This window comes from Bradyrhizobium oligotrophicum (assembly GCF_051168495.1).
In the GTDB taxonomy this organism is placed as follows: Bacteria; Pseudomonadota; Alphaproteobacteria; order Rhizobiales; family Xanthobacteraceae; genus Bradyrhizobium; species Bradyrhizobium oligotrophicum_A.
In genome coordinates this window covers 115,344-173,014 of the sequence record NZ_JBNPVB010000018.1, presented here as the reverse complement: position 1 = coordinate 173,014, position 57,671 = coordinate 115,344, and the positions used below count along the sequence as shown (strand labels likewise).

General features: G+C 65.6%; 48 protein-coding genes (1 of these 48 only partly in view). 22 read left to right on the top strand and 26 right to left on the bottom strand.

Annotated features, from left to right (window positions below; genetic code table 11):
• Window positions 1-162, bottom strand: partial view of an acyltransferase family protein gene (locus ACQR1B_RS28470; protein ID WP_434835566.1) — the start only. Its footprint begins 1,032 nt before the window's first position; only the first 162 of its 1,194 coding nucleotides appear in the window; its start codon is at window positions 160-162; its stop codon lies beyond the left edge, outside the window.
• Window positions 163-357: 195 nt separating this feature from the next.
• Between ACQR1B_RS28470 and ACQR1B_RS28465 the strand changes: the two genes are divergently transcribed.
• The 4 genes from ACQR1B_RS28465 (at window position 358) to ACQR1B_RS28450 (ending at window position 3,062) form a co-directional block, all read left to right on the top strand.
• A complete protein-coding gene (locus ACQR1B_RS28465; RefSeq protein WP_434835567.1) occupies window positions 358-1,302 on the top strand; it encodes a metallophosphoesterase family protein in 945 nt (314 codons plus the stop codon).
• 14 nt (window positions 1,303-1,316) lie between these two features.
• A complete protein-coding gene (locus ACQR1B_RS28460) occupies window positions 1,317-1,634 on the top strand; it encodes a cupredoxin domain-containing protein (protein ID WP_434835568.1) in 318 nt (105 codons plus the stop codon).
• 94 nt (window positions 1,635-1,728) lie between these two features.
• Window positions 1,729-2,283 (top strand): sigma-70 family RNA polymerase sigma factor, encoded by a 555-nt coding sequence (locus ACQR1B_RS28455; RefSeq protein ID WP_434835569.1) that lies wholly within the window; start codon window positions 1,729-1,731, stop codon window positions 2,281-2,283.
• Window positions 2,280-3,062 (top strand): anti-sigma factor family protein, encoded by a 783-nt coding sequence (locus ACQR1B_RS28450; protein ID WP_434835570.1) that lies wholly within the window; start codon window positions 2,280-2,282, stop codon window positions 3,060-3,062. The genes ACQR1B_RS28455 and ACQR1B_RS28450 overlap by 4 nt, the downstream gene beginning before the upstream one ends.
• A 360-nt stretch (window positions 3,063-3,422) precedes the next feature.
• Here ACQR1B_RS28450 and hpnO read toward each other — a convergent pair whose 3' ends face one another.
• The gene (gene hpnO / locus ACQR1B_RS28445) at window positions 3,423-4,814 is read right to left on the bottom strand and encodes an aminobacteriohopanetriol synthase HpnO (protein ID WP_434835571.1); all 1,392 of its coding nucleotides are present in this window, start codon (window positions 4,812-4,814) and stop codon (window positions 3,423-3,425) included.
• A gap of 125 nt (window positions 4,815-4,939) precedes the next feature.
• Here hpnO and ACQR1B_RS28440 point away from each other — a divergent pair, with 125 nt between their 5' ends.
• Window positions 4,940-5,542 carry a DUF2147 domain-containing protein gene (locus ACQR1B_RS28440; RefSeq protein WP_434835572.1) on the top strand — a complete coding sequence of 201 codons (603 nt, stop codon included), beginning with the start codon at window positions 4,940-4,942 and terminating at the stop codon, window positions 5,540-5,542.
• Window positions 5,543-5,620: 78 nt separating this feature from the next.
• Here ACQR1B_RS28440 and ACQR1B_RS28435 read toward each other — a convergent pair whose 3' ends face one another.
• Entirely contained in the window at window positions 5,621-8,209 is a 2,589-nt protein-coding gene (locus ACQR1B_RS28435; protein ID WP_434835573.1) for an MMPL family transporter, read from the bottom strand.
• Between the two features lie 481 nt (window positions 8,210-8,690).
• Between ACQR1B_RS28435 and ispH the strand changes: the two genes are divergently transcribed.
• Entirely contained in the window at window positions 8,691-9,617 is a 927-nt protein-coding gene (ispH, locus tag ACQR1B_RS28430; protein WP_434835703.1) for a 4-hydroxy-3-methylbut-2-enyl diphosphate reductase, read from the top strand.
• A gap of 34 nt (window positions 9,618-9,651) precedes the next feature.
• The gene (hpnH, locus tag ACQR1B_RS28425) at window positions 9,652-10,800 is read left to right on the top strand and encodes an adenosyl-hopene transferase HpnH (RefSeq protein ID WP_434835574.1); all 1,149 of its coding nucleotides are present in this window, start codon (window positions 9,652-9,654) and stop codon (window positions 10,798-10,800) included.
• A gap of 415 nt (window positions 10,801-11,215) precedes the next feature.
• Here the strand turns inward: hpnH and ACQR1B_RS28420 are convergent, their stop codons facing one another.
• The 5 genes from ACQR1B_RS28420 to ACQR1B_RS28400 all read right to left on the bottom strand — a co-directional run bounded on the left by ACQR1B_RS28420 (window position 11,216) and on the right by ACQR1B_RS28400 (window position 15,748).
• Window positions 11,216-11,980 (bottom strand): phosphorylase, encoded by a 765-nt coding sequence (locus ACQR1B_RS28420; protein WP_434835575.1) that lies wholly within the window; start codon window positions 11,978-11,980, stop codon window positions 11,216-11,218.
• A 352-nt stretch (window positions 11,981-12,332) separates the two neighbouring features.
• Entirely contained in the window at window positions 12,333-13,580 is a 1,248-nt protein-coding gene (gene hpnE, locus ACQR1B_RS28415; RefSeq protein ID WP_434835576.1) for a hydroxysqualene dehydroxylase HpnE, read from the bottom strand.
• Window positions 13,580-14,419: a presqualene diphosphate synthase HpnD gene (gene hpnD, locus ACQR1B_RS28410; protein ID WP_434835577.1), complete on the bottom strand. Its 840-nt coding sequence runs from the start codon at window positions 14,417-14,419 to the stop codon at window positions 13,580-13,582. Before hpnD ends, hpnE begins: the two co-directional genes overlap by 1 nt.
• Window positions 14,416-15,294 (bottom strand): squalene synthase HpnC, encoded by an 879-nt coding sequence (gene hpnC, locus ACQR1B_RS28405; protein ID WP_434835578.1) that lies wholly within the window; start codon window positions 15,292-15,294, stop codon window positions 14,416-14,418. Before hpnC ends, hpnD begins: the two co-directional genes overlap by 4 nt.
• A 220-nt stretch (window positions 15,295-15,514) precedes the next feature.
• Window positions 15,515-15,748, bottom strand: a complete 234-nt coding sequence (locus tag ACQR1B_RS28400) for a cysteine rich repeat-containing protein (RefSeq protein WP_434835579.1) — start codon at window positions 15,746-15,748, stop codon at window positions 15,515-15,517.
• A 474-nt stretch (window positions 15,749-16,222) separates the two neighbouring features.
• Here ACQR1B_RS28400 and ACQR1B_RS28395 point away from each other — a divergent pair, with 474 nt between their 5' ends.
• Entirely contained in the window at window positions 16,223-16,717 is a 495-nt protein-coding gene (locus ACQR1B_RS28395; protein ID WP_434835580.1) for a hypothetical protein, read from the top strand.
• Between the two features lie 135 nt (window positions 16,718-16,852).
• Here ACQR1B_RS28395 and ACQR1B_RS28390 read toward each other — a convergent pair whose 3' ends face one another.
• Both ACQR1B_RS28390 and ACQR1B_RS28385 read right to left on the bottom strand, forming a co-directional pair.
• Window positions 16,853-19,210, bottom strand: a complete 2,358-nt coding sequence (locus ACQR1B_RS28390; protein ID WP_434835581.1) for an efflux RND transporter permease subunit — start codon at window positions 19,208-19,210, stop codon at window positions 16,853-16,855.
• A 356-nt stretch (window positions 19,211-19,566) separates the two neighbouring features.
• A complete protein-coding gene (locus tag ACQR1B_RS28385; RefSeq protein WP_434835582.1) occupies window positions 19,567-21,153 on the bottom strand; it encodes a B12-binding domain-containing radical SAM protein in 1,587 nt (528 codons plus the stop codon).
• Between the two features lie 576 nt (window positions 21,154-21,729).
• Here ACQR1B_RS28385 and ACQR1B_RS28380 point away from each other — a divergent pair.
• The 8 genes from ACQR1B_RS28380 to ACQR1B_RS28345 all read left to right on the top strand — a co-directional run bounded on the left by ACQR1B_RS28380 (window position 21,730) and on the right by ACQR1B_RS28345 (window position 30,461).
• Complete coding sequence (locus ACQR1B_RS28380) at window positions 21,730-23,466, top strand: methyl-accepting chemotaxis protein (protein ID WP_434835583.1); 1,737 nt, start codon at window positions 21,730-21,732, stop codon at window positions 23,464-23,466.
• Window positions 23,467-23,583: 117 nt separating this feature from the next.
• Window positions 23,584-24,204, top strand: a complete 621-nt coding sequence (folE, locus tag ACQR1B_RS28375) for a GTP cyclohydrolase I FolE (RefSeq protein ID WP_434835584.1) — start codon at window positions 23,584-23,586, stop codon at window positions 24,202-24,204.
• Between the two features lie 206 nt (window positions 24,205-24,410).
• Window positions 24,411-24,956, top strand: coding sequence for a sigma-70 family RNA polymerase sigma factor (locus tag ACQR1B_RS28370; RefSeq protein ID WP_434835585.1), 546 nt, complete (start codon window positions 24,411-24,413; stop codon window positions 24,954-24,956).
• On the top strand, window positions 24,953-25,603 hold the full coding sequence (locus tag ACQR1B_RS28365) for a ChrR family anti-sigma-E factor (protein WP_434835586.1): 651 nt from the start codon (window positions 24,953-24,955) through the stop codon (window positions 25,601-25,603). Before ACQR1B_RS28370 ends, ACQR1B_RS28365 begins: the two co-directional genes overlap by 4 nt.
• 79 nt (window positions 25,604-25,682) lie before the next feature.
• The gene (locus ACQR1B_RS28360; protein WP_434835587.1) at window positions 25,683-26,285 is read left to right on the top strand and encodes an RNA polymerase sigma factor; all 603 of its coding nucleotides are present in this window, start codon (window positions 25,683-25,685) and stop codon (window positions 26,283-26,285) included.
• Between the two features lie 10 nt (window positions 26,286-26,295).
• Entirely contained in the window at window positions 26,296-27,822 is a 1,527-nt protein-coding gene (locus ACQR1B_RS28355; protein ID WP_434835588.1) for a cryptochrome/photolyase family protein, read from the top strand.
• A 114-nt stretch (window positions 27,823-27,936) separates the two neighbouring features.
• A complete protein-coding gene (gene nhaD / locus ACQR1B_RS28350; RefSeq protein ID WP_434835589.1) occupies window positions 27,937-29,220 on the top strand; it encodes a sodium:proton antiporter NhaD in 1,284 nt (427 codons plus the stop codon).
• Window positions 29,221-29,579: 359 nt separating this feature from the next.
• Window positions 29,580-30,461: an SMP-30/gluconolactonase/LRE family protein gene (locus ACQR1B_RS28345; protein WP_434835590.1), complete on the top strand. Its 882-nt coding sequence runs from the start codon at window positions 29,580-29,582 to the stop codon at window positions 30,459-30,461.
• Between the two features lie 325 nt (window positions 30,462-30,786).
• Here the strand turns inward: ACQR1B_RS28345 and ACQR1B_RS28340 are convergent, their stop codons facing one another.
• The 4 genes from ACQR1B_RS28340 to ACQR1B_RS28325 form a co-directional block, all read right to left on the bottom strand.
• Window positions 30,787-31,167 carry a hypothetical protein gene (locus tag ACQR1B_RS28340; RefSeq protein WP_434835591.1) on the bottom strand — a complete coding sequence of 127 codons (381 nt, stop codon included), beginning with the start codon at window positions 31,165-31,167 and terminating at the stop codon, window positions 30,787-30,789.
• Between the two features lie 102 nt (window positions 31,168-31,269).
• On the bottom strand, window positions 31,270-32,148 hold the full coding sequence (locus ACQR1B_RS28335; RefSeq protein WP_434835592.1) for a transglutaminase family protein: 879 nt from the start codon (window positions 32,146-32,148) through the stop codon (window positions 31,270-31,272).
• On the bottom strand, window positions 32,145-34,679 hold the full coding sequence (locus tag ACQR1B_RS28330) for a circularly permuted type 2 ATP-grasp protein (RefSeq protein ID WP_434835593.1): 2,535 nt from the start codon (window positions 34,677-34,679) through the stop codon (window positions 32,145-32,147). The genes ACQR1B_RS28335 and ACQR1B_RS28330 overlap by 4 nt, the downstream gene beginning before the upstream one ends.
• A 30-nt stretch (window positions 34,680-34,709) precedes the next feature.
• Entirely contained in the window at window positions 34,710-38,024 is a 3,315-nt protein-coding gene (locus ACQR1B_RS28325; RefSeq protein WP_434835594.1) for a DUF2126 domain-containing protein, read from the bottom strand.
• Window positions 38,025-38,459: 435 nt separating this feature from the next.
• On the opposite strand from ACQR1B_RS28325, the gene ACQR1B_RS28320 reads away from it, so the two are divergent.
• Window positions 38,460-38,657, top strand: coding sequence for a hypothetical protein (locus ACQR1B_RS28320; protein ID WP_008964013.1), 198 nt, complete (start codon window positions 38,460-38,462; stop codon window positions 38,655-38,657).
• A gap of 197 nt (window positions 38,658-38,854) precedes the next feature.
• Here the strand turns inward: ACQR1B_RS28320 and ACQR1B_RS28315 are convergent, their stop codons facing one another.
• The 8 genes from ACQR1B_RS28315 to hpaR all read right to left on the bottom strand — a co-directional run bounded on the left by ACQR1B_RS28315 (window position 38,855) and on the right by hpaR (window position 47,922).
• A complete protein-coding gene (locus ACQR1B_RS28315) occupies window positions 38,855-40,378 on the bottom strand; it encodes a UxaA family hydrolase (protein ID WP_434835595.1) in 1,524 nt (507 codons plus the stop codon).
• 124 nt (window positions 40,379-40,502) lie between these two features.
• Window positions 40,503-41,282 (bottom strand): HpcH/HpaI aldolase family protein, encoded by a 780-nt coding sequence (locus ACQR1B_RS28310; RefSeq protein ID WP_434835596.1) that lies wholly within the window; start codon window positions 41,280-41,282, stop codon window positions 40,503-40,505.
• Window positions 41,283-41,412: 130 nt separating this feature from the next.
• Window positions 41,413-42,498: a malate/lactate/ureidoglycolate dehydrogenase gene (locus ACQR1B_RS28305; RefSeq protein ID WP_434835597.1), complete on the bottom strand. Its 1,086-nt coding sequence runs from the start codon at window positions 42,496-42,498 to the stop codon at window positions 41,413-41,415.
• 15 nt (window positions 42,499-42,513) lie between these two features.
• A complete protein-coding gene (locus ACQR1B_RS28300) occupies window positions 42,514-43,239 on the bottom strand; it encodes an ABC transporter ATP-binding protein (RefSeq protein WP_434835598.1) in 726 nt (241 codons plus the stop codon).
• Window positions 43,239-45,020 carry a branched-chain amino acid ABC transporter ATP-binding protein/permease gene (locus ACQR1B_RS28295; RefSeq protein ID WP_434835599.1) on the bottom strand — a complete coding sequence of 594 codons (1,782 nt, stop codon included), beginning with the start codon at window positions 45,018-45,020 and terminating at the stop codon, window positions 43,239-43,241. Before ACQR1B_RS28295 ends, ACQR1B_RS28300 begins: the two co-directional genes overlap by 1 nt.
• On the bottom strand, window positions 45,017-45,889 hold the full coding sequence (locus tag ACQR1B_RS28290) for a branched-chain amino acid ABC transporter permease (protein ID WP_434835600.1): 873 nt from the start codon (window positions 45,887-45,889) through the stop codon (window positions 45,017-45,019). The genes ACQR1B_RS28295 and ACQR1B_RS28290 overlap by 4 nt, the downstream gene beginning before the upstream one ends.
• An 89-nt stretch (window positions 45,890-45,978) precedes the next feature.
• Window positions 45,979-47,124 (bottom strand): ABC transporter substrate-binding protein, encoded by a 1,146-nt coding sequence (locus ACQR1B_RS28285; protein ID WP_434835601.1) that lies wholly within the window; start codon window positions 47,122-47,124, stop codon window positions 45,979-45,981.
• Between the two features lie 282 nt (window positions 47,125-47,406).
• Entirely contained in the window at window positions 47,407-47,922 is a 516-nt protein-coding gene (gene hpaR, locus ACQR1B_RS28280; protein ID WP_434835602.1) for a homoprotocatechuate degradation operon regulator HpaR, read from the bottom strand.
• Between the two features lie 118 nt (window positions 47,923-48,040).
• On the opposite strand from hpaR, the gene hpaH reads away from it, so the two are divergent.
• Genes hpaH through ACQR1B_RS28255 form a run of 5 tightly spaced genes read left to right on the top strand, consistent with a single transcriptional unit; the run spans window position 48,041 to window position 53,342 of the window.
• Window positions 48,041-48,847, top strand: a complete 807-nt coding sequence (hpaH, locus tag ACQR1B_RS28275; protein WP_434835603.1) for a 2-oxo-hept-4-ene-1,7-dioate hydratase — start codon at window positions 48,041-48,043, stop codon at window positions 48,845-48,847.
• Between the two features lie 23 nt (window positions 48,848-48,870).
• Window positions 48,871-49,269, top strand: coding sequence for a 5-carboxymethyl-2-hydroxymuconate Delta-isomerase (locus ACQR1B_RS28270; protein ID WP_434835604.1), 399 nt, complete (start codon window positions 48,871-48,873; stop codon window positions 49,267-49,269).
• Complete coding sequence (gene hpaE, locus ACQR1B_RS28265) at window positions 49,262-50,800, top strand: 5-carboxymethyl-2-hydroxymuconate semialdehyde dehydrogenase (RefSeq protein WP_434835605.1); 1,539 nt, start codon at window positions 49,262-49,264, stop codon at window positions 50,798-50,800. The genes ACQR1B_RS28270 and hpaE overlap by 8 nt, the downstream gene beginning before the upstream one ends.
• Window positions 50,801-50,812: 12 nt before the next feature.
• Window positions 50,813-51,685, top strand: a complete 873-nt coding sequence (locus tag ACQR1B_RS28260) for a fumarylacetoacetate hydrolase family protein (protein ID WP_434835606.1) — start codon at window positions 50,813-50,815, stop codon at window positions 51,683-51,685.
• A 22-nt stretch (window positions 51,686-51,707) separates the two neighbouring features.
• Entirely contained in the window at window positions 51,708-53,342 is a 1,635-nt protein-coding gene (locus ACQR1B_RS28255; protein WP_434835607.1) for a thiamine pyrophosphate-dependent enzyme, read from the top strand.
• 6 nt (window positions 53,343-53,348) lie between these two features.
• On the opposite strand, the gene ACQR1B_RS28250 is transcribed toward ACQR1B_RS28255, so the two are convergent.
• From ACQR1B_RS28250 to ACQR1B_RS28235, 4 genes are all read right to left on the bottom strand, one after another.
• The gene (locus ACQR1B_RS28250) at window positions 53,349-54,575 is read right to left on the bottom strand and encodes an MFS transporter (protein ID WP_434835608.1); all 1,227 of its coding nucleotides are present in this window, start codon (window positions 54,573-54,575) and stop codon (window positions 53,349-53,351) included.
• A 74-nt stretch (window positions 54,576-54,649) separates the two neighbouring features.
• The gene (gene alkB / locus ACQR1B_RS28245; protein WP_434835609.1) at window positions 54,650-55,303 is read right to left on the bottom strand and encodes a DNA oxidative demethylase AlkB; all 654 of its coding nucleotides are present in this window, start codon (window positions 55,301-55,303) and stop codon (window positions 54,650-54,652) included.
• A gap of 5 nt (window positions 55,304-55,308) precedes the next feature.
• A complete protein-coding gene (locus tag ACQR1B_RS28240; RefSeq protein ID WP_434835610.1) occupies window positions 55,309-56,052 on the bottom strand; it encodes a 2OG-Fe(II) oxygenase in 744 nt (247 codons plus the stop codon).
• Window positions 56,053-56,144: 92 nt separating this feature from the next.
• Window positions 56,145-57,497 (bottom strand): amidase, encoded by a 1,353-nt coding sequence (locus tag ACQR1B_RS28235; RefSeq protein WP_434835611.1) that lies wholly within the window; start codon window positions 57,495-57,497, stop codon window positions 56,145-56,147.
• Window positions 57,498-57,671: the final 174 nt, after the last annotated feature.

The following is a 57,671-nucleotide window of genomic DNA, read 5'->3' as shown; positions in this document are numbered from 1 at the left end:
CTGGCCGAAATAGGTGTAGTTGATCGCGGAGTGATAGAGCACGACCGAGAGCGTGATGAAGGTCCGGGCGCGGTCGAGCGGGACGAGGCGCTCCGCGACGGCGGCGCTGGGTTGCAATGTCAATCGATCGTGCATCGACGTCGCGTCCGGTTGTCCGACCATTGGAGTTTGTCCAGGGAGGTATCATAACCACCAAACGGCGGCACGCTCCTGTCATGATGGAATGGATGGAATGCACGCGGCCGCGCCGGTCACGAAAGCGTCATCTCTCCGCATCCGACCGGGCGCCGGGAATAAACCCGGGGCTCTCGCGCTCTCCTCACCCGCAAGCCCGATGACGGGCAACGGGAGAGAGCGATGAGCCTTGGTGATCTCGACGAGACCGGCGTCAGCCGCCGCAAAGTGTTGGAATGCATGACGTGGGCCGGCACCGGCGTGCTGTGGACCCTCGCCGGCGGCGTGCCGCGCTCGCTCGGCCTGGTCGACGCGGCCCAGGCCGCCGAACAGCCGGCCAGCGGCCTGACCTTCCTGCAGGTCAGCGACAGCCATGTCGGCTTCGACAAGCCGGCCAACCCCAACGCGCTTCGTACGCTGGAGGAGGCCGTCAACCGGATCAAGGCGATGCCGGTGAAGCCCGCCTTCATGATCCATACCGGCGACATCTCGCATCTGTCGAAGGCGGCCGAGTTCGACGATGCCGACCGCATCATCTCCCAGTCGCGGCTCGACGTGCACTACGTGCCGGGCGAGCATGATTTCCTCGACGAGGAGGTCAAGCTCTACAAGGAGCGCTACGGCAAGGGGACGCGAGGCGCCGGCTGGTATTCGTTCGACGCCAATGGCGTGCATTTCATCGGCCTCGTCAACGTGATCGACCTCAAGGCCGGCGGGCTCGGCAATCTCGGCGCCGAGCAGCTTGCCTGGCTCGAGCAGGACCTGAAGGGACGCTCGGCATCGACACCGATCGTCGTGTTCGCGCACATCCCGCTATGGACGGTCTATCCGCAATGGGGCTGGGGCACCGAGGACGGCGGCCGCGCGCTCGACGCGCTCAAGGGCTTCGGCTCGGTGACGGTGTTGAACGGCCACATCCATCAGGTGATGCAGAAGGTCGAAGGCAACGTCACCTTCCACACCGCCCGCTCGACGGCGTTCCCGCAGCCCGCACCGGGCACGGCGCCCTCCCCCGGCCCGATGAAGGTCGAGGACGCCAGGCTGCGCAGCCTGCTCGGCATCGCCAGCATCGACTTCAAGGTCGGTGACGAACGGCTCGCGATCATTGATACCCCGCTTGCGGGTTGAGGGTGGGAAACGCGATGATGCCGTCCGTTCTCCGCGGGGCCTGCCTGGCCGCCGTGCTGCTTCTCGGCGCCACGCCGCTGCGCGCCGAAACCATCAACGTCACGATCGACAATTTCACCTTCACCCCGGCGCAAGTGACGGTGAAGGTCGGCGACACCGTGACCTGGACCAATCATGACGACATCCCGCACACGGTGGTGTCGGCGGGCAAATACCGGTCCAAGACGCTCGACACCGACGACAGCTTCTCGTTCACCTTTGCGGCGCGCGGCGACTACACATATTTCTGCTCGCTGCATCCGCACATGACGGGGCTGGTCAAGGTTGAGTAGTCTCGCGAACCAGGGCATGAGCCTCGTCACATGGCCCGGCCGGCGACAAGCCGCCGGTCGGGCCGGACCTCGAACCGGGCCGGAGACCACGCCGGTGACAACGACGCGTGACGACCCCGACAGGGCGCGGCGCTTCCGCGAGGCGGCGCTGCCGCATCTCGACGACGTCTACACGCTCGCCCGCTATTTGCTGCGCAACCCAGCAGATGCCGAGGATGCGGTGCAGGAGTGTTTCCTGCGTGCGCTGAAGCATTTCGACACCTATCGGGGACCGGCGATGAAGCCCTGGCTGTTCGCGATCCTGCGCAATGTCTGCCACGCCGAATTCGCCCGCCGTGCCGGCGCGCCGGTGAAGGCGCTCGACGATACGCCGGAGGCCGCCGAACAGCCGCCGCTGTGGCAGGAGAATGCGGAGACGCCGGAAGGCGCCGTGCTGCGCGAGCGCGACGCCTCGGCGATCCGGCGGATGATCGACGCCCTGGCCGAGCCGTTCCGGGAGACCTTCGTGCTGCGCGAGATCAACAACCTGTCCTATCGCGACATCGCGGACGCCGCCGGCGTGCCGGTCGGCACCGTGATGTCACGCCTCGCCCGCGCCCGCGCGATGCTGCGCGCCGCCTGGCTCGCGCAGGAGGAGCCACAGCCATGACCTGCGACGAAGCCGAGATCCTGATCCACGCGCTGGCCGACGGCGAGCTCGATGCCGGGCATGCGCGCGAGGTCGAGGCGCATGTGGCCGGCTGCGCACGCTGCGCGTCGGAGCTGGCTGCCATCAGGCAGATGCGACAGGTGCTGGCCGGCGCCGACCTCACCTACAAGGCGCCCTCCGCCCTGCGGCAGCGCATCGAAGCCGCGTTGCCGGCGGTGCAACCGCCTGTCGTGACGCCGCTCACCGCGCGGCCGAGCCGCCGCTCGCTGCTGAAGGGGTTTGCGATGGGCTCGGCGGTGTCGGCGCTGGCCGCCACCGGTCTCGTCGCCATCGTGCTGCGCAACGACGACCAGCAGCGGATCGAGGCCGAGATCGTCTCGGCGCATCTGCGCTCGCTGCAGGCCGGCCATTTGACCGACGTGATCTCGACCGATCAGCACACCGTCAAACCCTGGTTCAACGGCCGGCTCGACGTTGCGCCACCGGTGATCGACCTGACGGCGCAAGGCTTCACCCTGATCGGCGGCCGGCTCGATTATGTCGATGCGCGCGCGATCGGCGCCGTGGTCTATCGCCGCCGTCAGCACGTCATCAATCTGTTCGTGGCGCAGACGTCGGGCACCGAGCGGCGCACGGCGCGGATGGACACCATCCAGGGCTTCAACATCCGCAGCTGGCGCGACCGCGGCCTGAACTATTGGGCGGTGAGCGACATCAATGCGGACGAGCTCAACGAGTTCGGCGAAAGGTTCGAGACTGCGATGAGTGGGGGCAATTGAGGCGAGCTTTCGGGAGCCTCCGTCAACGGTACGCAAATATTGGAGATGAATGGCGAAGCCAGTGAATGCGCCCTCGCCCCTTGTGGGAGAGGGCAAGTAGGAAAGAGCCGCAAACTCGGTTGGGTGAGGGGTATCTCTCCGCAAGCGTCGTTTGCCGAGAGATACCCCTCACCCAACCGAGCAAATGGATGGTTCGGCGATGCCCTCTCCCACAAGGGGGCCCACAAGGGGAGAGGGCGCTGTATCGCACGGCACGAACTCAATTGTTTCGTAGGAAGCGAAGCGTGCTACCGAACTGCAGCGAGAAACTGGGACGATGGGCACGCGCCGCCTGCGGGCGTCGCTTTGCCCACCCGAATGTCACGCCGATTTGCGGATGGCGTTGTCGACCAGGGTCTTGCCGAGCGACCAGATCGCGCCGGGCACCTTGTGGCTCTGGGCGATCACGTCGTCGAAGGCGCGCTCGATCCAGGCGCAATCCTCTTCCGTGATCGTCAGCGGCGGCAGCAGCTTGATCGTGTGCAGGCCGTGGCCGGCGACCTGGGTCAGAATCTTGTGATCCTTGAACAAGGGCACCGTGATGAGCTGGCAGAACAGGCCCTTGTTGGCGCTCTCCAGCATGGTCCATGACGCCTTGAGTCGCAGCGATTTCGGCGGACCGAATTCGACGCCGATCATCAGGCCCTTGCCGCGCACTTCCTTCAGCAGCTCGTAGCCGGGCACCATCCGCGTCAGTGCCAGCCGCAGCTCGGCGCCGCGCTTGGCGGCGGCCTCGACCAGCTTCTCCGCCTTCATCACCTCGAGGGTTGCGATACCAGCGGCCATCGCGAGATCGTTCTTGGCGAAGGTCGAACCATGCACGACCGCGCGATCCATGCGGTTGAAGATCTTGTCGAAGATCGCCTTGCGCGTCAGCAGCGCGCCGACCGGAACATGACCGCCCGACAGCGCTTTCGACAGCAGCACCATGTCAGGCTCGACGTTCCAGTGTTCCACAGCAAGGAACCGTCCGGTGCGGCCCATGCCGGTCTGGATTTCGTCGGCGATGAAGATCGAGCCGTACTTCTTGCACAGCGCGGCGGCGCCGGGCAGGAATTCATCGGAGGGCATGTTGACGCCCTTGCCCTGGATCGGCTCGACGATGAACGCCGCGATCTCGCGCGACGACAGCGCCTGCTCGAGCGCTGCGAGATCATTGAACGGAACCGCGGTGCAGCCCGGCAGCAGCGGCTCGAAGCCGTTGCGGAAGTTCGAATCCTCGGTGAGCGACAGCGCGCCGTAGGTCAGGCCGTGATAAGAGTGCCCGCAATAAACGATGCCCGGCCGTCCGGTCGCGCCCCGCGCGAATTTGATCGCGGCCTCCACCGTCTCGGCACCGGAATTCGCGAAGAACACCTTGTCCAGGTATGGGACATGTTCCAGCAACCGCTCGGCAAGGACGCCCGCGAGCGTCGACACATCGAGCTGGACGAGATTCGGCAGGTCGCTGTCGAGAACGCTCTTCAGCGCGTCACGGAGGGTCGGATGATTGCGGCCGATTGCAAAGACACCAAAACCGCTGAGCAGGTCGAGGTAACGGGCCCCGTCTCGATCGTAGAGATATTGCCCTTGCCCCTTCTGGAACCCGACATCATATCCAATCGTTTTGAGAACGCGGACCAGCTGCTCGTTCAGATGCCGAGAGTGCATCGTGCTGCGCTGCGCCTGGCGCTCCACAAACATCTCGGAAACGTCTAGATTGGGTTTTAGCATCGGCTACATACTTCGGTTGATGGACGTGACGTCAACTGAAAACGCGCAATGCGGCGTTTTGCCCTCATTCGCACCATCAAAGCAAGCACGGGTTTCTGCCAATGTTGCATCGCCTTAGATCTCTCATGTCGACAACGATAGCATACTCCGGAGTGGTGTTCGCAGCAGGAATTTCTTCTGCGCTCGCGGCCGACCCCACCGGTGACTGGCGAGTGGCCGACGGGGTCGCCAATATCCGAGTCGCCCAATGCAATGGCAGCATGTGGGGCGTGGTGGCCTGGGAGAAGACCCCGGGCGGTCGCGACAGCAACAATCCCGATCCGGCCCGGCAGAGCCGGCCGACGCTCGGCATGCCGATCCTGATCGACATGAAGAAGAAGCCCGGCGCCGAGGCGTGGGAAGGCCAAGTCTACAACGCCAAGGACGGCCAGCTCTACAGCTCGACGATCACGCCAACCGATGCGGATCACCTGGAAATCAAGGGCTGCGTGCTCGGCTTCCTATGCGGCGGCGAGACCTGGACGCGGGTCGGTCCGCCGATCCCGTCGAGCCCGGTGAACAGCATGGCCAAAGGTACGCAGAAACCAATCGCGCCCGCCCCTGCTCCGGCGCCCAAGACCGCGGCAGCTCCCGGCAGCGGTGCGACGGCCATGGTCAAGCCGGCTGCGAAGCCCGCGGATCAGGTCGGCGACATCTGCCTGCTACCCGAGGTGGCGCGCCCTCGCTGAACCCCATCCATCGAGGAGCAAACAAAAAAGCGGCCGAGAGATCGGCCGCTTCTTCGATTCTGGCTCTTCCCTCTGGTCCTATTCGTGGACCTCGCGGGGCTTGCCCATCAGCGCCGGCTGGAACAGCAGCACCGCCGCGAGCGTCGTGACCAGCGACAGCGCCAGCAGCTTGCCCATGCTGGACGTGCCGGGATGGCTCGACAGCCACAGGCTGCCGAACGCCGTCGCCGTGGTCAGCGCACTGAAGAAGATCGCCCGGGTCAGGCTGGTCTGCAGCAGATTGGTGCGGCCGCCGCGCCATGCCACCACGTAGTAGATCTTGAACGCCACGCCGATCCCGAGCAGCAACGGCAGCGCGACGATGTTGGCGAAGTTCAGCGGCAGCTTGATCAGGACGCAGATCTCGAGCGTGACCGCCCCGGCAACCAGGAGCGGCACCAGCGTCATCAACACGTCGGAGAACCGGCGCAGCGTGACCCACAGCAGCAGGCTGATGACGACGAGCGAGTAGATGCCGGCGTGGATGAACGCCTTCACGATCGTGTCACCGGACTTCAGGATCGACACCGGGCCGCCGATCGCGTTGGGCTCGGCCGTCAGCACGGCATTGGCGAACCGTCTGAGATTGTCGTTGTCGTTGGGATCGCCCTTGGGTTGCGCCTCGACGCGAATCAGGCCGTCCTTGCTCTTCCACTGCGACACCAGCTCCGGCGGCAAATTGGCCAGGGTGACCGGCTGCGCCTGCAGGGTGGCGGCGAGCTGCGCCAGCGTGATCTTCCACGGCTCGACGAACACCGCCTGGGCCTTGTTGCGAACCGCCTCGCTCGCGCCGGCGAGCTTGGCGAGCGCATCGGCGAGACGCCGCGACGCCACCGCGCCGGGACCGTTGCCGTCACCCGCGGTGCGCCGGAGATTGTCGACGGTCGAGTTCAGCGCGTCGATGTTTTCCTTGTCGGTCGGTGCCGCATCGATCTGATCCGGATTGAGCGCAGGCCCGAGCACCTTCGCGCCCTGGGCTATCAGCTTCAGCTTGGCCGGCTGGTCCTCGGGCACGAAGCTGTCGAGCGACATCACGCGCGCGACCTCGGGCAGCTTCTCGAGCTTGGCCTCGATCGCCTTGGCCTCGGTCTCCGAGCGCGTCAGCACGTCGATCGCGTTGGCACCGGTGTTCGGATCCTTTCGCAGGTCGAGATAGGTCGCGATCGATTCGGCGTGCGGGTTGCGCAGGTTCATCGGGTTGAAGTCGAACTTCATGTAATAGAGCAGCGGCAGGCCGGCGATGACCAGGCCGAGCGTGCCGATGATGATCGGCACGCGGTGCTTCTCCAGGAAGTGATCGACCGGCGCCAGGAAAGCGTAGCCGACCGGCTCCTTCTCGCCGGGCGGATTGAAGATCTTCAACAGCGCCGGCAGCACGGTGATCGACGACAGGAAGGCGATCATCATGCCGGCCCCGGCGATGGCGCCGAGTTCGGAAATGCCCTTGTAGTCGGTCGGCAGGAAGCACAGGAAACCGGCAGCCGTTGCCATCGCGGCGAGCGACAGCGGCACCGCCGAGCGCTGCGCGGCCTCCGCGAGCGCCTCCGGCAAATTGTCGTTCTTGAACCGCTCGGAGCGGTAGCGGACGCTGAACTGGATGCCGAAATCGACGCCGAGGCCGATGAACAGCACGGCGAACGCGACCGACAAGAGGTTCAGCGATCCGACCATCATCAGGCCGACGGCGGTGGTGATGGCAAGGCCGATGAAGAGATTGATGAACACGGCCGTGATGATCTTGGCCGAGTGCAGCGCCAGCCACAGGATGATCAGCACGACGACCACGGTGCCGATGCCGTTGACGACGGCGCCCTCCTGCACGGTGGCGTATTCCTCGTTGGCGATCGGCACTGGTCCGGTCAGGCGGACCCGGGCGTGAAAACGGTTCGGGAAATCGAGCTCGGCAGCGGCCTGGCGGATCGCATCGGTCGCGCCCTTGCCCGGCTCCAGTGCCTGATAGTCGAGGATCGGCTTGAACTGGATGAAGGCGCGCTTGTCGCTGTCGTCGAGCGGCTTGTCGCTGATCAGCTGGCGCCAGGAGAAGGTCGCGTCGCCCTTGTCGAGCACGGTCTCGATTGTCTGCGACACGTAGTCGAACGGCCGCGCCGTGCTGTCGAGCTGGACCTGGCCGCGTTTGACGCCGGCAAGGCCGGTCTCCAGCGCACCGGTCAGGCCGCGGATCGAGGGGTCGCCGGCCATGATCTCGATCAGCGGGGCGGCAGCGGTGAACTGGCCGGTGAGCTGCTTCACTTCCTCGGTCGGCAGGAACAGCAAACCATTCTTGGCAAAGAACTCGCCGCCGCCGAGCAGCTCGACCGAGGAGAAGTTCTGGGTGTCGCCCTTGAGCTTGTTGGTGAGCGCCTCGGCCGCCACGCCGGTCAGCTCCGGCGTCGCCGCCTCTACCACGCCAAGGATCATGCGGTCGCGATCAAAGGCCTGCTCATATTGCTGGTCGCGCTTGCGCCAGTCGAGTTCGGGCGAGATCAGCTTGTTGATGTCGGTATTGATGGAGAAATGGCGGGCCGTGTAGACGCCCGCGCCCACCGACAGGAGGAGGCCCGCAATCAGCGTCGGCCACGCGAACCGCGTGCAGGCCTTGACGGTGGAGACGACAAACCTTGTCAGCACTTCGTGACTTTCTCATGTTTAAAGAGCTGGGCGGAAACGTCCGCTTCATGGCGGAGTTCCCTGGCCCAGCGCCAAGCTCGGAGCAAGCCCTAGCCGGGTGTTGGCCCCAACCTTGGAGACGGGGACGGTCCCTGAACGGCGGATCAGGTCTAACGATGCGCGGAACCGTCGGCGCGGCTGATATAGTGACTGTTCTCGGCGGTAAAGTGACGAACGAGTGAGAGCATAAGTTACTCAATTAACTGAGTTAATCTATAAGTATTAAATTACCTATGTCGACCCCCGCGCTGTGTGCCGCCGGTCACATGCGACCGACTTGCAGACTGTCTTTCCTATCCGCTCGATTTTTGACACAAAGCCCTGCGCTTCCATGCGTATCAGCGGGCAAAGTGAGGCATTCGCCTGGTGCGGATATTGCAGCCTCATCGCACGCACGGAGGTGGCAGGTCGAAAGTGAGGCAACGTGGCTGACGGACGTCCCCTGCAGGTGTATCTCGCGCAACCGCGCGGTTTTTGTGCTGGTGTGGTGCGTGCGATCGAGATCGTCGAGCGCGCGCTGGAGAAGTATGGGCCGCCGGTCTATGTGCGTCATGAGATCGTGCACAACAAACATGTGGTCGAGAGCCTGAAGGCGAAGGGCGCGATCTTCGTCGAGGACCTCTCGGAGGTGCCGCCGCGCGCCGTCACCGTGTTCAGCGCCCACGGCGTGGCGCGAATGGTGGAAGAGGAGGCGGCCGCCCGCGGCCTGCCGGTGCTCAACGCCACCTGCCCGCTGGTGACCAAGGTCCACAACCAGGGCAAGCGCTACATGGCCAAGGGCCGCACCCTGGTGCTGATCGGCCATGCCGGCCATCCGGAGGTCGAGGGAACCATGGGCCAGGTTCCCGGCCCGGTCCACCTGGTGCAGAACGTGGCCGATGTGGCGGCCCTACCCCTGCCCTTGGACACGCCGATGGCCTATATTACCCAGACCACGCTCAGCGTGGACGACACCAAGGACATCATCTCCGCCCTTCAGGCCCGCTTTACAGACCTTCAAGGCCCCGATATCCGGGATATCTGCTATGCGACACAGAACCGGCAATCTGCGGTAAGGGACTTGAGCAAGCTGGTGGACGTCATTCTGGTGGTGGGCGCCACCAACAGCTCCAACTCGAACAGGCTGCGCGAGATCGGCACCGAGGCCGGGGTCGACAGCTATCTGATCGCAGATGGCAGCGAGCTCGATCCGGTCTGGCTGAAGGACGCCAAGGCCGTCGGCATCACCGCCGGCGCCTCGGCTCCCGAAGTGCTCGTCGACGACGTGATACAGGCCCTGCGGCGCATCGGACCGGTCGAGGTCGCGGTGGTCCCGGGCCGGGAAGAAAACATCGAATTTCGCCTGCCGGCCGAACTGGTCGCGGGTTGATCGCTCCTCGTTTGGTCCAGAAAGAAGAAACGTAATGGCAATCCCCTTCCATAAGGAACTGCGTATCGGGGCCTATCTGATGAAGCAGAAGCTTCTCGGCCGCAAACGCTATCCCCTCGTGCTGATGCTGGAGCCGCTGTTCCGCTGCAACCTGGCCTGCGCCGGCTGCGGCAAAATCGACTATCCCGATGCGATCCTCAACCGCCGCATGAGCGCGCAGGAGTGCTGGGACGCCGCCGACGAATGCGGGGCGCCGATGGTCGCGATTCCCGGCGGCGAGCCGCTGATCCACAAGGAGATCGGCGAGATCGTACGCGGCCTGGTCGCGCGCAAGAAGTTCGTCTCGCTCTGCACCAACGCGCTGCTGCTCGAGAAGAAGCTCGACCTGTTCGAGCCCTCGCCCTACCTGTTCTTCTCAGTGCATCTCGACGGCCTGCGCGAGCATCACGACAAGGCGGTGTCGCAGAAGGGCGTGTTCGACCGCGCCGTCTCCGCGATCAAGGCCGCCAAGGCGCGCGGCTTCACCGTCAACGTCAACGCCACCGTGTTCGACGGCCACCCGGCCGAGGAGATCGCCAAGTTCCTGGACTTCACCACCGAGCTCGGCGTCGGCGTCACCATGTCGCCCGGCTATGCCTATGAGCGCGCGCCGGACCAGGAGCACTTCCTGAACCGCACCAAGACCAAGCAGCTGTTCCGCGACGTGTTTGCGCTCGGCAAGGGCAAGAAGTGGAATTTCATGCATTCCGGCCTGTTCCTCGACTTCCTGGCCGGCAACCAGGAATTCGAGTGCACACCCTGGGGCATGCCAGCCCGTAACATCTTCGGCTGGCAGAAGCCCTGCTACCTGCTCGGTGAAGGCTACACCAAGACCTTCAAGGAGCTGATGGAGACCACCGACTGGGACACCTACGGCACCGGCAAGTACGAGAAGTGCGCCGACTGCATGGCGCATTGCGGCTACGAAGCCACCGCGGCCAACGCGGCGCTGACCAACCCGATCAAGGCGATGTTCGTGTCGCTGCGCGGCATCCGCACCGAGGGTCCGATGGCCCCGGAGATCGACCTCTCCAAGCAGCGCCCGGCGCAGTACGTGTTCTCGTCCGAGGTGCAGAAGCGCCTGTCCGACATCCGCCGCGACGAGGCGATCGAGGCGCAGCAGAAGGCCTCCACCGCAGCCTGAGGCGCTATCACCAAACAGCAAAAAGGCCGCCGAGCAATCGGCGGCCGTTTTTGTTGGGGCTGATGCGCACCTCTACTTCTCCGCAAAGAAGCTCAGTGTTGCGTGGATCGCTGTTAGTCGGATGCGAGATCGAGCTACGCGAGCGGTGCGCTCCCTCTCCCCGTCCTTCACGGGGAGAGGGCTGGGGTGAGGGGCAGCCACACCCACCGACCGTGCGGAAAGTCCCCCTCACCCGGATCGCATCTGACGATGCGATCCGACCTCTCCCCGCAAGCGGGGCGAGGTTGGGACGGAGCAAGCCGCGACGGACGCGTGTTCTGTTGACTGCAATTGATGGTCGGCCGACGTATACGCTCCGGATCAACCGAAAGGCACGAGCTCACGTCGAGCGTGACATCATCCGAAACGCGGCCGCTCACGCCTCGGCGGCGGCGAGCGTTTCGGTTTCGAGGAAGTGCTCGGCGGCAAACAGGCCGCTCAGCAGCAGGTCGCGGGCGCCGCGCAGCGAGCGCAAAGCGCGGTTGAACTCGATGCCGGTCGACACCAGGCCGCGCAGCACGGCCGGGTTGCGGGCGACGCCGCGCAGGATCATCGGCAGGTCGATGTCGCCGTTCGGCTTGATCGCGTCCTTGGCGAGCGACGGCAGCGTGCGATGGGCCGGATCGGAGATCACCCGCAGCGCTGCAAATGGAAGGCCGTATTCGGCGGCATAGGCGGCAGCGATATGGCTTTCCATGTCGACCGCGGCCGCACCGGTCTTCAGGCGCAGCGCGGCCTTGCGGGCCTGCGCCACCACAACCTCTTCGGCCCCTGCGAGCACGCCGCGCACGACGCGGTTCTTCTTCAGGGCGGCGCGGGCGATGTGTTCCTCGCGCAGCGACAGGCCGGACAGCCAGCGGGCGTCACCGGCGGTCACCTCGGTGGCGACGACGACGTCGCCCGCCTTGAGGCTCGGATCGAGGCCGCCGGCCACGCCGAAGCTGATGACGCCGCGGATCGAGGTCGGATCGAACACCGTGAGCAGCGAGCGCAATTGCTTGGGATCGCTCGAGCTGCAGATGACCATCATGCCGGGCCCGGCAGCAATGCGGGCCTCCTGCACCAGTCCAGTCACGACCAAGACCGGCCGCGGATCAATCGGGCGATCCGCGGACATGCCGTCCCCAATCCCCAGCTTCACAATTCGAACCCCTGACAGCCGTCCGACGTCACGTCGTCTCTTAGTTCCAAGCCTCTAGTTCCAAGCCTCGACCGCGGCAGCGCCAGAGCGGAAAGGCCTTAACAAACCGAGGATTACGCAGAAAAAATCCGCGAGGAAACCCTGTTTGCGCCGCACTGCACCCGCACGCGATGCGTTTTTTGCCTGGTGTTGCCATTTGGTCCCGTTGCCCTGTTCGAACCGGAACAGGACCGCACCAGCTCCGCCGGACGTGGAACTCGAAGCAAGAACCACGCCACGAAAATGTGAGAATCACATCGCGGGCCACAGTCCCCAGGCGCCCCGATTCGACAGCGGCTACCCGCTGGTCCGGTCAGCCTCGCCCGAGCAGCAGGTCCGCGGCCCGGTCGCCGGAGCGCACGGAGCCCTCGATCGTCGCAGGCAGGCCGGTGTCGGTCCAGTCACCGGCCAGAGCGAGGTTGCCGAACGCCGTCTTCGCACCCGGGCGCAGCGCGTTCTGCTCCGGCGTCGCCTCGAAGGTGGCGCGGCGCTCGCGCACGATCTGCCACGGCGGCAGCTCGGCCGAGATCCCGGCGGCCTTGCAGACGTCGGCCCAGATCGCGGCGGCCAATTCCTCGCGCGGCATGTCGACCAGGCGGTCGCCATTGCTGATCGTGACCGAGAGCCGCTGCGGGAAGGCAAACAGCCATTCGACGAGGCCGCCGACCACACCGAGCAGGGCCGGCGCATCCTTCGGCGGCGTGATGCGGAAATGGGCATTGACGATGGCGCGATACTTGGTCGGCCCGGTCAGGCCGGGCAGCAGCGCCATCGCGGGCCGCGGCGCCACCGCCAGCACGACGACGTCGGACGGCCCGAGCGCGACGGTCTCGTCGCCGAACTTCAGGCCGGTGACGCGGCCGCCGGCCTGATCGAGGCCACGCAGCTCGCGGCCGATCCGCACGCTGCCGCCCTTGCCTTCCAGGAACTTGACGGCCGGATCGATCAGCACGCCCGACAGGCCATCGCGCGCGATCAGCGGACGGCAGGCCTGGCCACCGGCGAGCAGCGTCTCGCGCACGATGGCGCCGGCGAGGCCCGCCGAGCCCTCCGGGGGATCGCAGTTCAGCGCCGCCAGCAGCAGCGGCTGCACCAGGCGATCATACAGCGTCCCCTTGCAGGGAATCGTGTCGCCGATGGTCTTCGACGTAGCGGCCCAGATCAGCGGCGACAGCGCGAGGTAGTCGCCGAGCCCAGTATCGGGCACGCGGCGGCTCTCGTCGAACACCCACAGCGGCAGCCGGCCATTGCCGAGATCGAGCAGCCAGCGCTGCCCGCTCCGGATGTCGACGAAGGCGAACTGGGCCCTGTCCGGCCCGACCAGCCCGGCCTCGGAGCCGATCGAGCGGGCATAGGCCAGCACGTGGTGGTTGGCCGAGAGCAGCAGATGATTGCCGTTGTCGATCACGAGATCGGTCGCGGCGTCATAGTAGGAGCGGCAGCGGCCGCCGAGCTGCTGCGTGGCCTCGTGGACGTGCACGGTGTAGCCCGCATTGGCGAGCCGCACTCCGGCGGAGAGGCCGGAGATTCCGGCGCCGATGATGTGAGCGGTTTTCTGCATCAGATGATTGCGTAGCGGAGAATGATGCCGAACTTCGTGAGCTTGCTCACGCGCACGGGCTCGCGCGGCGGCGCGAAGCCACGCTCGAGCAGCAGGTCGAACACGGCGCGGTAGTATTTCGACATGATCCGCGGCGCCCGCACGGCGCGCCGACGGTTGCGCCGCATGATCTCGTCGGCCTTCTCGAAATGCGTCCTGGCCCGGACGGCAACCGAGTTGCAGACCTTGGGCAGCGCCCGCTCCTGCATCACCTTGGCCGGATCGTCGCCGGTGATGCCGGCGAACAGCAGCGCCTCGCGCGGCAGATAGAGCCGGCCGATGCCGGCGTCCTCGTCGATGTCGCGCAGGATGTTGGTGAGCTGCAGCGCGCGGCCGAGATGGTGGGCGAGCAGGATGCCATCCTCCTCGGGCATGCCGAAGACGCGCACGGAGAGACGGCCGACGGCGCTGGCGACCCGGTCGCAATACAGGTCGAGCGTGGCGAGATCCGGCGCACGGATCTCCTGCGGCACGTCCATCTCCATGCCGTCGATGATGGCGAGGAAGTCCTCCCGCTTCAGACCGAACGTCTTCACCGAGCTGACGTAGTCGCGCAGCCGCGGCGGCGGGTTGCCCTGGTACAACGCGTCGATGTCGTCGCGCCATGCCTGCAGCGCCGCCAGCCGCTCGGGGCGCGGGCCGTCGGAATCGGCGATGTCGTCGACCTCGCGGCAGAAGCTGTAGATCTGGAACATCGCGTCGCGCTGGGCGCGCGGCAGGATGCGCATGGCCGCGTAGAACGAGCTGCCGGACGCAGCCGTGCCGTGGTCGACGTTGTCCGCGGTCGCTTCCAGGCTCATGCGCCGGCCGCCGATTTGGTGATGGGATGACGCCCGGCCACGCGGCGGCCGATCTCGCCCATGACCGACGTGAAGGTGAGGCCGAGCATGCCGATGGGCGACAGATGCACGCGCTCGCTGAGCGGATCGCGCACCTTCAGCAACGCCACGATACGGTCGGCGAACGCCTGGATCACGGCGATCTCCAACCCGAAGCGAAAATCCCTGACGCCGCTGTTGAGGTCCCTGCCCTCCTCGAGCAGCGCGGCATTGCGCACCGCGAGATTCTGCAGACACGACAACAGCGGCGGCGGCGACGTCGCCTCGCCGAGCATCTCGACCGTCGCGCCGGCCTCGGCCAGCGCATCGCGCGGCAGATACACGCGGTTGAGCGCCTTGTAGTCCTTGCCGCAGTCCTGCAGGTGGTTGTTGATCTGCAGCCCGGCGCAGACCGCGTCCGACGCCGGCCAGGTCGCGGTGGACTCGCCGTGCACGTCGAGCATGAAGCGCCCGACCGGCATCGCCGAATAGCGGCAATAGTGAATGACCTCGTCCCAATTCTCGTAGCGCAGCTTGGTCACGTCCATGCGGAAGGCGACCAGCAGATCGAGCGCATGGCGCGGCGGCATGCCGCGCTCGGCGAGCGCCCGGCGCAGGCTGACCGCGACGTCCTGCGTCTCGCCCGTTCCGGTCAGCTCGGCCTCGAGCAGATCGAGCAGCCGCAGCTTCTCGTCACCCGGCAGGCTCGGATGATCCGCAATGTCGTCGGCAGTACGGACGAAATTGTAGAAGGCGAGAATCAGCGCCCGGTGCTCGGGACGAATGATCCACGAAGCCACCGGAAAGTTCTCGTCCCGGTGTGTCTTGCCGGATCGCAAATCGCTTGCGGTGGTCATGGACGAAACAGCTATCAGGGTTGAAAGGGCGCTACAGCAACGATGCCCGCCGCTTCGCTCATGCGAACGGAAATTGCTGGCCTCCATATAGGCGAAGATCCAGCCAAAACCAATGCAATCGATATCGGACAGCCAACGCAGCCGGCCGCCCGGTCCACTCCCCCTCGGGAGCCGACCGGGCGGCCAAACTGCAGAAACGACCGTTCCGAACGGCAACCGCTTACTGGTTGTGGGTCTTGAGCACCTTGTCGCAATCGGCGCTGATCTTGGAGCGGTTCTCCTTCAGGCACGCCAGGATGGTGAAGTCACCCTGATCGATGACGGCACGGCAGAACTTCTGAACGTCCCGGGTGCAGGCGGCCTGCTCCTCGGGCGTGCCGCTGCGGCCTTGCGCGAAAGCGCCGGTCGAGACGGTCAGCGACAACAGGGAAATTGCCAGGAAAATCTTACGCATCGTGTTCCTTCATTTTGACAGCGGAGGCGACCTCCCGGATCGCCGTTGCTGCCCGGGAAACACCTGTTTGGTTTGGCAAGGACCGCAAGCCCCCCAGCGCCGGAGGTACGCTGCCAAATGCGGCCAAATTCACGCCCTATGATCCCGAGCGTGTCAGGCTCGGCGATCACAGCTTTGGCACAAACAAGGCGTTGATACTAGGGCATTATTCTGAGGTCACCTTTTTCGCATTTGGCTGTTGCAACGCTGCCGCGCGCACCGTTAGATGCGGTGCCGTCAAGCTGCGGATTGCAGCCGTTTTGCGAGGAAGGCCACGCGGCGCCGACCAGTCGCACGGTGTCGGCAGGCATCATGGCATCCGGTTGCAGCGCCCGACCGGCCGCCATTTGAACCTAACCTTCGGCGAGAACACCAAGTGTTCGAAGCGGCGACACACGCCGGCACAACGGTGTCATTTTGGATGGGAAACTCGATATGAAACTGTTCGGCTCACCTCTCTCCGGGCGCATCGTCAAGGCCGCCGGTCTCGGCGCGGCGCTGATTCTCACGGCATCGGCCGTTCAAGCGCAGTCCGGCCCGTTCGCCGGGTTCGACGGCTCGTGGTCGGGCAATGGAACGGTCGCGCTTTCGGACGGCACCACCGAGCGCATCCGCTGCAAGGCGAGCTACCGGGTCGCCGGGGCGAACCTGAAGCAGACCCTGCAATGCGCCAGCGACAGCTACAAGTTCGACCTGTCCAGCGATGTCACCAGCCAGGGCGACCGCATCTCGGGCAACTGGAGCGAGTCGAGCCGCAACGTGAACGGCGAACTGCAGGGCACCGCCGGCCACGGCCAGATCGACGTGTTCGTGCAGGCCGCCGGCTTCGCAGCCAGCATCACCCTGAAGACCAGCGGCAACAGGCAGGTCGTGCAGATCTCCTCCAAGGGCGAGATCCGCGGCGTCAACATCACGATGTCGAAGACCTGATCAGGTCGCGACCAGTTTCTGAATACGCAAGCGGCCCTGACGATGTCAGGGCCGTTTTGTTTGCGGTGGCTCCGAAGCAAGCGGACGTACTTTCAATCACCGCTGTGGGGTGGGCCTTGGACCAGGCCCCTCACCTCACACCGGCTTGCGCTTCAGCTTCTCCGACAGATTGATCAGGAACATCGCGGTCGGCCGCAGGATGAAGAGATCGGCGAACAGTGCCGCCACCATCGAGAACGCGCTGAGCCAGCCGAACAGCCGCAGCGACGGCAGATCCGAGAACACGGTGACGACGAGGCCGCAGGCCAGCACCACCGTGGTGAGGATCAGCGCAGGTCCGACCAGCACGGTGGCGCGCTCCACCGCCACGGCGGCACTGACACCGGGCGCGCGCTCCATCCGCAGCCGGTTGAGGAAGTGGATGGTGGCGGACAGCCCGAGCCCGAACGAGACGGTGAGCGCGACCACGCTGGCGAATTGCAGCCCCTCCCCCATCGCCCACAGCACGGTGCCGGACATCACCACCGGGAAGATGCCCGGCAGGATGCAGGCGAGCATGACCACCCAGGAGCGGAAGGCCAGCCCGATGAACATCGCCACCAGCGCGAACTCGATCGTGAGCCCGTGATTAAGCTTCTCGATCATGCTGGCGGAGTTGCGCGCGGCAATCGCCGCGAGGCCGGTCACCGCGATCTCGTAGCCGGGGTGCTTCTTTCTCACCGCATCGAGCTCGCTGTCGAGCTTGTCGACCACGGGCAAGAGCTGGCTGGAATCGAGATCGGGGACGCGGCCCGCGACCACCACCGCATCCTGCTCCTTGTCGACGAAGCGGCGCACCAGGTGTTCGGGGATCAGGTTGACATATTCCTGCAGGGTCGCCGTATCGGACGAACCGGCCTTCTCCGCCAGCCAGCGCCGCAGGGTCTCGACCGACCAGACGTTGCCGACACCGGCGGTCTTCTCGACGGTGGCATGGACGTCGGCGATCGTCTGCAGCGTCTCCGGCGCGTAGAGCGATGCGCCCTTGGGGAACTGGATCAGCACGTTGACCGGATTGGCGCCGGTCAGCTTGGCATCGAGCCGATTGCTCGCCGCCACCGCCTGGCGCTTGTCCGGCACCTGGTCGGCCAGCCGGTAGCGCGGCTCCAGGCTGGCATAGGCCACCGCGAGCGAGCCGACGAACAGCACCGCAATCAGGCTGAACAGGCCGGGACGGCCGACCATGCGCACCGCGATCCAGTAGCAGAAATTGCGCAGCGCCTGGACGCCAGCATCGGCGCCCTGGAACTTGACCGCGAAGGTCTTTTCGTTGCGGACCAGCAGCACCCCGAACACCGGCACCAAGGACAGCACCGCGAGCAGCGCGATGATGGTGGCAGCGAGTCCCGCCTCGCCGAACTTGCGGATCAGGTCGCTGTCGGAGAACTGCAGGGCAATGAAGGAAATGCCGGCGGTGGCGTGGGTCAGCACGCAGGCGGGCCCGACGACCAGCACCGCGTTCTTGAACGCCGTCACCTTGTCCTGACCCGCGATCAGGCGGTCGCGGGCGGCGAAGGTGAGCTGCATCGAATCGGAGAAGCTGATGACCATGATGAGCGGCGTCATCACGTTCAGGAACATGTTGAGATTGAAGTTCGCCCAGCCGAGTGCGCCGAGCGCGAGCATGATCGCGATCAGGGGCGGAAACGCCGCCACGATCATGAACGAGACCTTGCGGAAGAAGATGATGGCAATGATGCAGCCGGCGAGAATGCCGAGCACGTTGTAGGTCAGCCCGTCGCGCTCGACGGCGTTGCGGATCTCGAGCTGCATGACCGGGACGCCGGAGAGCTGCACGTTGAGACCGGTGTCGGCGAGGTCGTCGGTCATCAGCTTGCGGATCTCGCCGACCACCTTGCCGAGGTCGTTCGACGCCACCACCTTGGGCTCGAGCGACAGCACGATCAGGGCGAGCGTGCCGTCCTCCGACAGCAGCTTGCCGCGGATGATCTCGTTCGACTTCACCGTCTCGATGAACTTGTCGTAGGCCTCGCCCTCGGGCAGGTCCGATGGGAACAGCGCCGCCGGCAGCTTGCCGGGTGCCGGCGCCTGGCGGGCCGAGAACAGCGACACCAGGCCGCGGGTGCCTTCGACCAGTTGCAGGTCGGTCACGAAGTCGCGCAGCTTCTCCAGGTTCTGCCGGGCGAGCAGCGTCTTGCCCTCGACGACGACGAGGACGTCGAATTCCTCGGCCGGGAATTTCTTCGTGACCTCCTCATATTGATGGAATTCCTTGCTGTCGGAGCGAAACAGCTGGCTGAGCGAGTCGTCGATCTGGATGCGCTTGATGCCGAACACCGCAGCCACGATCAGGACCAGCAGGACGATGCAGGAGAAGATCGGCACCTTGACGGCGAACAGGCCGAGACGTTCGAGGCCGAAGGCGATGCTGTCGACCGGCCGACGCTCGACTTTCTCGACATTGACTTCGTTGTCGTGCCTGACTTCCAGCATGCGGTGTCCAGTGGTTAGGGCGCGGCCCAGGTTCGGAAGGCCTGAGCGCATAGGGCAGAATTAAGGCGGCTCAGCGAAGCAGGCATGACCGCATTGTGGCCCCGCAACCGAAGCTAATCCTTGAAAACACGTGAAAATTCGTCGAGTCCGGGTCTAGCAGGGTTCGCGCCTTCGCCGCAACACCGCGAGGCCACACGAGTTGGCGAGCCGGCCTCGGGGCGGATCACGCCACGATTCTGTCGTGCTTGAAAAGAGCCGGAATCGCCCGCGGCGGCCGTCCAAATGTCTGACCGACTCACGCATCGGTATCGGCTGCCGCAGTCCCGGCGGCCCTCTCCACCGGGCTCGCACGGCCGTCAGCCCGCGGGAACGGCGGCCTCGCGCAGCCGGATCGAGTAGTTCGACGCGTTCTGATGACCGCGCGAGGCGGCCCGCGCAAACATGATGAGGTGATGCGCGATCATCGTCACCGCGATGAAATTTTCGATCTCGCCGCGCCTGAGCTGGCTCCAGGCGAAGCGCCAGAACGACCGTTTGTAGTCGCCGAGCACGCCGACCTTCCAGAAGATCTTGGCCATCATCACGAGCCCGCGCCGGATGTTCGGCCAGCTCTTCATTTCGTCGCTGACCGGCACCTTGATGCGGTTGGCATAGGTGGTGTCGCATTGATGCTTGTAGCGTGCGAACAGCCGTTCGGGCTCGTAGGCCACGTCCATGCAGCGGCGCCACGCCGACACCACCTCGTCATAGGGCATCAGGAACTTGACGTTGGAATCACGGCCGTCGTCGTGGACCAGCCTGCCCTCGCGCTCCAGCCGGTCCCACAGCGGCGTCTGCGGCAGCGCCTGCAGCAGATTGATCGTGAGCAGCGGAATCCGGCTCTCCTCGACGAACTGCAGCAGCGCGTCCGCAGTCTGCGGCGTGTCGGTGTCGAGCCCCATGATGATGCCGGACACGACCTCCATGCCGTAGCTGTTGATGGTCCTGATCCCCTCCAGGATCGGCACCATCATGTTGTGGTCCTTCTGCATCGCCGTCAGCGCGTCCGGATCGGGCGTCTCGATGCCGCAGAAGATCGTGATGAAATAGGCCTCCCGCATCTTCTCGAGGATTTCGGGCCGCTTGGCGATGTTGAGCGTCGCCTCGCAGGCCAGCCGCATCACGTAGCCGGTGCGCTTCTGCCATTCGATCAGGTGCGGCAGCAGGTCGAGCGCGGCCTTGCGGTTGCCGATGAAGTTGTCGTCGACGAAGTAAACCGAGCCGGTGACGCCGCATTCCCGGAGCTTGTCGAGCTCGGCGATGATCTGCTGCGGCGCCTTGATGCGCGGATTGCGGCCGTACAGGCCCGGGATGTCGCAGAACTCGCACTGATAGGGGCAGCCGCTCGAATATTGGATGCTGCCCAGGAAATACTTCTTCACCTCGGCGAGCTCATACGCCGGGACCGGGAAATCGGTCATCGCCACGCGCTCGTTGGTCCGCATCACGACCTGCTGCGCGGGCCGCGACGGATCACGGGCCAGGCGCGCGATCAGTTCATCGGTGGCATCGCCAAGTTCGCCGACGTGAAGATAGTCGAAGCTCGGATAATAGTCGGGACAGGCGCTGACCGACGGACCGCCGAGCGCCACCGGCAGGTCGAACGCGTGCGCGCGCTGGCAGATGTCGTTCATCTGCTGGCGCTGGATGTGCATGCCGCTGACGAACACGGCCTCGGCCCAGGCGAAGTCCTCCGCCTGCGCGGCACGGATGTTCTCGTCGATGAAGCGCACCTGCCAGGAACTGGGCAGATAGGCCGCGATCAGCAACAGCCCCTGCGGCGGCATGAACGCCTGGATACCGTCCGTCAGCGGATAGGCGTATTCAAAAGTGCCGAACGAAGATGTGTAGCGCGGAAACACACAGAGAATGCGGCGTATCGTTTCGATGCCCTCGGCTCCCATCGACTGTCCTCGCAACAACCTGCTATCCGGGTACCTTACGGCGAGAGACACCGCTTCGCCACCCCTTCCTGAAAAGTTGAGCCGCAGCAAGTCGAGCCACAGCCGCACGGCTCCGCAGTCCAGCACGCAAGCGCGGCATGGCGACGCGGCGGCGAGCTTCAAGCTACAGGAGTCGGGCTGGGTGGCAACCCGGCCGGTCATCCGAAGTTCCAACCCGATCGGGGCCCCGCACGAAACGTCCGATCGAGCAGCACGGCCCCGATCGGTGGCAATGTTGTTTCGAACTCAGGTTGGCCGCGTCCGAACCAATGGCGGGGCCTGCCGGAGAACATCCCTTGCAATGCATTTGCAAGGAAATGAGGGGCGACCTATGACGCGCCGCATCCGTAGTTCAACGGACATCAGACTCGACCACGCCGCGATGAACCGGCTAATTAATTGAAAGACAAGGCAAAGTACGCAAAAGTTGCATCATACGGCAGCGTCACTTAACCCTTTCTCCATGAAGCTTTTGCATAACTATCAACGCACGCGCGTTTCCCAGGTCGTCGTCAAACTCTGCGGGTATTGCACCTCATGAAGTCACGTCCATCGTCCATGAAGACGGCCTCGCGCCACTCCATTTCGGTCAAGCTCTACGCGATCTTCGCGCTGTTTGCCCTGCTGACCGCCGCATTCGCCGGGCTGTCGGACTACAATTCACGGCGCGCGGCCGCGCTGACCAAGGCGATCGAGACTGCGAACCTCGCGGCCCTCAACGTGCAGTCCGTCAACGGCCTCGTCTACGCGGTCGTCATGGAATCGCGCGGCATCTACATGTCGACCGATCCGGCGGTCGTGAAGCGCTATGGCGAGGGGCTGCTCAAGTTCAACGGCGAGATCATCAAGATCGTCGACAAATGGCAGGCCATCGTGCAGGCCGACGACGCGCAGCAGTTCGCGACCTTCAAGAAGCGCATCGAGCAGTTCGTGGAGTTCCGCAAGGAGCTGGTTCGCCGCGCCAACGAGATCAGCCCCGCCGCGGGACGTGAATGGGGTGACAACGACGCCAACCGCTCGGTCCGCTCGGCGCTGAACAAGGACCTCGACGAGCTCTCGAAGGTCTATCTCGAGCGCGGCCGCAAGATCGGCGAGGACACCGAGACCAACCGCGAGCTCGCGCTCGTGCTCACCGTGCTCGGCGGCGCGATGCTGCTGCTCGTCGTCGCCGGCGTCGTGATCATCGCCCGCTCGATTGCCCGGCCGCTGTCAAAGATCACCGACACCATTCGCCAGGTCGCGACCGGCGCTGAGAACGTGCAGGTGCCCTATGCCGAGCGCGCCGATGAAGTCGGCGAACTGGCGCGCGCGATCGGCGTATTTCAGAGCGCCATGGCCCACAATCGCGATCTGAACGATCGGGTCTCGCAGGATTCGGCCATCCGCGAAGCCCGCGCGCGGCACATCGAGACGGCCGTGGAAGAGTTTCGCACCGCCATCGGCGGTGTCATGCGGACCGTGACGGAGAACGCCGCGGCGATGCGCAACATCGCCGAGACGATCACCCGGCTGACGAGCAATGCCAACGAGCGCGCCGTCACTGCGGCCGGCGCCACGACGCAGGCTTCGACCAACGTCTCGGCCGTCGCGAGCGCCGCCGAGGAGCTCTCGGCCTCGGTCGAGGAGATCGGCCGCCAGATCCGCCAATCGGCCGGCGCCGTCGCGCAGACCGGGCAGCGTACCGAGAAGTCGATCACCGAAATCGAGGGCCTTGCCGCCGCCACCCAGCGCATCGACGGCGTGCTGACGCTGATCCAGACCATCGCCGAGCAGACCAACCTGCTGGCGCTGAACGCCACCATCGAAGCGGCGCGGGCGGGCGAAGCCGGCCGCGGCTTCGCCGTCGTCGCCCACGAGGTCAAGGCGCTGGCCGGACAGACCGCCAAGGCGACCGAGGAGATCAGCCAGAACGTCGCACTGATCCAGTCCTCCACCAGGACTGCGGTCGAAGCGGTCCGGGAGATCGGCCAGGCAGTGCATGGCATCAACACGATCACCTCGAACATCTCCGACGCCATCCAGCAGCAGGATCAGGCTACCCGCGAGATCTCGGCCAACGCCCAGTCGACCGCGCACGGCAATCAGACATTGGTCAACAACATCGGCTCGCTGCGCGATGCGATCGGCGAAACCTCGACCGCCGCCGCCTCGGTGCTGTCGGCCTCCGGCGACCTCAACGCGACCGCGCAGACGCTCGCCCACGAGGTGGAAAAGTTCTTCCAGAACCTGCGCGCAGGCCCGTCGGCCGAGACGCGGCTTCGCAAGGCCGGCTGACGCGCCGGACGAATGGGGTCCGCGGCCGCTCCAGTAACGGCGCGGCCGGGGTGCGAACGTCTGAGCGGGGTGATCCACGGCGTTCGGGATTCCGTTTCCCTGCTTTCGGAGAACCCCGTGCGCACCACAGCCAAGAAACTCCCTTTCGCCTGCGACCCGGTCCCCGTTACCCAGGATGACGTCGAGGACGCCATCCGCACCATCCTGACCTGGATCGGCGAGGACCCGTCGCGCGAGGGTCTCTCCGAAACGCCAGCGCGTGTCGCCCGCGCCTACAAGAGCTACTTCGCCGGATACGAGCAGAACCCGGAAGACTTTCTGCGCAAGACGTTTGAGGAGACCGCCGGCTACGACGAGATGGTGCTGCTGCGGAACATCCCGTTCCAGAGCCATTGCGAGCACCACATGGCGCCGATCATCGGCCGCGCCTGGGTCGGCTACGTGCCGCGCAGCCGCGTCGTCGGCATCTCCAAGCTCGCCCGCGTGGTCGAAGCCTTTGCCAGCCGCCTGCAGATCCAGGAGCGGATGACGGCCGAGATCGCCAACATCATCGACGAGGTGCTGCAGCCGCAGGGCGTCGCGGTCGTGATCAAGGCGGCCCACCACTGCATCAGTTCGCGCGGGGTCAAGAAGCACGGGGTCGACCTCACCACCAGCCGCATGCTCGGCTGCTTCCGCAACGATCCGATGAGCCGCCAGGAGTTCCTGGCGATGGTCAATTCGGACCTCAAGGACTGACGGGCACGGAAAATCTCCGCTCCCGGTGATCCGGCCGGCCCGGCCGCACGTTTCCGTGACTAGACCAGACGTGCCCGGGAATCATGACAACACGATTGAGAGCGGCTGGATTACCGCAATGGGACGTGGCATCGTCCCGGCGCCGATTTGCACGGGCCTCCGGTGCCCGTGCCCGGGTGAATACCAGCAGAGGACCGAAGGCGACTGTGGACTGGGCGCAACTGATCGGACGCGTCGCCGCGCGCGGCGATCGCGAGGCGTTCAAGGCCCTCTTCGCGCATTTCGCGCCGCGCATCAAAGGCTTCCTCATCAAGGCGGGCAGCAGCGCCGACGACGCCGAGGAGATCGCTCAATCCACCATGGTCGCCGTCTGGACCAAGGCCGGTCAGTTCGACCCGACGACCGCCGGCGCGGCCGCGTGGATCTTCACGATCGCCCGCAACCAGCGCATCGACGCCGCCCGCAAGTCTATCCGGGAGGGGCGGCTGAGCCGGGAAGTGGTCCTCGACGACGAGGCCGATCCGACGCTTGCCGCCGACCAGATCGTGTCGCGTGTCGAAGATGCCACGCGCGTCGCGGCCGCGATCGAAAGATTGTCGGTGGAGCAATCCACCGTCATCCGCTTGTCGTTCATCGAGGAACGACCCCATTCCGAGATCGCGGCGGTGCTCGGACTGCCGCTCGGTACGGTAAAATCACGAATCAGACTGGCGATGAATCGCCTGAGAGACCTGTTGGACGACGCGACATGACGATCAGCCATCACCCGCCGGAAGACTTGCTGGCGGACTTCGCCACCGGTGCGCTCGACGAGGCCGAGCGGCTCGTCGTCGGCGTTCATGTCGCCGATTGCGACCGATGCCGGCGCTTCGTGCGCGCGGTCGAGCAGCTTGCCGGCGCCTCGCTCGATGCGGTGGAGCCGGTCGCGATGGGCGCGGATGCCTTCGACGCCGTGATGGCGCGGATCGACCGCCGTCCGCAGCCCGCGCCTGTTGTCAGCGACGTCGCCGCGCATGATCCGGAGCTGGCCGGCCTGCCCGAAATGGTCCGGCGCTGCAAGATCGGCAAACGCCGCCGCATCGCGCCGGGCATCAGCATGCGTCCGATCCTGCTGTCGGGCGGCGGCAAGTCGCGGGCCTTCCTGCTGCGCTCGGAGCCCGGGGCGCGAATGCTCGAACATACCCATTCCGGCAATGAGCTGACCTGCGTGCTCAAGGGCAGCTTCAGCCATCTCGGCGGCCATTACGGTCCCGGCGATTTCGACTATGGCGACGACGAGGTCGACCATCGTCCGGTGGTCGGTGACGACGGCCCCTGCCTGTGCCTGGTGGCGATGACCGGCGACCTGCGCATGCACGGCCTGCTCGGCCGCCTCATTAGCCCGTTCGTCCGCCTCTGAGCGCTCTCGTTCCCGGGCGCGTGTGATCCGCGCCGGACTACGGCTCGTTTCTCGTCAGCAAGAATGAGGAGGAGCGAGGATGCGGTCAGCGGGCACGGAGCAGACGGGGTGCGTCGCCCATCTCGGCGTGCTGCTGGGGCGCGCCGGACGCAACAACGATGCCCAGGCCTTCGCCGAGCTGCATGCGCTCACGATCGTGAAGATGCGCAACACGGTTCGCGCTTTGCTGTCCTCCTCGTCCGACCTCGACGACATCCTGCAGGACGGCTATCTCAAGATCTGGCGCCATGCGGCGAGCTTCGACCCGTCGCGCGCCTCACCGATCACCTGGATGTGCACCATCATGCGCAACACGGCCATCGACGCCCTGCGCACGACCGGCGCGCCGACCTCGGAGCTCGACGAGGCCCTCTCCATCCCCGATCCTGCCGACGCGGTCCGGGACGAGGAATTCGACTACGCGCTGGTGGAACCTATCGCCCGCGAGGCGCTTGAGCGCCTACCGGAGGAGCGCCGGCGTCTGCTCGCGCTCGCCTATCTCGAGGGAGAGAGCCGGACGCGGCTGTCGGAGCGGTTTGGCGTGCCGGTCGGCACCATCAAGACCTGGCTGCATCGCAGCCTCCTTGTGGTGCGCAAGGACTGCCTCGGCCATCCCCTTACCGTCGCGGCCGCGGCGGCCTGAACTGGACACGATGACCAAGACCAGTCCCGTGAGGCATCTCGTCGTCGTGCTGGGTGACCAGCTCGACGCCGATTCGGCGGCGTTCGACGGCTTCGATCCGTCCCAGGATGTCGTGCTGCAGATGGAGGTCGACGACGAGGCGACCTATGTCCCGCAGCACAAGATGCGCATTGCCTTCTTCCTGGCTGCGATGCGCCACTTCCACGCCGAGCTCGAGGGACGCGGCCGCCGCGTCCACTACGTCCGCCTCGACGATCCCGCCAATACCGGCCGTCTCGACAGCGAGATCACTCGCCATCAGGCGTCGCTGCAGCCGGCAGCCACCATCGTGCTGGAGCCCGGCGACTGGCGCGTGCGCGAGCGCTTGCGGCAATTGCCGCAGCCGGTCGAATTCCGCGCCGACCGGCACTTTCTATGCACGGCGGACGAGTTCGACGCCTTTACCGAGCGTCATCCGCGCCCGATCATGGAGACGTTCTATCGCGCGATGCGGCGCAAGACCGGCCTCCTGATCGACGAGAGCGGCCGGCCCGTCGGCGGCAGCTGGAACTACGATGCCGAGAACCGCAAGGGGTTCGGCAGGAGCCGCCCTCCGATCCCCGCCGCCCGGTCCTATCAGCCCGATGCGATCACGCGCGATGTCATCAAGCTCGTCGCCGCGCGCTTTGCGAACAGCCCGGGCAGGCTCGACCGTTTCGACCTGCCGGTGTCGCGCGTCGACGCGCTAACCGAACTGTCCGATTTCGTCGCCTGGCGGCTGTCGTTGTTCGGCACCTACCAGGACGCGATGCTGAGCGACGAGCCGTTCCTGTATCATTCGCGGCTGTCGGGCGTGCTGAACCTGCACATGCTCGATCCGCGCGAGGTGGTCGAGGCTGCGCTCGCCAACCGCAACGCGCCGCTCAATGCGCTCGAAGGCTTCGTGCGCCAGATCATCGGCTGGCGCGAATTCGTGCGCGGCATCTACTGGCAGCGCATGCCGCACTATGCCGACGAGAACGCGCTCGACGCCACGCTGCCGATGCCGCGCTTCTACTGGACCGGCGAGACCGACATGCGCTGCCTGGCGCAGGCGATCGGCCACACCATCGATCATGCCTATGCCCATCATATCGAACGGCTGATGGTGCTCGGCCTGTTCGCGATGCTGCTCGGCGTCAGGCCCTACGACGTGCATCTGTGGCACATGTCGATGTTCCACGACGCCGTCGACTGGGTGTCCTTGCCCAACACGCTCGGCATGAGCCAGCATGGCGATGGCGGGGTGGTCGGCACCAAGCCCTATGCCGCCTCCGGCCACTACATCGACCGCATGAGCGATCATTGCCGCAACTGCCGCTACGATCCGAAGCAGGCGACCGGCGACAAGGCCTGCCCGTTTACGACGCTATATTGGAGCTTCCTGGCCAAGCACCGCCGCCGCTTCGCCAACAACGGCCGGATGCGCAATCAGTACGTCAACCTGGAGCGGCGCAGCGCCGCCGAGATCCGCGCCATCCGCAGCCACGCCGACACGATCACGGCGACGCTGGCATGAGCCGTCGTCTGCTGTTCTGAACGACGCTCACGGCTTGCTGCCGGGCGCCGATCGGTCATATCTTGGGCAGTTCCATCCCGCCCCTTCGCCGATCCAGCCCGGAATGCCCTGCCCATGACCGCTGCCATCGTCGCCGTCTTCGCGCTCGCCTATGCGGCGGTGGCGCTGGAGCACCCGCTGCGCATCAACAAGGCCGCCACCGCCCTGGTCGGCGCCGGGCTGATGTGGACGGTCTATGCGCTGCTCGGCGGGGCCACGGCGCAGGTCGCCGGAGAGCTGAACGAATCCGTCGCCTCGACCGCGCAAATCATCTTCTTCCTGATCGGCGCCATGACCATCGTCGAGGTGATCGACGCCCATCATGGCTTCGAGGTCGTGACCTCGCTGATCGGCACCCGCAATCAGGTCACGCTGGTCTGGCTGGTCGGCTTCGTCACCTTCTTCCTCAGCGCCATGCTCGACAACCTCACCACCGCGATCGTGATGGTGTCGCTGATGAAGAAGCTGTCCGGGCGTGACGAGGACCGGCTGGTGTTCGCCGCGATCATCGTCATCGCGGCCAATGCCGGCGGCGCCTGGTCGGCGATCGGCGACGTCACCACCACGATGCTGTGGATCGGCGGCCAGATCACGCCGCTCGCGATCATGAAGTCGGTCTTCATCGCCTCGCTGCTGAACCTCGTGGTGCCGCTCGCGATCGTCGGCTTCACCTTGCGCGGCAAGCAGCTCGCCCCCCCGGCGAGCGCGGGGCTCGCCACGATGAGCCCCATCCGGCCATTCGAGCGCAACCTGATGTTCTTGCTTGGGCTCGGCGCCCTCGTGCTGGTGCCGGCGTTCAAGGCCGCAACCGGCCTGCCGCCGTTCATGGGGATCCTGTTCGGACTCGGCCTTCTTTGGGTGGTCGGCGAGATCATCCATCGCGCCAAGGCCTCCGAGCAGAAGCAGCGCCTGACCCTGGTGCATGCGTTGGCCCGGATCGACATGCCCTCGATCGTGTTCTTCATTGGCATCCTGCTCGCGGTCGCGGCGCTCGAGCACACCCACATCCTGCAGGCGCTGGCGCAATGGCTCGACCGCACCGTCGGCCGGCTCGACCTGATCGTGATCGTGCTCGGGCTCGCCAGCGCCGTGATCGACAACGTGCCGCTGGTCGCGGCGTCGATGGGCATGTACGAGCTGAGCCAGCATCCGCCGGACAGCTTCCTGTGGGAGTTCGTCGCCTATTGCGCCGGCACCGGCGGCTCCATCCTGATCATCGGCTCGGCCGCGGGCGTCGCCGCGATGGGGCTCGAGAACATCCACTTCTTCTGGTATGTGCGCCGCATCAGCGGCCTCGCTTTGCTCGGCTATCTCGCCGGCGCCGGCGCCTACATCCTGCAACATCATCTGACGCATTGAGCAGGTCGCATCATCAGATCGTGGTGGCGGATGACGGACGGCCGCGAATGAGAGAGGCTTGCCGTCAATAAGCCCGGCTTCATTTGTTACGTCCGGTCGCGCTTCTTTCACCGGCATATGCACGAACGACGATGGCCATCGCATTCAACAGTTGTTTCTGGCGCCGCTCCGACGCCGCGATCATGAAACCTAGGGTGGGCAAAGCGACCGCCGCAGGCGGCGCGTGCCCACCGGCCGCATGCACCGGTGGACGTGATGGTGGGCACGGCGCGCCGGACATTGCACCGGCACGGAGAGAGCATCCCGGCGCGCCTTTGCCCACCCTACGCATCGCGCGCTTGGTGATTGTTGTACTGCTCATGCTGGCGCCTGCCCTCGCCGCCTCAAAGTTGTTCGAGAGCACCCAGCTCACGCCGGCAGGCGAATACACGATCGGCATCGAGGGTCCCGCCGTCGACCGCGACGGCAACCTGTTCGTGGTCAATCTCGGCAAGCCCGGCACGATCGGCAGGGTCGCGCCGAAAGCGACGGCATCGGAACAATTCGCCAAACTGCCGGAGGGCAGCATCGGCAACGCATTGCGCATCGACGCGGCCGGCGTGATGTTCGTCGCCGACTACAAGAAGCACAACATCTTCGCCATTGCTCCCGGCACGACCGAGCCCCGCCTCGTCTACCATTCCGCCGAGATGAGCCAGCCCAACGACATCACCCTGGCGCGCGACGGCACGATCTATGCGAGCGATCCGAACTGGAAGGCGCGCAGCGGCCGTATCTGGCGGATCGCCAAATCGGGCGACGGTCCGATGCAAGGCACGGCCATGACCGCGCCGCGGGCGATGGGAACCGCCAACGGTATCGATCTCAGCCCCGACGGCCGAACGCTCTATGTCGGCGAGTCCAACAGCGGCGAGATCTGGTCCTACCTGATCGAAGGCGACACGCTCACCAAAGCCAGGCTGATCAAGACGTTCGAGCCGAACACGATCGACGGCCTGCGCACCGACATCAGCGGCCGCCTGCTGGTCGCGCGCATCCTCAAGGGCAGCATCGCCGTGCTGGCGCCGGACGGCCATGTCGTCCGGGAGATCACGCTCAAGGCCAACGAGCCGACCAATCTCGCTTTCGGGGGCAGTGACGGCAAGACCGTTTTCGTCACCCAGCGTCAGGGCCGCTTCATCGAATCGTTTCGCACCGACGTCGAAGGGCGCGAGCATTGTCTGCAGACGGGGAGGTGTTGAGCATTTCGGCGTTGTACTGATCGTCCGCATCCTGGGACAATGACAGCAGGTCCGAACACACGGCGCGTGTGTTGGAGATATCAAGCTACTAACAAGGCTGTCGTCCTCGGCAAGCTCCGGCACCGCACAGCGTTGGCGCAGCGCCGCCCCATACCCAGCGGCGGGAGTGTCACGCGGGATGTTGCTAACAGCGTGCTTCCAGACATCCGCAGGTGGGCAGGGTCCCGGCGTTCGCCGGGACGACACTATTTATGAGGCGGGCAGCTTCCATCCCACCTGCAGGCGTGCTCGCCTGCGCGAGGCCGGCGGCACACCTGTCGATCACTTACCGCCCGTACACGACAGGCGCGCGGCCCACGAACACCGGCGGCGGCAGGTCGCGCTGCCAGACGCGGCCGTCGTCGAACTGAATGCGCATGCCGTCCGGTGAATAGACCGCGCTTTCGTCGCGCGCGTCGATCCAGAGCCGGCTGTTCGGCGCATTCCAGTCCGGCCAGGCCTGCAGGGACTCGCCGGTCTCGGTCGTCATGTTCACGGCATCACCGTTCTGGGTCACGAAGGCCGGGGCGCCGATCATGCCGTCGCGGCACATCTGGATGCAGCGGTAGGTGCCGGTGAGATTCGCACTCGGCTGCGCCGAGGCAGTGCCGGCGACACAGGCGCCGACGAGGCCAATGAGGATTGCAACGCGTTTCATGTCGATCACTCCATCGCTCGAAAAGGGTCAGCCAGCCCCCGTTCGGCCCCTCGGGCTCATCAAGTGCGATGCGAGAGAAATGTTCCGGCGGTTCCGCAATGGGAACCTAAGCTACTCGACCATGACGACGTCGACGGCGACGCCGAGCTTCTGCTTGCGCGAGCCGACGATGATGCCGTCGACCGGCGACATGTCCGAGAAGTCGCGGCCCTGGCCCAGGATGATGTGATCATTGCCGACCACGAGATCATTGGTCGGATCGAAGCCGATCCAGCCGAGCGTCTCGCCGCACCACAGCGACACCCAGGCATGGGTGGCATCGGCGCCCTGCAGCCGCGGCTTTCCCTCCGGCGGAATGGTGCGCAGATAGCCGCTGACATAGGCTGCCGGCAAACCGAGCCCGCGCAGGCCTGCGATCATCACATGCGCGAAATCCTGGCAGACACCGTGGCGATTGTCGAACACCTCGCGCAGCGGCGTCGAGATCACGGTGGCCTTGGGATCGTATTTGAACTCGTTGCGGATGCGCCGCATCAGGCCGGCCGCGCCGGCGACGATGCCGGTGCCGGCCGGAAAGCTCGCAGCCGCATAGTCCGTCACCGGCTCCAGCACCGGCACCAGCGCGCTCGCGAACACGTAGCCGATCGGCGACGACGGCCCGAGACTGGTCGCCTCGAAAGCGTCATCGCGCACGCGCTCCCACGCCGCACTCGGCGCGTCGCGCTCCGGCGGCGTGCGCGACAGCTTCACCCGCGAACGCGAGTCGATGCGCAGATGCTTGTGCGGGGTGTCAATCACGATGCTCTCGGTCAGCGTGCCGAAGAAGTCGCGGCGCGTGGTCCGCTCCGAGGGGCGCGGCCGGATGTCGACGGTATGGGAGATCAGTTCCTGGCCGTCGCCGCTGAGCGGCTCGAGCCGTAGCGAACAGCGCGCAAAGCTGACCGGGCTCTCATAGTCGTAGGTGGTGACATGCCGGATGTCGTAGATCACGCGAGGCCCGTGAGCTTTTCCGGCCGGGTCGCATTCGGGCCGTGCGGGAAGTAGTGCTGGCCGATCGCCTCCGACAAATTGAGCAGGTCCTGCTCCAGCGCGAACAAGGTGCGGCCGTCGAGATGCGCCGCCTCCGCGGCGGTGAGGCGCGCACGCAGCGAGACCGCAAGACGCTGCGGACGCTCGATCAGGCCGTCCTCCTTCAGCACCGGCAGGCCCGCAATGTGATCGTTGAGCACCTCGATCTGGAAGGCGACCGAGCGCGGATTGTACAGATCGAGCACGACGAGATCGCGGATCGGCGCCAGCGATGGGCCGATCAGATAGCGCGAGCGATAGGTGATCTGGCAGTCGACCAGGGTGAGCAGGACGTCGAGATCCTCGGGCGTCGCCTCGTCATAGCCGAACTGACGCGCGAAACGCGCGGTGTTGATGGCGCGCTCGGCGCGCCGGCCCATGTCGAGGAAGCGCCAGCCGGCGGCGCGGTTCATGTTCTCCTGGGCGAGGCCCGCGAAGCTCGCGAGCTTCTCCAGAATGACCTCGGCCGTGCTGACGACGGCCTCCTCGTCATCGGCCTCCTGCGCCAGCCGGCTCGTCATCTCCGTGACGACCTGCCACGCGTCGGGCGACAGCCGCTCGCGCAGCGACGTCGCGTTGCGCTGCGCCGATTTGAGCAGGGACAAGGCCGAGCCGGACTGCGCATCGGCCTGGAGGGCCTCGGCCGCCACCTGGGAGCCGCGGCTGCGCGAGGTCTGCGAGATCGCGCCCCAGGCGAGCAGCAGACGCTGGATCCGTTCGGCCGTGTTGAGCTGCGCCGGCGAGTCTTTGCCGGGATCGCGATGCTGCGCGCCGAGCACGCGGATCAGCCGCAAGGTGGCCTCGGCCCGTTCGAGGTGGCGGCCGAGCCAGAACAGATTGTCGGCGGCGCGGCTCGGCAGCACGCCGGCGATACGGCGGATGCGGACATTGTCGGAGCCCGGCAACAGGCTGCGCGCCGCGACCGCCTTGTCGCCGACGACCCAGACGTCGGCGGCGCTGGCGCCGTCGCCCATCGAGACCGCCCGCGCATCGAGCTTGTCGGCGATGCGGCAGAAACCGCCGGGCATGATGGTCCAGCCGTCGGGCGTCGCGGCCGCGAACACCCGCAGCACGAAAGGCCGCGGCGCGATCCGGCCGTCCTGCCACACCGGCGTCGTCGACAGCCGCACCACCTCCTGGCCGACATAGTCGATGCCGCGCTGGGTGATCGCGGCCCGCAGCCGCGCGCGCTCGGCCGCCGAGAGCTCGCTCGCCAGCACCGGGCCGCTGCTCGCGAAGCCGGGCACGGCGCGGCCATAGGCGCCTTCGATGGCGAATTCCTCGAGCCGCGACAGCACCTCGTCGCGCGCCGACTTCTGGCCGCACCACCAGGTCGCGATATTCGGGATCTTGAGATCCTCGCCGAGCACGCGCCGGCACAGGCTCGGGATGAAGCCGAGCAGCGCGCGGGCCTCGAGCACGCCGGAGCCCGGCATGTTGGCGATCGCGACGCCGCCCTTGCGCACGACGTCCATCAGGCCGGCGACGCCAAGCCGCGAGGCGGCATCGAGTTCAAGCGGGTCGAGCGAGTTGGAATCCAGCCTGCGCAGCAGCACGTCGACGCGCTTCAGGCCGGCCACGGTGCGGATGTGCACGCGGTCGCCGCTGACGGCGAGGTCGTCGCCTTCCACCAGCAGGAAGCCGAGATAGCGCGCCAGCGTCGCGTGTTCGAAATAGGTCTCGCTGAACGTGCCCGGCGTCAGCACGCCGATGCGCGGCTCGTCACGATCGGCGATGGCACGCAGCGAATCGCGGAACGCCTCGAAGAACGGCGCCAGCCGCTCGACATTCATCGACTTGTAGATCGAGGAGAAGGCGCGCGACTGCACCAGCCGGTTTTCCAGCGCGTAGCCCATGCCCGACGGCGCCTGGGTGCGGTCATTGAGGACCCACCACCCGCCATCGGGGCCGCGGCCGATGTCGGCGGCGTAGATGGTGAGGAAGCGGCCGCCCGGCGGTTTCACGCCGCACACCGGACGCAGATATTCGCTGGAGCCGGCCACGGCGGCGGCCGGCAGCGCGCCGCTCGCGACCAGCCGTCCTTCGCCGTAGATGTCCTGCAGCACCCGTTCGAACAGCTCGGCGCGCTGGGCGATGCCGCGCGACAGCTCCGCCCATTCGGCCTCGTCGATCAGCAGCGGCAGGTGGCTCAGCGGCCAGGATCGCTCGGCATTGTCGCCCGGCGCGCGATAGGTGACGCCCGCCTCGCGCAGGTGGCGATCGGCCGAGGCGAACCTGCGGTTGATGTCGGTCGGTGCCAGCGCCGCGAACGTATCTGCGAAACGGTTCCACACCGCACGCGGCTGGCCGTCGGCGCCGATGAACTCATCGGGAATGCCGGGCAGCCTCGCATAGTCGCGGGCCCATTGCGCGGCACGGCGCAAGGCCGGGCGCGCCGCCGGCCGACCGGCGGCGGGGCTCGCTCCCTGGTCCTGGCCGCTCGGGCCGTCCATACCCTGATCCTCCGCACAAACTCCCTGCCATCAATGCAGGAGCGGCCTGCGCAAGTCGAGCGTCATCGGGAATTCATTTGTGCGTTCCTCGGGCGGCAGCGCGATTCGTCCGGGAGTGTGGCCGTGATCCTGGAAGCGGGCCAGCCGCCGCGCTTCCGCCTCGTAGGAGTTGATCGGCTTGGTATCGTAGTTGCGCCCTCCGGGATGTGCCACATGGTAGACGCAGCCGCCCAGCGACCGTCCATTCCAGGTGTCGATCAGGTCGAACGTCAGCGGCGCGTGCACGGGAATGCTCGGGTGCAGGCCCGAGGCCGGCTGCCACGCCTTGAAACGAACCGCCGCAACCGCCTCCGCAGAACGGCCCGTCGAAGTCATCGGCATTCGCCTACCATTGCAGGTCACGAGATGGCGGCCCTCGATGAAGCCTTCAGCCTTGACTTGAAGCCGCTCGACCGAGGAATCGACGTAGCGGACCGTGCCGCCGGCCACGCCCTCTTCGCCCAGCACGTGCCATGGCTCCAGCGCCTGCCGCAACTCGAGCGTCACGCCGCCATGCTGCACGCGACCGAAGGTCGGAAAACGGAACTCGAGCTGCGCCTGATACCATTCGGGCGAGAAGTCGTAGCCCGACGAGCGGAGCTCATCCAGCACATCGAGAAAGTCTTCCCAGATGAAGTGAGGCAGCATGAAGCGGTCGTGCAGCGCCGTCCCCCAACGCACGAATCGGCCCTCCTGCGGCCCGCGCCACAATTTCGCGATCAGCGCGCGGATCAGCAGCTGCTGCGCCAGCGACATGCGGGGATCCGGCGGCATTTCGAGCGCGCGGAATTCGACGAGGCCGAGGCGCCCCGTTGGCCCCTCCGGCGAATACAGCTTGTCGATGCAGATCTCCGCGCGATGGGTGTTGCCGGTGATGTCGACCAGCAGATGCCTGAACAGACGATCGACCAGCCACAGCGGCACGCTCTGCCCGATGGGCGGCACATTGGAGAGCGCGATCTCCAGCTCATAGAGACTGTCGTGCCGCGCCTCGTCGATGCGCGGTGCCTGGCTGGTCGGCCCGATGAACATGCCGGAGAACAGATAGGACAGCGCGGGATGGCGCTGCCAGTACAGCACGAGACTCTTCAGCAGATCCGGCCGGCGCAGGAACGGCGAATCCGGCGGCGAGCTGCCGCCGACCACGACGTGATTGCCGCCGCCGGTGCCGGTGTGGCGGCCGTCGACGAGGAAGCGGTTGGCGCCGAGTCGTACCTTGGCGGCGTCCTCATAGAGACCGGAGGTGATGTCGACCGCCTGCCGCCAGCTCGAAGCCGGCTGGATGTTGACCTCGATGACGCCGGGATCGGGCGTCACCTTGATGACCTCGATGCGCGGATCGAACGGCGGCGCATAACCTTCGACGTGAACCTTGATCTGCATCGCCTCGGCGGTCGCTTCGACCGTTGCGATCAGCTCCAGGTAGTCCTCGATGGTTTCGACCGGCGGCATGAACACGCAGAGAATGCCGTCGCGGATCTCGACCGACATCGCGGTGCGCACGCCGAGCCCGCCCGAATACTGATACTGGACGTCCTGCTGCTGTTGCGGCGGGCGATCGGGCTTCTTCAGCGGCGGCACCTGCGGCACGATCACCGGCCGCCCGGAGGTGTAGACCGGCAGCGGGCCGCGCGCCTCCATCGGATCCTGCTCGTGGATATACGGGAAATCCTCCGGCGGAATGTAGACGAGTGAGCCGATCGGCAGCCGCAGGCCGAGCGGCGAGTCGCCTGGAATCAGGAACAGGCGCTTGCGCCGCAGGCCCCAGCGCTCGCTCCGCCAGCGCAGCGGCTGCGCATTCCAGCGCTGGATCGGCAGCACGAAGCCGCGCGGAATGTGAAGTCCCTCGTCGAACACCCGCGCCATGCGCGCGCGCTCTTCCGCATCGGCCAGCTTGGAATCGAGCGCATCGACGTTCTCCGGCAGCGCGGCCTCCTTCTGCAGCCAATGCGCAGGGTCCTCATAGGCCGGCATCACGTAGTCCGCCTCGAGCCCGAGCGCATCAGCCGCCGTATCGAGAAAGCGCTCTGCGTCCGCGATCGTCGCCATGCGGGGGCCATCGATGCTCGCGATGAGGTCAGGATTGCGCCAGATCGGCTCGCCATCCTTTCGCCAGTAGAGTCCGAACGCCCAGCGCGGCAGGCTTTCGCCCGGATACCATTTGCCCTGGCCGTAGTGCAGGAGCCCACCGGGCGCAAAGCGCGCGCGCAGCCGCCTGATCAGTTGATCGGCAAGTCCGCGCTTGGCCGGACCGACAGCAGCCGTATTCCATTCCGCCGCCTCCATGTCGTCGATCGATACGAAGGTCGGCTCACCGCCCATCGTCAGGCGCACGTCGTGGGCTTCGAGATCGGCATCGACCGCCTCGCCCAAACGGTCCAGTTTGTCCCAGGCAGCATCGGAAAACGGCCGTGTGATCCGCGGCGCTTCGCGAATACGCCTCACGCTCATCTCGAAGTTGAAGTCGACCTCGGCCACGCCGGCGCTGCCGGTGATGGGCGCGGCCGACCGATAGTGCGGAGTCGCAGCGACGGGAATGTGCCCTTCGCCGGCGAGCATGCCGGACGTCACGTCGAAGCCGATCCACCCAGCACCGGGCAGATAGACCTCGGCCCAGGCATGCAGGTCGGTGAAATCGTTCTCGACCTCAACCGGTCCCTCGATCGGATCGATGTCGGGCCGCAGCTGAATCAAATAGCCGGAGACGAAGCGAGCAGCGAGCCCGAGATGGCGCAGCGTCTGGATCAGCAGCCAGGCCGAGTCGCGACAGGAGCCCGCGGATGCGGAGAGCGTCTCTTCCGGTGTCTGAACGCCGGGCTCCATCCGAATGATATAGCGAATCTTTTTCTGCAACTGCGCATTGAGTTCGACGAGGTAGTTGACGGTGTTGTCGGCCTCGCGGGGGATCGACTTCAAGTAGTCGGCGAACAGCGGCCCCGGATCGATGGTTTCGAGATAGGGCGCGAGTTCCGTTCTCAGTCCTTCCGGATAGGTAAATGGGAAACTGTCGGCATAGGGCTCGACGAAGAAATCGAAAGGATTGATCACGGTCATCTGTGCCGTGAAATCGACTTCGATTTTCAGTTCACTGACCTTCTCAGGGAAAACATAGCGTGCCAGCCAGTTGCCTTGCGGATCCTGGTGCCAGTTCACGAAATGGTTTGTTGGTGTGATCTTGAGCGAATAGCTCAGTACGGGGGTCCTGGTATGTGGTGCAGGACGCAGACGGATCGTTTGTGGCCCCAGCTCGACCGGACGATCATATTTGTAATGGGTCACGTGATGTAATGCGACGTAGATTGACACGGGGTTCGGAGCTCCAGCAACTTTTTTGAGCAGAACATTGCTATGCTCAGGGATCAAGCACTAACAACGGGCAGAGCTGCCTATTGAACACTCCGGGGCCCCAAACATGGCTTTTCGGACCGATTTTGGTCTCATCAGCCGCGATCAAGCGTCGCGCCTGCACGCATTGGTCGCCTATCCGACGGAAATGGATGGGCCGTTCTAGCCGCGCCGTGAAGAACGAGAGAGGAACAAACAAGCCGGCGCATCCGCGTCCGCATGAGTTGTCCACAGAGAAACGCCTCGGCGCTCACGGAAGATTGACCATTTCGCCATCATTCGGGTTAACCCCGAATAATGAACTAACACGAACTAATAGCGTTGCATTTGCCGCAATCGCTTGATAGCTCGACTACACGTGCTATTTAGGACCCCCATTGCCAAAAGGAGAATCAAGTGGCGAAGACAGCTAAGAAGGCAGCTACCAAGAAGTTGGCGCGGAAACCCTACACGCCCGCCGATATCAAGCTGCTGAAGCAGCACTCGAAGTCCAAGACCCCGGTTGCCAAGATCGCCAAGGCGATGAAACGGACCGAAGGCTCGCTCCGCCAGAAGGCTCTGGCGCTGGGTATCGGACTGGGCCACCAGCGGTAAGTCGTTCGGCGCCGCTGTCGCGCGCGCGTCAGCACGGCCAGCCTGCGGCGGCGCTTCTCACCTGTCATCTGATCTCAGTTGCGATCCAGTCTCAGCTACGCGGCGATCTCAGCTGCGATCAGATGCCGGCGAAAAACCGCCGGCAAACAGGTCCCAGAAGCTGAATAGCTAAGCTATCCCAGCTACATCGTCCCCAGCTACATGGTCGCGCCGAGCACCCAGGGCGCGAACTCGGCCCCGCCGAAGTCGAAACTCTCGCTCTTGGTCTGCTGACCGGAGGCGGTCTTCAGAATCAACTCGAAGATGCGCTGACCGCAATCCTGCACCGTCTCCTCGCCATCGAGGATGGTGCCGCAGTTGACGTCCATGTCGTCTTCCATCCGCTTGTACATCGGCGTGTTGGTCGCAAGCTTGATGGACGGCGCAGGCTTGCAGCCGAACACGCTGCCGCGGCCGGTGGTGAAGCAGACGAGATTGGCGCCTCCGGCCACCTGCCCCGTCGCAGCCACCGGGTCGTAGCCGGGCGTATCCATGAAGACGAAGCCCCTCTTGGTGACGGCTTCGGCATAATGCAGCACATCAACCAGATTGGTGCTGCCGGCCTTGGCCATCGCGCCGAGCGACTTCTCCAGAATCGTCGTCAAACCGCCGGCCTTGTTGCCCGGGCTCGGATTGGCGTTCATCTCAGCCCCCTCCCGTGCGGTGTATTCCTCCCACCAGCGCATCAAGGAGACGAGTTTCTCGCCGACCTCGCGACTGACCGCGCGCCGCGTCAGCAGATGTTCGGCGCCATAGGTCTCGGGCGTCTCCGACAGGATCACCGTGCCACCATGTCGCACCAGCAGATCGCTGGCCGCGCCGAGGGCTGGATTTGCCGAGATGCCGGAATAGCCGTCCGAGCCGCCACACTGCAGCGCGACCGTCAGTTCGCTGGCCGGCACCGTCTCGCGCCTGACCTTGTTGGCGTCGGCGAGCGCTTCCCGCACGAAGCCGATACCGGCCTCGACGGTCTTGCGGGTGCCGCCGACCTCCTGGATGTCCATCGCACGCAGGCGGCCGGCGAGCTTCTGCTCCTCCATCAGCCCACCGATCTGATTGGCCTCGCACCCGAGACCAAGCACGATCACCGCAGAGAAATTCGCGTGGCGCGCGTAGCCGCCGAGCGTTCGCCGCAGCAGTTTCAGCGGCTCGTCGAGCGTCATGCCGCAGCCGGTCTTGTGCGTCAGGGCGACGACGCCATCGACATTGGGATAGTCGGCGAGCGGGTTGTCATCGGTAAACGGATTCTTCTTGAAGACATCGGCGACGAGGCCCGCGACATGGGCGCTACAGTTCACCGAGGTCAAAATGCCGATGTAGTTGCGGGTCGCAACCCTGCCGTCGGGGCGGCGAATGCCCTCGAACGTCGCCGGCAGATCGAAATTCGGCGTCGGCTTCACGTCGACGCCATAGGCATAGTCCTTGGCGAAATCGCCCATGCCGCAGTTCTGAGTATGAACGTGCTGTCCCGGCGCGATCGGTGCGGTGGCGAAACCGATGATCTGGCCGTAGCGGCGGACCGGCTCGCCCTGCGCGATCGGGCGCACTGCGACCTTATGCCCCGCCGGGATGCGGTCGACCGTGATCACGCCATCGGCCACCACGAGCCCGGGCGGCAGGCTCGCGCGCGCGATCAGTACGCTGTCCTCGGGATGAAGACGGATGACGGGAGCGGGAGCCATGGCGTTTCTCTCGTTTCAAGATGTCGGTCGGTCACGGATGCGCGAATGGCGAGTGGCAAGTGGCAAGTGGCAAATAGAATGAATTCCCTACTCGCTACTCCCCATTCGCCATTCGCCTCTTCTCTTACGCCTTGCCACCCGAGTCCTTGCGGGTCTGCGCGACCTGCTGGCGGGCGTAGACCTGCATCAAGCCGACCTCGTTGGACAAGGTCACCAGCTTGAAGCCCATGTTGATGGCGCGGACCGCGCCCTCGGCGCCGCTGCAATGGATGCCGGGGTTGAGACCGCGCTTGCCGCACTCCTTCACGATCTTTTCATAGATCTTGAGGATCTCCGGCTCGTCGCGGTCGAGCTTCGGCACGAGACCATAGGAGAAGCCGAGGTCGGACGGGCCGATATAGACGCCGTCGATGCCTTCGACATCGAGGATCGACTCCATGTTCTCGACTGCCGTCTTCGTCTCCATCATCGGCAGCAGCACGATCTCGTCGTTGGCCGTCTTCTGATACTCGCCCGCGCCGCCATACATGCCCGAGCGGATCGGGCCGTTCGAGCGAACACCCTTCGGCGGATATTTGGAATAGGAAACGAGGTTGCGCGCCTCCTGCGCTGTGTTGACCATCGGGCAGATGACACCGTAGGCGCCGCCGTCGAGCACCTTGCCGATGATGCCGGGCTCATTCCACGGCACGCGCACCATCGGCGTGACCGGATGGCCGTGCATCGCCTGGAAACACTGCACCATCGACAGATAGTCCTGCACGCCGTGCTGCATATCCACGGTGACACTGTCGAAGCCGCACTGCGCCACGACCTCCGCGGAGAATCCCGAGGGGATCGCAAGCCAGGCATTCACCACCGTCTTGCCTTCGGCCCAGAGCTGCTTGACCTTGTTGTTCGCCACGACTGGTTTCCTTCCCTGCTATTCAAACTGATCTGACGTGTTGGACTTTGTTAACCCAGGCGATGACGACCACTGTGCGTGCTCCAGCCGACCGGCAACGATGACGTCGCGCGCCCGTGATCGCATTGCCTCACGATGTCGCCCGCTGAATGCTCGCTTCGCTGACGCCGACCTCGCGCGCCGTGTTCACTATCGCCGCCCAGGTGTCATCCGGCAAGGGCACGCCGTTGGCGGTGCGCTCGGCCCGGGTCTTGCGCTCGGGATCGCCGGGCACCAGCACCTGATCGACGCCGGAGACCGGCTTGGTCTGCCGGATGAAATCCGTGTAGCGGGTGATCTCGCCATCGAAGAAGTTGGCGGGATCGACCACCTTGGGGTCGATGTAGATCGCGAGCATGCCGTTGGCAAAGCGCCGGTTCGCCGAGGTGGCACCGGTGCCGGTCAGGGCGCCGCCGAGCAGTTCGCAGATGAAGGCCAGGCCCGAGCCTTTGTGCTCGCCGAAGGCGCGGATCGCGCCCGTGCCCTTGGTGTGGTCGCGCGTGCCCTCCATCTCGTAAGGGCCATAGAGAACGGAGGGGTCTTCGCTGAGCGAGCCGTCGGCATCGATCAGCGCGCCCTTCGGCAGCTTCTTGCCGCCGCGGCTCGCCACCAGCACCTTGCCTTCGGCAACGATCGAGGTCGCAAAATCCAGCACGATCGGGTCCTGCCCCTGACGCGGAATGCCGACGCAATAAGGCGCCGTGGAAAACCGCTTCTCGACGCCGCCATACGGCGCCACCAGCAAAGAGCCTGCCGCGGTGACGAAGTGGATCGACACCAGCCCTTCGGCTGCGGCCATCTCTGCCCAGTCGCCGACACGGCCGAGATGACCGGAGTTGCGCAACGCCAGCGCTGCGAGCCCGCTCTTCTTGCATCTGTCGATGCCGATCTTCACTGCCTGTGGCGTCACCGTCTGGCCGTAGCCGAACTTGCCATCGACGACCACCAGCGACGGCGTATCGACGACGATCTCGGCCGTCTGATTGGGCACGATGGAGCCCATCTTCTTCCAGCGGATGTAGACGGGAACCCGGATGACGCCGTGACTGTCATGCCCGGTGAGGTTCGCCGTGGTGAGATAGGTCGCGATCCGGCGGGCTTCTTCCGGCGACGAGTCGGCATGTGCGAACACGTCCGCGACGAAATCGATGAGGTTGTCGAGCTTGATGGTGACCATGACCAGAACTTCCAGTTAACCCGCTTTGGCGTGACCGCCGAGATAGGCGGCGGCGATGGCTTCGTTGCCCCAGAGTTCGTCGGGCTTGCCGCCAAGCACGATACGCCCGGTCTCCAGCACATAGCCGTAGTCGGCGACCGACAATCCCATGCGCGCATTCTGCTCGACGAGCAAGACGGTGGTGGTGCGCCGGATCTCGGAAATGATGCGAAACACCGCCTGCACGATCACCGGCGCCAGCCCCAGCGACGGCTCGTCGAGCAGCAGCAGCTTCGGCCTGGCCATCAGGCCGCGGGCGACCGCGACCATCTGCAGCTGGCCACCGGACAGCGTCCAGCCCAGCGCATTGGAAAACGCGCGGATATCGGGAAACAGGTCGAACATCGCGTCCGCCTCATCCGAGAGTTGCTTCTTCGGCGCGCGCCGGTTCGAGGCCCCGAGCATGATGTTCTCTTTGACGGAGAGGCCGGGAAACACCCTGCGGCCTTCGGGCACATGCGAGATGCCGAGCCGGACGATCGCCTCGGGCCCCATCCCCGCAATCGACTTGCCGTCGAACAGGATCTCGCCGGCCGCCGGCTTGGCGAGGCCGGAGATCGCGCGCAAGGTGGTCGACTTGCCGGCCCCGTTGGCGCCGAGCAGAGTCACGACCTGGCCCTGCTCGACGCTGAACGACACGCCGCGCAGCGCCTCGATTTCGCCGTAGCGGACGACGAGGTCGCGAATGTCCAGCAGCGCCATCATTCGCTCCCGAGATAGGCGGAGACGACGTCGGGATGACGCAGCACCGCCATCGACTCGCCGTCCGCGATGCGGCGTCCGAAATTGAGCACGGTGATGTGCTGCGCCGCCTCCGACACCAGCGTCATGTCGTGATCGATGATCAGGATGGTGAGGCCCTGCGCCGCGATCCGTTTCAACAGCTCGTGCAGCTCGAGCTTCTCGGTCGAGTTGAGGCCCGCCGCCGGCTCATCGAGCAGGAGCAGCGTCGGGTTCGACGCCAGCGCGCGCGCGATCTCGATCAGGCGCTGATGGCCGTAGGAGAAGCTCGTGATCGGCTCGTTGGCGCGGCTGCCGAGGCCGACGAAGGTCAAGGCCTCCATCGCGCGTTCGGTCAGCGCGGCGGCGCCCCCTGCCCCGATCATCGTGTTGCCGGGACGCTCGGCGCCGATCTCGACATTTTCCAGCGCCGTCATCGAGCGAAACAGCCGGATGTTCTGGAACGTGCGGCCGAGCCCTGCCGCCGTGCGCTGATGCGGCGGCATCGTCGTGATGTCGACGCCGTCGAGCACGATCCGGCCTGACGTCGCCTTGTAGAGACCCGAGAGCACGTTCAGGGTCGTCGTCTTGCCGGACCCGTTGGGTCCGATCAGCGCGTGCACGCCGCCGCGCCTGACTGCGATGTCGACATTGTCGACGGCTTTCAGGCCGCCGAAATGCTTCGACAGGCTCTGCACCTCCAGCACGATGTCACCGCCGACCGTCGCGGGCGCGAGTTGCAACGGCTTGGTCGCGGGCGAGGTCTTGATCTTGGCGCGCCATTTGTCCAGCGCCGCGGCGACGAAGCCCCAGATGCCGTCCGGCATGAAGCGGATGATCAGGATCACGAACAGGCCGTAGATCGCCAGATACAGTCCCGGAACGCTCTTCAGGAAACGCAGCCATTCCGGGATCAGGATCAGGAGCCCCGTGCCGATCGCAGATCCGATCGGCGAGGCCACGCCGCCGAGCAGCGACATGGTCAGGAACACGATCGATTCCGCAAACGAGAACTGATCCGGACTGACATAGGCGAAGCCGCCGGCGAACAGGCCACCGGCGAGACCGCCCAGCGCGGCACAGATCGCGAAGGCGGAGACCTTGGTTCGGAAGACATCGATGCCGTTAACTCCGGCCGCCAGTTCGTTGTCGCGGACGGCCCGCATCGCGCGGCCGAGCTTGGTATCCGGAAGATGCCAGACCAGATAGCCGACGATGGCCAGCATCGCGACGCAGAAGGCGAGATAGCCCTGCGAGGTCGTGAACAGCCCCGGACGCCCGATCCTGGAGACGCCGTCGGGTCCGTGCGTCAGCCAGATCGCGTTGATCATGACCAAGGTCACGATCTGCTGGAACGAGATCGTCACCATCGCCAGATAGTGCCCGCCGAGCCGCAAGGTCGACATGCCCAGGAATGCGCCCGCAGCCAGCGCAGCCAGGCAACCCGCCACGAGGCACACCCAGTAGTTCATCTGCAGGTCCGTGGTGCCGATACCGACCGCATAGGCGCCGAAGCCGAAGAAGGCCGCCTGCGCCAGATTGATCTGGCCGCACAGGCCGAGCACCACCGAGAGCCCGAACACCGCGATCGAGAACGTCGTCGCCTGCATCAGGATGTTGAGGACATAGCCGTCGAACTGCATGGTCGCGGCCAGGGCCACGACGATTGCCGCGGCGATGAAATACGGCGCGTGCCTGACGAAAGCAGGCCTCGTGCTGACGGCCGGCGCGGAGACCGGCATGTTGTCGCTACCCACGCTCATGCCTTCTCCGCCACGCGTTCGCCGAAGATGCCCTGCGGCCGGAAGACCAGGAAGGCCACCAGCACCAGGAAGGCGAAGCCGTCCTTGTACGGAACCGACACGTAAGCCGCGCCAAAGGTCTCGATGACGCCGAGCGCGAGCCCGCCGATGATCGCCCCAGTGACGTCGCCGAAGCCGCCGATGATGGTGGCCGCGAACGCCTTCAGCGCGATGGTCGAGCCCATCTGGATCGAAACGAACAGGATCGGCGCCACCAGGATGCCGGCGAGCCCGCCGAGCACCGCCGAATAGATGAAGGTGATCATGATCATGGTGGAAACGGAGATGCCGAGCAGCGACGCCATCTCCTTGTCCTGCGATGTCGCCTGCAGCTTCTTGCCGAGCATCGTGTGCTCGAAGAACCAGTAGTTGAAGATGACGAGCGCGATCGTGACCACGATGATCAGGAGATATTGGCTGTCGAGATAGACTGGCCCGAGCTGAATGCCCGGCGTCTCGAACCAGCCCTGCAGCACCTGCGGCTGCGGGCCGTAGATCGCCAGCACCGAATTGGCGAGCAGGATCGAGGCGCCGATGGTCGCGATGATCACCGGCAGATAGGTGCGGTGCCGCAGCGGATAATAGACGCCGAGATTGAAGACGACGCCGAGCAGCGCCATGCCGGCCAGCGCTAGCACGAAGGACAGCCAGTACGGCAGTCCCATTTCGATACACACGACCATCAGATAGGCCGCGACCATGGAGAACTCGCCTTGGGCAAAGTTCACCACATTGGTGGCGCGGAAGATCAGCACGAAGCCGAGCGCAACCAGCGCGTAGACGGCGCCGATGCCAATGCCCGTGAACAGCAATTGGAGAACGAGATCCATCACAGACCGACGAGGATGAGAGGAGCCGAAACGCGGGTGCTTCGAGGGCGGCCTCCCCGGCGCCGAGCCGGGAAGGCGCGCGTCACGGGTCAGTCGTTGAACTCGATATGCTTGTCGAAGACGATCGTGCCCTTTTCGTTGCGCACGATGTTGTAGCCATGCAGGCCGTCGCCGTTCTGGTCGAAATTGTACTCGCCTTCGGCACCCGGGAACTTCTTGATCGACAGAATCGCCTCGCGGACCTTCACGGGATCGGTCGAGCCGGCCTTGTTGATCGCCGCGGCGAGCACGGTGACCGCATCATACGGCCATGAACTCTGGTTGTCCGGCGCCACCTTGGCGAGGTCGCGATAGGCCTTGCCGAAGCTCTTCGATCCCTCGCTCGATTCCTCGGCATAGTCGGCAACGCCGTAGGTTCCGTAGAGCGCCGGGCCCGCGAGCTTCAACGCCGTGATGTTGACGATCGACGGCGAACCCACCCAGGGGATGTTGACGCCGAGTTGGCGCAATTGGCGGGCAAAGATGCCGAGATCGTTCTCGAAGGTAAAGTAGGAGCCGAGAATGTCGGCGCCGGACTGCTTGATCGCGAGCACGACCGGCGTGAAGTCCTGGCTCTGATTGGCGTAGCCCTGATCGAGCACCGCGGGAGCGCCGAGCTTCTCCAGCGCGGCGCTGAGCGCCTTGCCGCCGGCGGTTCCAAACGCGTCGGTGGAGTGCAGCACCGCCCATTTCTTCTTGCCGAGGACGTTGACCCCGTAATCGGCAATCACGCGCCCCGAATAGCTGTCATTGGGGCGGAAGCGGAACAGCCATTGATTGCCCATGTGAGTCAGCGTCGGATCGGTACCGCCGATCATCACCGGCTTGCCGAGTTTCATCACGTCGGGCGAAATCGCATGGACCTGAGTCGAGCGGATCGAGCCGAGGAAAGCCACGATATCGGACTGCGCGGCCAGCTTGGAGAAGGCCAGGACAATACCGGGATTGGTGGTCTGGTCGTCCTCGATGATCAGCTCGGCCTGCTTGCCGAGAATGCCGCCGGCCTTGTTGACGGCTTCCAGCGCCAGCTTGGCGCCCTTGATCGCGTAACCGCCGGATTCCGCCGCAGGCCCCGTGACCGGTGCGCACATGCCGATCTTGATGGTCGCAGCCTGCGCGCGGGCGCTGGTGATGACGGTGGGGGCCGCAAGGCCGGCGGCGATGCCGGCCGCGAATTCGCGTCTCGTAAGCTTCATGAAAGTCCTCCCTGACCGCATTTCTTTGGCGGCTTGTTATATGCCAGGCTTGCTATCTGGCCGTCTTACGGGTCGTCGCATGTGTCAGCACCGTTCCGGAGCGTGACCTCTCCTGCTGTTTAAGGTCTCTTCTGCCATCCGTAAATTGATATCGCGGCAACTTCATCGATCACCACCACTTTCATCGACACAAAGGCGACAACGCGCCGGCAGCACCTCCATCGTGCCTAACACCTATGCATGAGCTATGCGTCATCTTCCTACGCTCATGCAAATTTGCACTCACACCTCTTCGGCATCGTCGGATTCACCAAATTGCGCGAGGCTGCCCTCAAGCTCCGCCAGCATTTTTTGCAGCGCGGCAAGCTTGCGCGCGCCGTAGCGGCTGGCGATCGACGCATAGATGGCCTCGGAGCCGGGCGCGACCTGCGCGATCAACTTCACGCCCTTTGCGGAAATCGACAGAACGCCCCTGCGCATGTCGCGCGCATCGACCTCGCGCTGGATCAGGCCGCGCGCCTCGAGATCGCGCAGGATGCGTGACAGGCTTGGCCCGAGCAGGAAGGCGACGCGCGCCAGCTCCGTCACTTCGATCTCATCGACCGCCGCCAGCGCGCGCAGAATCCGCCATTGCTGCTCCGTGAGCCCGTGCTGCCGAAGGCTGGGACGAAACTGCCGCATCACGGCTTCGCGTGCGCGCAACAACGCCATCGGCAGCGACTGCGAGAAATCGCGCATCGGCACCTTGCGTGCTTCCTTCGCGGCCGGCTTCGCGCTCTTGGCCTTGGTCTCGCTCATCTCACCATCCTGGCCGCGCGCGCCCCGAGATTTGCACTGCAGCAAACGTCATTTCGGTTTGCCCGGCAAAACTTAACATGTTAATCATTTGCCGCCACCTCTTTTTCGAGGCCCCCTCATGCCGCTGACCAGCGACCAGATTCATAGCTGCGCCCTGCGTCTGGATCAGGCCGAGAAGAGCCGCCGCCAGATCAGGCAGCTGTCCCAGGAATTTCCCGACATAGCGATCGCCGACGCCTATGCGATCCAGAAGGCCTGGATCGACATCAAGGTCGCCGAGGGCCGCACGATCAAGGGACACAAGATCGGCCTGACGTCGAAGGCGATGCAGAGCGCGCTCGACATCGACGAGCCGGATTCCGGAGTATTGCTCGACGACATGTTCTTTGCCGATGGCGGCATCGTTCCCTCCGACCGCTTCATCGCGACGCGGATCGAGGCGGAGCTGGCCTTCGTCATGAAGCACCGTCTTTCAGGGCCACACTGCACGCTGTTCGACGTGCTCAACGCAACCGATTTCGTCGTGCCCGCGCTGGAGATTCTGGACACAAGGATCGAGCGCGTCGATCCCGCGACCAAGGCGACGCGCAAGATCTTCGACACCATCGCCGACAATGCGGCCAATGCCGGCATCGTGCTCGGCGGCCGGCCGCTACGGCCGCTCGATACCGACCTGCGCTGGATCGGCGCACTCTGCTATAAGAACGGCCAGCTGGAAGAGACCGGGCTGGCGGCCGGGGTGTTGAACAATCCGGCGACGGCCGTGGCCTGGCTCGCCAACAAGATCGCAAGCCAAGGGCTCGCGCTGGAACCGGGCCAGGTCGTGCTGGCAGGCTCCTTCATCCGGCCGATCGAGGCCCGCAAGGGCGACACGATCCAGGCCGACTATGGTCCCTATGGCACGGTGAGCTGCTACTTCGCCTGACACCTGTTCGGAGTTGTCTCACAATGCCGCATTTCAGCATCGAATATTCCGCCAATCTCGAGTCGCGTCTCGATATGGGCGAGGTCTGCGAAATCGTGCGCAAGGCCGCCACCGAGACCGGAATCTTCCCCGTCGGCGGCATCCGCGTGCGCGCGATCCGTTGCGAGCACTATGCGATCGCCGACGGCAAGGCCGACTACGGCTTCCTCGCGATGCTGCTGCGGCTCGGCGAAGGCCGCGACCTGCCGGCGCGGCAGAAGGCCGGCGAGCACGTCTTCAAGGCGCTCTCGGCGTCTCTCGATCCGGTCTTCGCCAGCACCAAGTTCGCGCTGTCCTTCGACATGCAGATCAACGACGCCGCAACCAGCTGGAAGCGCAACAACATCCACGACGCCCTGAAAGCGGAGGCATCCCATGGATAAGGCCACTCCCAAAGCCGATATCTACAAGGCCAATCTCGACCGCGCCGCTCCCCTGCTCGCGAAGCTGAAGGACGAGGGCATCGGCCATTTCATCGACGGCAAGGTGGTGCCGGCCATCTCGGGCGCGACATTCGAGACGAAGTCCCCGATCGACAATGCCGTGCTCGCCACCGTCGCGCGCGGCAATGCCGAGGACATCGATCGCGCGGCGACGTCGGCGGCGCTCGCGTTCAAGTCGTGGCGCGACATGGCGCCGGCGATGCGTCGCAAGCTGCTGCATCGCGTGGCCGACGCGATCGAGGATCATGCCGACGACATCGCCGTGCTCGAATGCATCGACACCGGCCAGGCCTACCGTTTCATGGCCAAGGCCGCGATCCGCGCCGCCGAGAACTTCCGCTTCTTCGCCGACAAATGCACCGAGGCCCGCGACGGGCTGAGCACGCCGAGCGACGAGCATTGGAACATCTCGACGCGGGTGCCGATCGGCCCGGTCGGCGTCATCACGCCGTGGAACACGCCGTTCATGCTGTCGACCTGGAAAATCTCGCCGGCGCTCGCCGCCGGCTGCACGGTGGTGCACAAGCCGGCGGAGTGGTCGCCGATCACAGCACTTTGGCTGGCGAAGCTCGCCAAGGACGCCGGCATTCCCGACGGCGTGCTCAATACGGTTCATGGCTTCGGCGAAGAGGCCGGCAAGGCGCTGACCGAGCATCCTGGGATCAAGGCGATCGGCTTCGTCGGCGAGAGCTCGACGGGCTCCGCCATCATGGCGCAGGGCGCAGCGACCCTGAAGCGGGTGCATTTCGAGCTCGGCGGCAAGAACCCGGTGATCGTGTTCGACGATGCCGATCTCGACCGCGCGCTCGATGCGGTCGTGTTCATGATCTACTCGCTCAATGGCGAGCGCTGCACCTCCTCGAGCCGGCTGCTGGTGCAGCAGAGCATCGCCGAGAGCTTCACCGCAAAACTCGCCGCGCGCGTGCGTGCGCTGAAAGTGGGCCATCCGCTCGATCCGGCCACCGAGATCGGGCCGCTGATCCATGAGCGGCATCTCGCCAAGGTCTGCTCCTACGTCGACGTCGCGCGCCAGGACGGCGCGATCGTCGCCGTCGGCGGCAAGCGGTTCGATGGGCCGGGCGGCGGCCACTATGTCGAGCCGACGCTGGTGACCGGCGCGAGCCAGACGATGCGCGTGGCGCAGGAGGAGGTGTTCGGGCCCTTCCTCACGGTGATCCCGTTCCGCGACGATGCGGATGCGATCGCGATCGCCAACAACGTGCAATACGGCCTCACCGGCTATGTCTGGACCAGCGACATGGGGCGCGCGCTGCGCGTCGCGGATGCGCTGGAGGCCGGCATGATCTGGCTGAACTCGGAGAACGTCCGCCATCTGCCGACGCCGTTCGGCGGCATGAAGGCGTCGGGTATCGGCCGCGACGGCGGCGACTACTCGTTCGACTTCTACATGGAGACCAAGCACGTCTCGCTGGCGCGCGGCACCCACAAGATCCAGCGGCTCGGCGTCTAAGGAGAACCGCCCATGACCTCCCCTCGCCTCGCCACCTATACCGCCGATCGCGCGATCCGCTATGGGCTCGTGACCGAGACCGGCCTCGTCGACCTCTCCGCGCGCTTTGCCAAGGATTATCCGACCCTGCGCGAGGTGATCGCCGCTGGCGCCCTGCCCCGGCTGATCGATGCCGCAGCCGGCCTCTCGCCCGACCATGGCCTCGACGCGATTACTTGGCAGCCGCCGATCCCCTCACCGGAAAAGATCATCTGCATCGGCGTCAACTATCCCGATCGCAACGCCGAGTACAAGGACGGTCAGGACGCACCGAAATATCCGTCGATGTTCATGCGCACGCCGCGCTCCTTCGTCGGCCACGAGACGCCCTTGGTGCGCCCGCGCGCCTCGCCGCAGCTGGACTATGAAGGCGAGCTGGTGCTGGTCATCGGCAAGGCGGGCCGGCACATTCCGGAAAGCCAGGCACTCAATCACATCGCCGCGCTGACGCTCTGCAACGAGGGCACGATCCGCGACTGGGTGCGGCATGCCAAGTTCAACGTCACGCAAGGCAAGAACTTCGACTCCACCGGCAGCCTCGGGCCATGGATCGTGCCCTATGCCAGCGAGAGCCAGATCGCCGACATCCGGCTGACCACGCATGTCAATGGCGAGCTGCGCCAGGATGACCGCACGTCACGGCTGATCTTCGGCTTCCGCTATCTCATCAGCTACATCTCGACCTTCACCACCTTGGTGCCCGGTGACGTGATCGTGACGGGCACACCGACCGGCGCCGGTGCGCGGTTCGATCCGCCGCGCTATCTCAAGCCCGGCGATGTCATCGAGATCGAGGCCGAGGGCGTCGGCACCTTGCGCAACGGCGTCATCGACGAAGCTCAGTAAAGATCTGGAACAGGACCTACGCATGACCACCATGACCGGCGGCGAAGCCATCGTCAGCGGGCTCGTCGCCCACGGCGTCGACACCGTGTTCGGCCTGCCCGGCGCGCAGGTCTACGGCCTGTTCGACGCCTTCCACCAGGCGCAGTTGAAAGTCGTCGGCGCGCGGCATGAGCAGGCCTGCGGCTACATGGCGTTCGGCTATGCCCGCGCCAGCGGCAGGCCCGGCGTGTTCAGCGTCGTGCCCGGCCCCGGCGTGCTCAATGCCGGCGCGGCGCTGCTGACCGCGTTCGGCTGCAACGAGCCGGTGCTGTGCCTCACCGGCCAGGTGCCGACCGACTATCTCGGCCGCGGCCGCGGCCACCTGCACGAGATGCCGGACCAGCTCGCGACCCTCCGCACCTTCGTCAAATGGGCCGAGCGCATCGAATATCCGGACAGCGCGCCGACGCTCGTGTCGCGCGCCTTCCAGGAGATGATGTCCGGGCGGCGCGGCCCGGCCGCGCTGGAAATGCCGTGGGACGTGTTCACGCAGAAGGCCGCAACATCAGCCGCGAAGCCGCTAGGTGAGTTCACACCGCCACAGCCCGATCCCGACCGCATCGCCAAGGCCGCCGCGCTGATCACGGGCGCCAAGGCGCCGATGATCTTCGTCGGCTCCGGCGCGATCGAGGCGCGCGAGGAGATTCTCGCGCTCGCCGAAATGATCGACGCGCCCGTCGTCGCCTTCCGCTCCGGACGTGGCATCGTCTCCAATGCGCATGAGCTCGGTCTCACCATGGCCGCGGCCTACAGACTATGGCCGACCACCGACCTCATGATCGGCATCGGCACCCGCATGGAGCTGCCGACCACGTTCCGCTGGCCGTTCAAGCCGGACGGCTTGAAGTCGATCCGCATCGATATCGATCCCGCCGAGATGCGGCGCCTGATCGTCGACGCCGGTATCGTCGCCGATGCCAAGGCCGGAACGGCTGCGCTGGCTGCGGCCGTCAGCAAGGCGGGCTATAGCAAGACGTCCGGACGCCGCGCGGTGATCCGCGAGGCCAGCGCGGCGACCGTGCAGGAGATCCAGAAGGTCCAGCCGCAGATGGCCTATCTGAACGTGCTGCGCGAGGTGCTGCCGAAGGACGCCATCGTCACCGACGAACTGTCCCAGGTCGGCTTCGCCTCCTGGTACGGCTTTCCGGTCTATGAGCCGCGCACCTTCATCACCTCGGGCTATCAGGGCACGCTCGGCGCGGGCTTCCCGACCGCGCTCGGCGCCAAGGTCGCGCATCCCGACAAGCCTGTGGTGGCGATCACCGGCGATGGCGGCTTCATGTTCGCCGTTCAGGAGCTGGCGACGGCCGTGCAGTACAACATCGGCGTGGTCACCCTGGTGTTCAACAACAACTCTTATGGCAATGTCCGGCGCGACCAGCGCGAGCGCTTCGATGGCCGCGTCGTTGCCTCCGATCTCGTCAATCCGGATTTCGTCAAGCTCGCCGACTCCTTCGGCGTCGCCGCGAGCAAGGTCACGTCACCGGATCAGTTCAGATCGGCGCTCGAAAAAGCGCTGGCGCATGGCGGGCCGTATCTGATCGACATCGAGGTGCCCCGCGACAGCGAAGTCTCGCCCTGGGCCTTCATCCATCCGGCAAAGCCTGCGGGGGTCTGATCGACCTTACGGCGGGGACGCGCCGCGTCCCCGCAATCCGGCCGCGGCCATCGCCAAGAGACCGGCGCCGGCGACGAGCCAGCACGCGACCGGCGCCCACTGCACCAGCGGCGCATAGTCGGGCAGCTTCTGCAGGCCACCGGCGACGGCGGCGATCCGCGCGAACGTGGCCAGCGCGAGCGCCGAGAACACCAGCCCCGTCACCTTGCCCTCGGCGCCCGTCGATCCGATCGCGAGCGCCGCCGAGATCGCGCTCATCATCATGCAGCCCCAGGCCGCGCCGGCGATGAACTGCGCCACGATCAGCACGTTCAGCGCTCCTGCAAACTCCGCGATGACGATCGCGATCGCGCCGAGCAGGCCCGCGACGCCCATCACGATCAGCCCGCCGCGATGCTTCACCACCACGCTGGCCGGAAACAGCACGAGGTTGAAGCCGATCCAGAACACCGGCATCAGCCAGGGCAGATCCTCCGGCTTGGCGAAACGGAGGTAGAAGGCGGAGCTGTTGATGCTGAAATGCAGCTGATAGCCGAGCGCCAGGATCACCATGGCGCCGATGAACAGCAGCGGCAGTCCGCGCAGCGGCTTGGGGTCAGCGATCGCGGTGACTGGCTTTGCCGCCAAGCGGCCCTCCTGCGCGATCCGCGACACGCCGAGCGCCGTCAGCAGCAGCACGGCCGAGGAGATGATGAACGGCAGCCGCGGATCATAGTCGCGCATGACCACGCCGAGATAGGGCGACACCGCGCCGGCCACACCATAGCCGAGCATCACCAGCGCCGTGAGAAACGGGACGGCAGGCCGCGCCGCGTGGCGCCCGAGCAGGGTCAAAGGCGGCGCCCGCAACACCGAGGAGGTCAGCGCCCAGATTGCGATCAGTGCGATGAAGACCGCCGGACTGACCGATCCGGCCGCGAACGGCAGCGCGACGAACGCGCAGCAGGATACCGCCGTCACCAACGCGATGAAAATGCCGAAGCGGCCGGCGATCCGCCCGAGCCGATCGGCGGCGATCCCCATCGCCGTATCCGCGAGCGTGAAGATCGCCTGGTCCAGCATCAGGATCAGAATGACGGCGGAGGGCGCGATGCCCGCCTCAGCCGCGAGCTTGGGCAGATAGATCACGTAGGTGGTCCACAGCAGGCTGAAAACCAGCTGCAGCAGCGCCAGATGAAGTCCGAGTCGCGTCGCCGCCGGCGCCCGCTCCTCCGCAAGTTCGACAGTGCTCATGGCCCCTCTCCCAGGCGCAGCATAGAGCCGGGGATTGCCGTTGCAAAATGAGGAGGATCACACAGCGGCCAGAACTACCGCGCGCGGCGAAACGTCAGGTTGATGCGCCGGCGGCCGAGCAGCGCATGCTCGCCGTCGGCGAGCGGGGCTATGCCGTGGAAGGCGAGCCGTGCCGGGCCGCCCCACACGACGACGTCGCCATGAACCAGCCGATAGCGCTGCGTCTTGTCGGTGCGCTTGAGGCCGCCGAACAGGAAGGTCGCGGGCAAGCCCAGCGACACCGAGACGATCGGCGCGCCGATGTCGCGCTCGTCGCGATCCTGATGCAGCGACATCTTGGCGCCAGGCTCATAGCGGTTGATCAGGCAGGCATCCGGCGCGAAGCCGGCAAAGCCAGCCTGGCTCGCTGCTTGCTCGGCGAGGTCGCGAAACAGCGGCGGCATCGCCGGCCATGGCTGGCCGCTGTCCGGATCAACAGCATCGTAGCGATAGCCGGTCCGGTCCGTGACCCAGCCGCAGGCGCCACAACTCGTCATCGCCACCGACATCTGATGCCCGCCGGGCGTCACCATGCGCCGAAACGGCGCCTGCGCCGCAATGGCATCGATCATCGCGATCAGCTCCGCCTCCTGTGGCCGCGCGAAGCCGCGCAGCAGCATGGCGCCCGGCGCGAGCTGCTCACGGGCCGGTCCCGCGCGATCCAGTGCATCGAACAGATCAGCCGTCATGCTCCTCACTTCGCATCATGAAAGATCACGCCGAGCGTATGCCGCTGTCCCCCGCGCAGACGGCTGACGCCGTGACGCATGTTGACACGGTAGCTGCCGCGCGTGCCCTGCACGGGCCGATTGTGGACGGCGAACACCACGGCATCGCCCTGCCGCAGCGGCACGACTTCGGCGCGCGACTGCATGCGCGGCCGCTGCTCGGTCAGCACGAACTCGCCGCCGTCGAAATCGCGCCCCGGCTCGGACAAGAGGATCGCGACCTGCAGCGGAAACACGTGCTCGCCATAGAGGTCCTGGTGCAGGCAGTTGTAGTCGCCCTCGACATATTGCAGCAGCAGCGGCGTTGGCCTGGTCTGGCCGGCCTGATGACAGCGCGCGAGAAAGTCGGCGTGCTCGGCCGGATAGTGCACGTCGATCCCCATCGCCGCGTTCCAGCGGTTGGCGATCGCGACCAGACGCGCATAGAGCAGCGGCCGCAGCCGCGCGATCGGATCCGGCAGCGGATAGCTGAAATATTTGTACTCGCCGCGGCCAAACCCGTGCCGCGCCATGACGACGCGGCTGCGGAAGTGTCGATCGTCCGGATAGAGCGCCGCCAGCGCGCGGCACGCGTCGGGCGAGACCAGCTGCATCAACACCGCGCAGCCGCCGGCATCGAGGTCGCGTTCGACCATCGGCCAATCGATCGCGTCGATGCCCGGAGAACCAAGGACTGGCGGAATCGATGCCATTTTGCGCGCGTTCGTCATCCACGCAATGTGGCCCTCAGAACTCCGTCACGCCACCCGTTTCCAGATGGAACTAAGGTGTTCCGAGACGACCACTCGTCTGCTCAGTGAACTCACCCCCGCACCACGCCCTCGACCCCCGCCGCGATCTCCAGCAGCTTGCGGTCGTTGCCGCCGGACTGCGCCAGCATCAGGCCGACCGGGACCTCGCCGTGGCGATGGGCCGGCAGCGAGATCGCGCAGCCGTCGATCATGTTGATGAAGGTGCAGTTGCGCAAAGCGCGGATGTTCTCGCGGGCAAAGGCCTGATCGTCGGCGAGGTCGGCGATGACAGGCGGCGTGTTGGCGGTGGTCGGCATCACCAGCGCGTCGTAGGGCGCGATCCGCGCCGCGGCGCGCGTGACCAGCGAACGGCGGGCGTTGAGCATTTCGATGTAGTCGGGCACCGTGATCGCCTCGCCGCGCAGGATGCGGACGGAGACGCGGGGATCATAGACGTCGCCTTTGCTGGTCAGCAGGAACCGGTGCCAGGCGTAGCTCTCGGCGGCGGCAAAGCCGCCCTTCGCACCGATGATGCCGACGTCGAGGAATTCCGGGAATGCGATGCGCTCGATCAGCGCGCCCCGCGTCGCCAAAGTCTCCAGCGCCCGCTCGAAGGTCGTAGCCACCTCCACGTCGAGCTCGTCGAGCACGATCGTCGTGGGCACCGCGAGCCGCAGGCCCTTCACCGGGCGCGGCGTCAGCGGCCGGATCGGCTCGTCGGCCAGCACGGAATCCAAGACCGCACAGCACGCGACAGTGTTGGCGAGCGGACCAAAGCTGTCGAGCGTGGACGACAGCGGCACGCCGCCGTCGAGCGGCACGCGGGCCTGCGTCGGCTTGAAGCCGGTGATGCCGTTGAACGCGGCGGGGATGCGGCAGGAGCCGCCGGTGTCGGTGCCGAGCGCGCCATAGGCCATACGGTCGGCGATCGAGACCGCGGCGCCCGACGACGAGCCGCCGGGGACATGGCCGACCTCGCGCTTCCAGGCGCTCTTCGGCGTGCCGTAATGCGGGTTGATGCCGATGCCGGAATAGGCGAACTCGGTCATGTTGGTGCGTCCGATCACGACGAAACCGGCCCGGCGCAGCCGCGCCACGACCGGCGCATCGGCCTCGGCCGGCGCCGAATCCTCCAGCGCGCGCGAGCCGGCGCGCGTCACCTGGCCCTTGATGTCGAACAGATCCTTGATCGAGACCGGAATGCCGGCGTAAGGCGACGGCGCGACATTGGCCTTGCGCAACGCATCCATGCCGTCGGCGGCCGCGAGCGCCGCCGCCTTGTCGACATGGATGAAGGCGCGCTGGCCCTCGCCGGCGGGATCGGCGATGCGGGCCAGACAGTCCTCGACCAGCTTGCGCGATGTGGTGCGGCCGGCGGCGAGATCGTCGGCCAGCGCGGCCAGGGTCGGATTTGCAGTGGTCATAGCATCCTATCACGTGGGGTCGGCGGCATCGGCCGCGCCATCGAGTCCGCATCAAAGACCAATTTTCATCATGCGGCAATTGCCGCGCCGGCACCTCTGCGCTTCCCGTAGGGCCGCATGCATGACGTGATGGGCCGTTGACGCGTCCGCGTTCCATGGCGCATCACTTGGGGC

What these genes read in the sequence shown, in the direction of transcription:
- ACQR1B_RS28450 (WP_434835570.1), top strand. Translation starts at nt 2,280, where the DNA reads ATGACCTGCGACGAAGCCGAGATCCTGATCCACGCGCTGGCCGACGGC.
- ACQR1B_RS28400 (WP_434835579.1), bottom strand. Translation starts at nt 15,748, where the DNA reads ATGCGTAAGATTTTCCTGGCAATTTCCCTGTTGTCGCTGACCGTCTCG.
- ACQR1B_RS28385 (WP_434835582.1), bottom strand. Translation starts at nt 21,153, where the DNA reads ATGGGAGCCGAGGGCATCGAAACGATACGCCGCATTCTCTGTGTGTTT.
- ACQR1B_RS28330 (WP_434835593.1), bottom strand. Translation starts at nt 34,679, where the DNA reads ATGGACGGCCCGAGCGGCCAGGACCAGGGAGCGAGCCCCGCCGCCGGT.
- ACQR1B_RS28440 (WP_434835572.1), top strand. Translation starts at nt 4,940, where the DNA reads ATGTCGACAACGATAGCATACTCCGGAGTGGTGTTCGCAGCAGGAATT.
- hpaR (WP_434835602.1), bottom strand. Translation starts at nt 47,922, where the DNA reads ATGAGCGAGACCAAGGCCAAGAGCGCGAAGCCGGCCGCGAAGGAAGCA.
- hpnO (WP_434835571.1), bottom strand. Translation starts at nt 4,814, where the DNA reads ATGCTAAAACCCAATCTAGACGTTTCCGAGATGTTTGTGGAGCGCCAG.
- ACQR1B_RS28260 (WP_434835606.1), top strand. Translation starts at nt 50,813, where the DNA reads ATGACCTCCCCTCGCCTCGCCACCTATACCGCCGATCGCGCGATCCGC.
- ACQR1B_RS28240 (WP_434835610.1), bottom strand. Translation starts at nt 56,052, where the DNA reads ATGACGAACGCGCGCAAAATGGCATCGATTCCGCCAGTCCTTGGTTCT.
- ACQR1B_RS28235 (WP_434835611.1), bottom strand. Translation starts at nt 57,497, where the DNA reads ATGACCACTGCAAATCCGACCCTGGCCGCGCTGGCCGACGATCTCGCC.
- ACQR1B_RS28285 (WP_434835601.1), bottom strand. Translation starts at nt 47,124, where the DNA reads ATGAAGCTTACGAGACGCGAATTCGCGGCCGGCATCGCCGCCGGCCTT.
- ACQR1B_RS28465 (WP_434835567.1), top strand. Translation starts at nt 358, where the DNA reads ATGAGCCTTGGTGATCTCGACGAGACCGGCGTCAGCCGCCGCAAAGTG.
- hpaE (WP_434835605.1), top strand. Translation starts at nt 49,262, where the DNA reads ATGGATAAGGCCACTCCCAAAGCCGATATCTACAAGGCCAATCTCGAC.
- ACQR1B_RS28270 (WP_434835604.1), top strand. Translation starts at nt 48,871, where the DNA reads ATGCCGCATTTCAGCATCGAATATTCCGCCAATCTCGAGTCGCGTCTC.
- ACQR1B_RS28380 (WP_434835583.1), top strand. Translation starts at nt 21,730, where the DNA reads ATGAAGTCACGTCCATCGTCCATGAAGACGGCCTCGCGCCACTCCATT.
- hpnD (WP_434835577.1), bottom strand. Translation starts at nt 14,419, where the DNA reads ATGAGCCTGGAAGCGACCGCGGACAACGTCGACCACGGCACGGCTGCG.
- ACQR1B_RS28395 (WP_434835580.1), top strand. Translation starts at nt 16,223, where the DNA reads ATGAAACTGTTCGGCTCACCTCTCTCCGGGCGCATCGTCAAGGCCGCC.
- nhaD (WP_434835589.1), top strand. Translation starts at nt 27,937, where the DNA reads ATGACCGCTGCCATCGTCGCCGTCTTCGCGCTCGCCTATGCGGCGGTG.
- hpnH (WP_434835574.1), top strand. Translation starts at nt 9,652, where the DNA reads ATGGCAATCCCCTTCCATAAGGAACTGCGTATCGGGGCCTATCTGATG.
- alkB (WP_434835609.1), bottom strand. Translation starts at nt 55,303, where the DNA reads ATGACGGCTGATCTGTTCGATGCACTGGATCGCGCGGGACCGGCCCGT.
- ACQR1B_RS28290 (WP_434835600.1), bottom strand. Translation starts at nt 45,889, where the DNA reads ATGGATCTCGTTCTCCAATTGCTGTTCACGGGCATTGGCATCGGCGCC.
- ACQR1B_RS28460 (WP_434835568.1), top strand. Translation starts at nt 1,317, where the DNA reads ATGATGCCGTCCGTTCTCCGCGGGGCCTGCCTGGCCGCCGTGCTGCTT.
- hpnE (WP_434835576.1), bottom strand. Translation starts at nt 13,580, where the DNA reads ATGCAGAAAACCGCTCACATCATCGGCGCCGGAATCTCCGGCCTCTCC.
- ACQR1B_RS28315 (WP_434835595.1), bottom strand. Translation starts at nt 40,378, where the DNA reads ATGGCTCCCGCTCCCGTCATCCGTCTTCATCCCGAGGACAGCGTACTG.
- hpaH (WP_434835603.1), top strand. Translation starts at nt 48,041, where the DNA reads ATGCCGCTGACCAGCGACCAGATTCATAGCTGCGCCCTGCGTCTGGAT.
- hpnC (WP_434835578.1), bottom strand. Translation starts at nt 15,294, where the DNA reads ATGACCACCGCAAGCGATTTGCGATCCGGCAAGACACACCGGGACGAG.
- ACQR1B_RS28305 (WP_434835597.1), bottom strand. Translation starts at nt 42,498, where the DNA reads ATGGTCACCATCAAGCTCGACAACCTCATCGATTTCGTCGCGGACGTG.
- ACQR1B_RS28365 (WP_434835586.1), top strand. Translation starts at nt 24,953, where the DNA reads ATGACGATCAGCCATCACCCGCCGGAAGACTTGCTGGCGGACTTCGCC.
- ACQR1B_RS28360 (WP_434835587.1), top strand. Translation starts at nt 25,683, where the DNA reads ATGCGGTCAGCGGGCACGGAGCAGACGGGGTGCGTCGCCCATCTCGGC.
- ACQR1B_RS28345 (WP_434835590.1), top strand. Translation starts at nt 29,580, where the DNA reads ATGCTGGCGCCTGCCCTCGCCGCCTCAAAGTTGTTCGAGAGCACCCAG.
- ACQR1B_RS28390 (WP_434835581.1), bottom strand. Translation starts at nt 19,210, where the DNA reads ATGCTGGAAGTCAGGCACGACAACGAAGTCAATGTCGAGAAAGTCGAG.
- ACQR1B_RS28355 (WP_434835588.1), top strand. Translation starts at nt 26,296, where the DNA reads ATGACCAAGACCAGTCCCGTGAGGCATCTCGTCGTCGTGCTGGGTGAC.
- ACQR1B_RS28300 (WP_434835598.1), bottom strand. Translation starts at nt 43,239, where the DNA reads ATGGCGCTGCTGGACATTCGCGACCTCGTCGTCCGCTACGGCGAAATC.
- ACQR1B_RS28255 (WP_434835607.1), top strand. Translation starts at nt 51,708, where the DNA reads ATGACCACCATGACCGGCGGCGAAGCCATCGTCAGCGGGCTCGTCGCC.
- ACQR1B_RS28250 (WP_434835608.1), bottom strand. Translation starts at nt 54,575, where the DNA reads ATGAGCACTGTCGAACTTGCGGAGGAGCGGGCGCCGGCGGCGACGCGA.
- ACQR1B_RS28295 (WP_434835599.1), bottom strand. Translation starts at nt 45,020, where the DNA reads ATGAGCGTGGGTAGCGACAACATGCCGGTCTCCGCGCCGGCCGTCAGC.